Genomic DNA, 57,671 nt, shown 5'->3' with positions numbered 1-57,671 from the left:
AAACCACTTTTTCGGTGGCTACATTGCCCCGGGCTCCGGGCAGGAACGGGCAGCCACCCAGGCCTCCCAGAGACGTTTCAATAACAGTGACACCGGCCATAATTCCGGCCAGCACATTGACCAGACCCAGGCCGTGGGCATCGTGCAGGTGCAGCCCCCAGGTAATACCCGGGAACATTATTTTCAGGGACTGCACGGTTTGATAAACCTGACGGGGATGGGCCAGCCCCGCGGTATCGGCCAGTATAATTTCACCGATGCCCAGGTTGCGGATGTGCTCAACAATGTTCTGCAGATGCTGCTGATCAACGTCTTCTTTCCCGGGGTAGCCAAAAGCAGTGGCAATGGCTACCCGCAGGGTGATACCATGTTGGGTAGCCAGGTGGTGTATTGCAGACAGTTCCTGCAATGCATTTTCAATGGTTAAGCCGCTGTTGTCCAGGCTGTGGCTTTGGGTGGCAGAAATCACTGCCGCTAGGTTGGTCATTCCGCTGGAAGCGGCTCTTTTTACTCCGATGCTGTTTATTACCAGGGCACTGTACACAGGTGTATGCTGCTTACGGTCGGTGCACTGCAGGATATTACACAAAAGTTCAGCATCCGCGTGCTGGGGTACAGCGCGCGGGCTGACAAAGGAAGTGATCTCCATTTCGCGCAAACCGCACCGGCCAAGCTGGAGGATGAAGTGCGCTTTGTATGCTGCAGGGATCACTTGCCGGATGCTTTGCCAGCCGTCTCGCGGCCCTACTTCCCGCAGGCGGATGCTATCAGGCCACTGCAATATGTCCGGACCTCCTTTTAGAATCCGGTCTTTCCTTTGGGGATGCGCCCGGTTCTGATGCATTCACTGCGCAGGCGCCGGCCGCATATTTTTTCCACCATGCGGCCAATCTCCAGCACCCGGTCAACGTTAACGCCGGTGTCAATGCCCATTTCGTCCATCATTACCACCATGTCCTCGGTGCAAACCAGGCCCACAATGTTGGGATCCTGGTAGTAGTATGAGCCGGTTCCCGGTACCGGGCTGCCACCCACAAAGTTCGCCGGCTGGCCGCCGATTCCTCCCATGGTGCTTTCAAAATGTGTTATACCGGCCTGCAGCGCTGCCAGAACATTGGCCAGTCCCCAGCCCCGGGTGACGTGGAAATGCGCTACATGCAGTGCCGGATCAGGCAGCGCGTCCAGGATCATGCTGAAGTACTCGTATACCTTGTTGGGCGGGGCCGAGCCGTCGTGGTCGGCATGTTCAATATCGTCCGCGCCAATGGACAGGTATCTCCGGGTAAACTCTACCGCTGTCTTTAATTCCGTGGGGCCCGCAATGGGACATCCCCAGATTGTACTCACTGTACCGCAAAATTTTATGCCAGCATCGTGCGCTTTCTGAATGCAGCGCTCGGTCATGGCCCAGTATTCCCGGTGGGTCATGCCGGAGTTTTTTAGCTGGTGGGGCTCGGAAGTGGAAATCATCTGTAAGATACGGTCCGGGCCGTGGCCCTCTTTTTTCGCCTGAATAGCCCGGTCAACGGCGCGTTCACTGATGGTAACCGCTGTAAGCTCTACTTCAGGCAGCAAATGCTGCACTTTTTTACTGCTTCGGATGGCCTGGAAAAGTTCGTCGGCGTCGGCAAACTGGGGCATGGCTTTGGGATTGCCGAAGTTGGTCACTTCCAGCCGCCTGAAGCCAGCCAGAATCAGTTCTTCCAGCACCCACAGCTTGGCCGCAGTGGGAATCAGGATTTCCTCATGCTGAAATCCGTCCCGTACCGTGATTTCGCCGAGTACGACTTTGTCTGGATATTTCAGGATGCCCATTTAGCAACCTCCTTTATCGCCCCTTGTACACAGGGCGTCTTTTTTCGTTAAATGCGCGCAGCCCTTCATCGCGGTCTTCTGTTTTTAAACACACGTTGTAACACTCGGCTTCCAGGGACAGAGCACTGTGCAGTTCAATGTCACTGCCCAGGTTGATGGCCAGTTTGGCCTGGCGCAGGGCAATGGGGCCGTTGCGGGATATTTCTTGCATGATCTGCATGGTTTTCTCCATCAACTGGTCGGCCGGCACCACATAATTGACCAGGCCCAGCTCCAGCGCCTGCCGGGCCGAGATGCGCCGACCGGTGAAAATCAATTCCTTGGCCCTGGCCCGGCCGATGATGCGGGGCAGGAGCTGTGTTCCGCCGCCCCCGGGTATGATGGCCAGGCCTACTTCGGGTAAGCCAAAAGAAGCGTTTTCGGCGGCAATGATAAAATCGCAGCCCAGGGCAAATTCGGTGCCCCCCCCCAGAGCAAAGCCGTTAACAGCTGCCACCAGCGGCTTGCAGAAATCGATAACTGCTGTAAAAGTCTTGACAAAAAGCGCTCTTTGGCGCACCATTTCTTCTTTGCTCATATGCTGGCGCTCTTTTAAGTCGGCACCGGCACAAAAGGCTTTCTCGCCCGTTGCCGTCAGCACAGCAGCAAATATCTCTTCATCTTGCTCAAAATCACTTAAAACCTGAAGTAGCTCCCGGGCCATTTGCGTGTTTAAGGCGTTCATTACGCCGGGCCGGTTGAAGCTGATGATCCCGATATGCTCTTTTTTTTCTACCAGCAAGGTTTCATAAAACATTCAATATACCTCCAGCAAACCTGGCTTGCCCCCGGGGTGATAGATGCAGTACTTCGAGCGGTTTTCAAACTGGATAGACCGGATGTTTGCGGCGGGAGAATTCCTGTTTTTTGCTGCTGTACAGCGCAAAACGTTTAATCAGCTCATCGCGCAGGCGGTGGGTGCTGATAACCTGGTCCACAACCAGCTCGGAAGCCAGGCGGTAAATATCAATGTCCTGACAGTATTCCGCTCTCTTCTGAATGACAAAGGCTTCGCGTTCTTCGGGCGATAGCGCTTTGATCTTGTTCTCATAAACGGCATTGACGGCTGCTTCCGGTCCCATCACAGCGATCATGGCGGTGGGGAGAGCCAGGCAGCAGTCCGGTTCAAAGGCCGGGCCGCACATGGCATAAAGTCCGGCTCCGTAGGCTTTGCGTACCACTACCGATATTTTGGGGACTGTAGCCTGGGCCATGGTTGAGATCATCTTGGCCCCGTGCCGAATAATTCCCTGCCTTTCTACCGCTGACCCCACCATGAAGCCGGGAACGTCCATCAAAAAAAGCAGGGGAATATTGAATGCATCGCACAGGTCCATGAAGCGGGCACCCTTATCTGCCGAGTCAACAAACAGCACGCCTCCCTTGACTTTGGGCTGGTTGGCCAGAATACCTACTACCTGGCCTCCCAGGCGGGCCAGACCCGTGATCAGCTCGGGAGCGAAAAGCCGCTTGATTTCAAACCAGCTGCCTGCGTCAATGAGCGCATGAATAAATTCATACATGTCAAAGGCGACACTTTCCCGGGTGGGAACGATCTCTTCAATGGGACGACCGGGGGCCGGTGGTAGTGCCTGGTAGGAAGGAGGCTTTTCTGTATAGTTCTGGGGAAAATAAGCCAGATATGCCCGGCAGGCTTCAATGGCCTCCTGTTCGGTGCTGACCAGCAGGTCGCCGCAGCCGCTGATTGTGCAGTGCATGCGGGCGCCTCCCATTTCTTCCAGGGTTACTTTTTCGTATATGACCATTTCAGCCATGCGGGGTGAGCCCAGGTACATGCTGGCATTGCCGTCCACCATGAAGACCACGTCGCAGAAAGCTGGAATATAGGCACCTCCGGCTGCCGACGGGCCAAATAACAGGCAAATTTGAGGGATCATGCCGGACATTTTTACTTCATTGTAAAAAATACGTCCGGCGCCCCGCCGTCCGGGAAACATTTCGATCTGGTCGGTAATCCGCGCTCCGGCCGAGTCCACCAGGTAAAGCATGGGTACCTGCATGTCGATGGCTGTTTCCTGTATGCGAATGATTTTCTCTACAGTGCGCCAGCCCCAGGAACCCGCCTTGACGGTGGAATCATTGGCCATGATACAGACCGGTCGCCCGTGGATGCGGCCCATGCCGGTGACTACGCCGTCGGCGGGTAAATCACCCGCCAGATTGTTGGCCCACAGGCCGTCCTCAACGAAAGAGTCGGGATCTACCAGCAGGGCAATGCGTTCCCGGGCAAACAATTTTCCTTTGCGGGCGTTGCTTTCATGGTATTTGGGTGCGCCACCTCTTCTGATTAAAGTTTCTTTTTCGGAGAGCTCGCTGTTTAGTTGAGCCAGGCTTTTCTCTTCCAAATTCTATCTCACTCCTTTGGCCGGTCTGGCCAGTCAGGTTTGATAGTGACTTATTACAAAAAAAATGCCAACAAATCTAATAATATAAATAATCAGTAAATTCAAATAATGATGGACAGGAAGCAGATTGTTTATTAACTACTGTTAACATCATTGTGTAAATAGAAATAAACACATAAAAATACCCCGGGCTTTCCCGGGGCGGGTTACTGCATCATTTGTTCCGGATAGGCAAACTGGGTCTGGTAATCTGAGAACTGCTGATAGGTTTGCTGCAGTTTCTGGGCGTCTTCCGGCTCCAGTTTATACCAGCCTTTGCGGAACATTAAGTTGAACAGCTCCCTGGCACACTGGTGGGTCTCCATCAACATGGTTGTGACATCGCGATGCAGGGACTGGTGGGAGGCTTCTCTGGCCATAACATTGAAATTGTCTGTAAGCAGCTTTTCCGTGGCCAGCGCATCATTCAGCAGATCGCGGTCATTGAACTGGGGGCCTTTGATCCGGCCAGCATTGCCGGCGGGGGGGTTGGCAATTAAATTCTGGTTTTGCTGCATTTGCTCAATACCTCCTGCTTGTTAATAGGTTGGCCTGGTTATATGCTGGGCGTTGTGCTGAGGGTGAGTGTGGTTCAGCAGGGCCTGGTACTGCCTCTGGTGAATTTGACCCAACTGCATGAAGATATGGCGAATTTCTGGATCGGTACAGTTTTGGGCATAAAAGTGGCATTTCTTGCTGGCGGTGAGCGTCCAGGAAAGAGCATCTTTTAAGTATAGATGGTCTTTGGTGCTGATAATGTTGGGAGGCTGGGCCATCAACTGCTGGGTCTGGTACAGCTGGGGGTCGGGCGGGCTGGTTTGACTGGCCGGATTGATGTAATTGGGGTTGTGCATGGTACATTTCCTCCTTGCGGCGTATTTTGGCAATATTAGTATTTCTGTATCTGGAAAAAATAATGCATGGCTCCCTCTTAACAGATAATTAACGGGAAATTATTTGCCTCTTAACAGGTATTTAGGGAAAGAAAAAGAATTACATAAAGCCGGCTTAATAAAACTTTAATGATATCAAAATATATTTCTTTGGGGGTAAAGATGGTTAATATTGTTAAGTTGCTGCGTAAAAAGCCCAATGTTTTTTATGAGTACTTTAATCTGATAGCCAGGAACATCGGACTGGCCACCGATGTTTTTATTAGGCAAATCGATGATCTGTGTAATTGCGAGGACTATTCGCTGCAGATCAAAACAGTGGAAAACATGGGCGATCAGTATACCCATGAAGTGATTGCCGAGCTGAACAAGGCCTTTGTCACCCCGCTGGAAAGAGAGGATATTCTGGGCCTGACCCTGCAACTGGATGATGTGCTGGACTGTCTGGAAGTGTGCTCCTCGCACTTGTTCCTTTACCGGATTACCGAGCCCGATGATTATATGAAGCTTTTTGCCCGCAATATTCAGATTTGTACCCAGGAACTCATTCAGGCTGTAGAAAAATTGACGCAGAACAAATTGCAGGAGATGACCAGACACACCCATAAAATTAATGATCTGGAAAACGCTGCCGATGCCATTTTACGCGATGCTCTGGAAAAATTGTTTGCTGACAACAAAGATGCTATTGAAATTTTGAAGAAAAAAGAGATTTACACCATGATGGAGTCGTTTTCGGATTTCTGTGAAGATGTTGCCGATATACTGGAAGGCATCATCATGCGCAATTCTTAATTAAGATATCGACGAGGATGGTATATGATTGAAACAAACTTTTTATTAACTGCGCTGGTTGTATTGCTGGCTCTGGCCTTTGACTTTATCAACGGGTTTCATGATACGGCCAACGCCATTGCCACTTCCATTTCCACCCGCGCCCTCAAACCGCGCATAGCCATTGTGCTGGCGTCCACCATGAACCTGGCCGGGGCCCTGGCCTTTACCGGTGTAGCCAAGACTATCGGAGGCAAGATTGCCAACCCCTTTGCCCTGGAAGACGGGCTTTACATTGTAACGGCGGCTCTGATAGCAGCCATCGCCTGGAACCTGATTACCTGGTATTATGGTATCCCCAGCAGTTCTTCCCATGCCCTGATTGGTTCGCTGGTAGGGGCCGTGCTGGCATCAGCCGGCTTTGCCGCAGTCAACTTCAAGGGATTTGTGAACATCCTGGAAGCTTTAATTTTCTCCCCTATTTTGGCATTTGTTACCGGCTATGTGATCATGAGCTTGATTAAGATAATTTTTTATCATGCACACCCGGTGAAGCTCAACCGGCGCTTTCGTGTTCTGCAAATATTTACAGCTGCCTGGCAGGCCTTCAGCCATGGCACCAATGATGCTCAGAAGTCTATGGGTATCATAACCTTTGCTCTGATCGCCGGCGGTTTCCAGCAGGAGATGGAGATTCAGTCCTGGGTCAAGATAAGCGCTGCCCTGGCCATGGCTATGGGCACATCTTTTGGCGGCTGGAAAATCATCAAGACGGTGGGTTCGCGTATTATAAAAATCGAACCGTCCAACGGTTTTGCCGCCGACTTCACTTCGGCTTCGGTCATTCTGCTGGCCACGCTCCTGAAACTGCCGGTCAGCACCACTCACGTGATATCCTCTTCCGTCATGGGAGTGGGAGCGGCTAAACGCTTCCATGCGGTTAAGTGGGGGACTGCTCAAAAAATAATTACGGCCTGGCTGATCACGTTGCCCGTAACCATTGTTCTGGCCGCGCTGGTTTACATGTTGATGGATCTGTTTTTGCCCATTTAGCATTTAGGAGATAGTTTACCAGAAGAAGAATTGACCGATCTTTATAATAAGAGTACTGTTTGGTATAGTATGAATGCATTTTAGAGCAGGGAGCGTTGGGCTTCCTGCTTTTTTTATTTTAATGTGGAATGCTGTTTGAATTATGTCTTACCGCCGGCGCAATAGACTGGCATACCGGGACAGTTCACCCGGGGTGATACCACCGATGAGCAGTAGCACCAGCAGGTAGACCAAACTGCCGGCCAGGAGGGCGGCGGAAAGATATAAGGCCGGGTGAGCGGTGAGTAGTGGCCAGAATAGGCTTTTTACCAGGTAAATAGCCGCGGCGGCGGCCAGGCCGGCCAGAAGGGGTTTTTGCCCCTGGCGCAGCAGAGGGGTGGGCCAGTGCAATAGCTTTTTCAAAGCCAGGTAGTTGAGCAAACTGTTTAAGATCAGCGCTCCGCTAATGGCGGCGGCTGCACCCCGGATCTGCAGGGCCGGTGTGAGCAGGGCGATGCCGGCCAACTTGCCTGCCGATGCCAGCAGCAGGTTGCGGAAGGGCAAGTCGGCCCGGCCCAGGCCCTGGAGCATGCCGGTAAAGGTTTGCTGCAGGTAGAGGAAGGGTCCGCAGAGGGCCAGGATTTGCAGGGCAGCACCGGCATCCGGGTAACCGAAGAGGACTCCGCACAGTTCGCGGGGCAGCAGTAAAAAAAAGACGGCCGCAGGGGTGCCGAACACTATGGTCAGGCGCACGGCTTCACCGGCTCGCTGGCTCAAGACGGGCCACTGGCCGGTGGCGGCGGCCTCGCTGATGGCGGGCAGCAGGGCGGTGGCCAGGGCAATGGTGATCACGCCGGGCGTAAAGATCAGCGCTTCAGCTATACCTACCAGTTGGCCGTAGACCGCTGTGGCCGCGTCGGTGCTCAGGCCGCTCTTTTGCAAGCAGGAGGGGATGAGCAGGGCTTCTACCGACAGGATGGCCGTTGCCACCACCCGGGACAGTGTCACCGGGATACCCAGGTCTAGCAGGCGGCGGGCACCGTGCCAAAAACCGGCAGGTGGAGTTGGTATATTACTGGGACGTCCGGGTCGCCCGCTCAGATATATGTAGATCATTAGCCCCAGCCCGCACAGTTCCCCGCAGACCACACCGGCAGCAAGCCCCAGGGCGGCGTAGACTACGCCCCGGGGCAGCAACAGGTAGGCGGCAGCCAGGCCGGTGCACACTCGCACAACCTGTTCGGCCATTTGGGTGAGGGCGGTGGGTTCCATGCGGGAAAGGCCCTGGAAGTAGCCCCGAAAGACCGAGCAAAGGGAGACAATAAAGACACCCGGCAGCAGGGCCAGCAGGCACAGATAGGCGTCCGGATTGGGCAAGATGCGACTGCGCAGCCAGGGCAGCAGTGAGAGGAAGAGCAGGTAAACCGCCAGGTTGGCTGTAACCACAACGGTTAGGGACTGGTGCAGGAGGCGCTGCACTGCTGCCCGGTTGCCCCGGGCTTTTTCTTCCGCTACATATTTGGCCAACGCTACCGGTATGCCCAGGCTGGCCAGCACCTGTAGCATGATGTAGACGGGGAAGACCATGTTGAAAAGCCCGATGCCTTCGGGCTTTATTAATCTGACCATCCAGATCTGGTATATGAAGCCAATAATTCGGTTAAAAATACTGGCGGATAGCAATACGGCCGCGCCATATACAAACGACTCTCGGACGGACATGCAATCACTCCTTTGCGTCATTTGTATGAGGCCCGACGGGAAAAAATGATGCTGCTAATTTTGTTAATCTAAAAAGAGGAAAAAGTTAAAACTATGTAGAATAACAAACGGGTGCAATTCAGGCATCTGTGGCGCCAGTATTTGTAGCGCAGACCGGCGCCGGAGCCCGGCGGGGATCAGCCGGCGCATTAAGTATAGGCACTAAAGCAGCGCTATACCACACATCAACAAAAAGGAGGCCAGCAGTTTTGAAAAATTATCCCAGTGCCCAAATTCGCAACATCGCTGTGGTAGCCCATGGCGGCGCGGGTAAAACATCCCTGGTGGAAGCTATGCTCTTTAACACCGGTGTACTGAGCCGGCTGGGCCGCGTAGAAGACGGCACTACCACGGCCGACTATCATCCGGAAGAAGCATCCCGGCAGATGACCATCCATACCAGCCTGGTACCCTGTGAGTGGAAAAATTGCAAATTAAATGTTTTAGATACACCCGGCTATGCCGACTTCATCAGTGAGGTCAGAGGTGCCCTGCGGGTGGTCGATGGTGCCGTCTTCGTGGTTTCGGCCGTTGACGGTGTGGAAGTGCAGACCGACATCATTTGGGATATTGCCGATCACGCCAGTCTGCCCCGCCTGGTATTCATCAACAAGATGGATCGAGAAAATGCCAACTTCTTTAAAGTACTGGATGAACTGAAGGAGAGCTTTGCCGCCAATTTCGCTCCCATTCAGCTACCCATTGGCCAGGCACTGGACTTCCAGGGCGTAGTTGATATTGTAGAGCAAAAAGCCTATCGTTTCGAGAACGGTAAGGCGGTACCCGTCGATATTCCCTCCGACCTGGCCGATACGGTGGCCGAGTACAGGGAAAAGCTGGTGGAAGCCGCTGTGGAAGCCGATGACGAGCTGATGATGAAGTACCTGGAAGGGGAAGAGCTCAGCCTGGATGAAGTCAAGCTGGGTTTAGCCAAGGGCGTGCAGTCGGCCAAAGTGGTACCCATCTTGTGTGGTTCGGCCACAAAAAACATGGCTGTTAGCAGCCTGATGGACTTTTTGGTGGAAAACTTCCCGGCTCCGGTAGTGGAGGAGGGTAAGCCGCTGGCCGCTCTGGTATTCAAGACCCTGGCCGACCCCTATGTGGGCAAGATGAACTTTGTGCGGGTTTATTCGGGCACGCTGAAGAGCGACAGCAATGTCTACAATGCCCGCAAGGATAAAATGGAGAAGATCGGTCAGATCCTTTATGTACGGGGTAAGACCTCTACCCAAACCCCGACCCTGCCGGCCGGCGATATCGGTGTGCTGGTTAAACTGCAGGATACCGGTACCGGGGATACCCTGTGCGAAAAAGACAAGGTGGTAGAGCTGGAAGGCATTCAATTCCCCGAACCCACCTTTATGGTGGCCATCACCCCCAAGAGTAAGGGTGACGAGGATAAACTGGGCAATGCCATCAGCAAGATACTGGAGGAAGATCCGGCGATACGCCTGCGCAAGAGTGTGGAAACCAAGGAAACCTTGCTCATCGGGATGGGCGAAATGCACCTGGACATTATCATGGAGCGCCTCAAGCGCCGCTACGGTGTGGATGTGCTTACCGATACCCCGAAAGTGCCTTACCGCGAGACCATTCGTACTCAGGTACAGGTGGAAGGCAAACACAAGAAGCAGACCGGCGGTCACGGGCAGTACGGCCATGTCTGGTTGCGCCTGGAGCCTCTGCCGGACAAGGAATTCGAATTTACCGAGGAAATTTTCGGCGGTGCCGTACCCCGCAACTACTTCCCGGCGGTGGAAAAGGGTATTCGGGAAGCCATGGCCGAAGGTGTGCTGGCCGGCTATCCGGTTACCGGCGTGAAGGCTGTGCTGTATGACGGCTCCTATCACCCGGTAGACTCCTCGGAAATTGCTTTCAAGATTGCTGCCGCCCAGGCTTTCAAGAAGGGGGCGCTACAGGCCAAGCCGGTGCTGCTGGAGCCCATCATGGAAGTGGAAGTGACCGTACCCGAGAGCTTTATGGGCGACATTATCAGCGATTTCAACACCAAACGCGGCCGCATTCTGGGTATGGATCCCGCCGGCAAGAACACCAAGGTACGGGCGCACGTGCCCCTGGCCGAAATGTACCGCTATGCCATTGACCTCAAGTCCATGACCCAGGGCCGCGGCTCCTTCAAGATGGAATTCTATAGCTATGAAGAAGTTCCCGCCCGCCTGGCGGAAGATGTGATCAAAAAGGCCAAAGCGGCTGCCGAAGCGGAAAAGTAAGCAGAAAGGAAAAAGCAGCAGGTTTAGTGCCTGCTGCTTTTTGTCCTACTTGCCGGGAGTTCTTCTTGCGTCGATGGGAGAGAGGGGAGAAATATGCTGGCAGCATTGCTCTTAATTATTGTTTCTTCGGCCATTATGGCCAGCACCTTTATCTTTGTGGCCCGGGGGCTGGGCTGGCAAAACGCGCCTCCCTGGAGCAGTGTTTTCGGAGTGCTCTCATTGCTGGGCCTAGTGCTGGCTCTGGTGGCCAGCTATACGGGGCGCCGGCACCAGTAGAGCCGCCGGCGGTGTGTTAATTAAACCAGGGTTAAGCTGTTTTCACCACCGACTGGATCCATTCGACTATTTCTTCGATGGTAGTGCCCGGGGTGAAGATCTCCTGGGCGTAGCCACCTTCCTTGAGAGCTTTAATATCATCTTCGGGGATGGTGCCGCCGGCCATCACAACGATGTCCTCGGCGCCATTTTCTTTGAGCAGTTCCTTGACCCGGGGTACCAGGGTCATGTGGGCTCCCGAGAGAATGCTCAGTCCAACTACGTCTACGTCTTCCTGGATGGCCGCCTCCACGATTTGTTCGGGAGTCTGGTGCAGTCCCGTATAAACCACTTCCATGCCGGCATCGCGCAGGCCCCGGGCCACCACTCGGGCGCCCCGGTCGTGACCGTCCAGGCCGGGTTTAGCTACCAGAACTCTTATTTTCCTCTGCATGTAACATTCCTCCTCATCAATCGGGCTTGCTGCAGTTGGATAGATAATAGAGACAGATAATAGATAAATGATTGTTCAAGCATATCACCGCGGATCGGGTGTGCTGTTAGAAAATGGGTTTTTCCTTATACTCGCCGAAGACTTCCTTCAGTACCTGGATGATTTCGCCCTCGGTGGCGTAAGAGCGCACGCATTCCAGAATGTAGGGGATGAGGTTTTCCGGGCCCTCGGCGGCGCGGCGCAAAGCTTCCAGAGTTTCCTGTACCTTGATGTTGTCGCGTTCGCGGCGCAGCTTCTGCAGGCGGGCGACCTGCTCTTTTTCTATCTGCGGGTCAATCTTCAGGATTTCAATTTCCAGCTTTTCGTCCGGATTGGCGAATTCGTTCACGCCCACCACAATGCGTTGCTTTTTGTCTACCGCCCGTTGGAACTGGTAGGCGGCGTCGGCGATTTCTTGCTGGAAGAAGTTCTGGTCGATGGCCTTGAGTACGCCGCCCCTTCTTTCGATTTCAGCAAAATATTTTTCTGCTTCTTCTTCCATCTTGTTGGTCAGGGCTTCCACATAGTAGGAGCCGGCCAAGGGATCGATGACATTGGGTACGCCGGTTTCGTAGGCCAGGATCTGCTGGGTGCGCAGGGCGATTTGGACAGCTTTTTCCGTGGGCAGGGCCAGCACTTCGTCCATGGAGTTGGTGTGCAGCGACTGGGTGCCGCCCAGTACAGCGGCAAGTGCTTCGTAGGCAGTGCGCACAATATTGTTTTCTGGTTGCTGGGCAGTCAGGCTGCAGCCCGCGGTCTGGGTATGAAAGCGCAGCAACCAGGAGCGGGGATCTTTGGCCCCGTATTTTTCCCGCATGCGGCGGGCCCAGATGCGGCGGGCGGCACGGTACTTGGCGATTTCCTCAAAGAAATCGATGTGGGCATTGAAGAAAAAGGACAGGCGGGGGGCGAAGTCATCCACGTTCAGTCCCGCTGCAATGCCCGCTTCTACATAGGCGAACCCATCGGCCAGAGTGAAGGCCAGCTCCTGTACGGCGGTGGCTCCGGCTTCCCGGATGTGGTATCCGCTGATGCTGATGGTATTCCATTTGGGAACATATTTGCTGCCATACTCAAAAATATTGGTGATCAGGCGCATGGAGGGCTCGGGCGGGAAGATCCAGGATTTTTGGGCAATGTATTCTTTCAATATGTCGTTCTGGATGGTGCCCGTGAGTTTCTCAGAAGGTACGCCCTGCTTTTCCGCTGTGGCGATGTACATGCACCAGAGAATGGCGGCCGGAGCGTTGATGGTCATGGATGTGCTGATTTTGTCCAGAGGGATGCCGTCAAACAAGATTTCCATATCCTGCAGCGAGTCAATGGCCACGCCCACCCGGCCTACTTCACCAAAAGCGCGGGGGTGGTCGCTGTCGTAGCCCATGATGGTGGGCATGTCGAAGGCCACGCTCAGGCCGGTCTGGCCGTTGGCCAGCAGGTACTTATAGCGCTGGTTGGATTCTTTGGCGGTAGCAAAGCCGGCGAACTGGCGCATGGTCCAGAGGCGTCCCCGGTACATATTGCGCTGTACGCCCCGGGTGTAGGGGTACTCGCCGGGCAGGCCCAGGTCCCGCTGGTAGTCGAAGTTGGGCAGGTCCAGGGGGGTGTACAGATCCTGCACCGGCATGGAGGACACGGTTTCAAACTTGAAGTCGCGGTCTTTCATCTGGTTCCTTTTTTCCCGCCAGCTGTCGTAGGCCTGTTTGATTTCCGCGTTCTTATCACACATCTCCTAGGCTCTCCTTTCTATATCTTCAGGGGTCTTAAAGCGTTTTTGCGGTATTCGTGGCCGGTGTGAGCCCGGCGCCATCATTTAATGCAAGATATTTCGCAGTAGCAGGTCCGCAGCTGTGTAGGGATCCAGCTGCCGGCTGAAGACCTGCTCCAGCAGTGGGGCAGCCGGGCTGTTTTCCTGTACGGTGGCGATAATCTTCTGGTGCAGGCTCTGCTGCACGATGTCCACCAGCTCCTGCTGCATTCTCTGGTGCTGCTTTTGGCGCCATTTATCGCTGATCTGGCATTCCCGCCGGTGCCGCTGCAGTTCCTGCCACAACTGGTCGATGCCGGTACCCTGCAGAGTAGAGGTTAATACTACCGGGGGCCGCCAGCCGTTAAGCAGGGGGCTTAAATCCAGCATGCCTTCAATGTCAATTTTGATTTTTTCGGCACCGCCCAGGTCGCATTTGTTGATCACAAAGATGTCGGCTATTTCCATGATCCCCGCTTTGATGGTCTGGATGTGATCGCCGGCGCCCGGCGTGAGCACAACTACCGTGCTGTCGGCGTAATTCATAATATCCAGCTCGGACTGTCCCACCCCCACGGTTTCGATAATAATCACCTGGCATCCATAGGCGTCCAGTACCTTGACCACGTCCTTGGTGGCCCGGGCCAGTCCGCCCAGGTTACCCCGCGTGCCCATGCTGCGGATGAACACGCCCCGATCCAGAGCGTGCTCCTGCATCCGGATGCGATCCCCCAGCAAAGCACCGCCCGAAAAAGGGCTGCTGGGATCCACGGCAATGATGCCCACGGTCAGGTTTTCTTGACGGATACTTTTGGTCAGCTCATCCACCAGCGAGCTTTTGCCGGCCCCCGGAGAGCCGGTAATGCCGATAACAAAGGCCTGTCCGGTGTATGGGAATAGATCGCGCAGGATTTCCTGCCGGGCAGGGTCCTCGTTTTCCACCAGGGTGATCACCCGGGCCACGCTGCGCCGGTCACCCTGCAGTACTTTGGCCGCTAGCTGTTGCATCTACTGTCACCCCCTAATACTCTATGCCCTCCCGGGCCGGTACGCCCTGGTAGTACGGATGTTTGTGCAGGGTCATTTCGGTTACCAGATCGGCCGCTTGAATGATTTCTGGCGGGGCGTAACGACCGGTGAGCACCAGTTCCAGGTGGGCGGGCTTATTCCGGAGCAACTCCAGCACTTCTTCCAGCGGTACCAGTTCATAGTCCAGGGCGACATTGATCTCGTCCAGGATGACCAGGTCGTACTCGCCCTGCAGGATGGCCTGGCGGGCCTTTTCCAGGCCGCGCCGGGCCTGGATTTTGTCTTCCTCCTTGGGACCTTCTTTGCAGACGAAGTTGGGCAGTCCGGCCTGGATTATTTCAAATCCCGGCAGATTTTTGACTGCGGTGAGTTCGCCGTAAGTCTCCCAGCCCTTCATGAACTGGATCATCAGCACCCGGTGGCCATGTCCGGTAGCCCGCAGCCCCAGCCCCAGAGCGGCAGTGGTTTTGCCTTTGCCATTGCCAGTATAGACTTGTATACAACCTTTTTCTTTTCGCGGCATGGGTAGGTGATCACTCCCTGCTGTTTATAAAAGTTGGTCAATAGACAACATTTATAAAATTTATAATAGTCAGACAGTATATAGGATAATGCAATAAGTATGCCTAACTTTAACAGGGGGGGTAAGGAGCAAAGGAGGATGGCCGGTACGGCAGTCGGGATGAATGAAAAGCGGTAAAGAGCAGGTGTGCGGTACGGCACCCGCTGAAGGTGACACGAGCGGCTGTCCACGGGGTAGTCAATTCCCCATTCTCCTGTATATGAGTGTAAACACATTCTAAATTGGTGCAAACAAAAGATGCCTACCCGGTGGGCGGCATCTTCTTGCGCCAGTACAGGTATACAATTAAACCCAGCCCAACAAAAAACAGGGCGAAGAGCCCCCAGGCAATGACTTCGCTGGCCGGGCGGCCCGAGCGGTAGGCGTCCCAGGCTACCCAAACGCCGCTGCCCAGCATGAAGAGCAGGATGGTGTAGTTGACGAACAGGGCCAGATAGGTGTAATCGGAAGACATATTTTCACCTTCTAGATATTGTCCCAGCGCTGGCAACGGGAGCCCCAGCGGCCAATCACTTTGCCTTCCTCCAGGATCTCCACAATCTCACAGCTGTTGGGGCAACCGGTGCACTCAAAACTGCCGGTTTTATAGGGCAGCTCGGCTACGTGGAAGCCCTTGAAACTGGTACCGTCCCGGCGGACGCTCTCCTCCTGGGCCAGGTAGGCGGCTCCGATGGCTCCCATCACATTGAAATAGGGAGGAATAATTACGGGCAGGCCCAGGGCCCTTTCAAAGGCTGCTTTGATGCCCTTGTTGGCGGCTACCCCACCCTGGAAGACCACGGGGGGCAGGATTTCCTTGCCCTTGCCCACATTGTTCAGGTAGTTGCGCACCAGGGCTTCGCACAGACCGTTGATAATGTCGGCAATGGGGAAGCCCATCTGCTGCTTGTGAATCATATCGGACTCGGCAAAAACTGTGCAGCGGCCGGCAATGCGTACCGGGTTGGACGATGAGACGGCTATATCACCGAAGTCGGTAATGGGTATGCCCAGGCGGGCGGCCTGCTGGTCCAGGAATGATCCTGTCCCGGCGGCACAAACGGTATTCATGGCGAAATCGGTGACTACGCCGTTGCGGATGATGATGATCTTGGAGTCCTGTCCGCCAATTTCCAGCACGGTCTGCACATCGGGCACGATCTGGGCGGCGGCCACGGCATGGGCAGTAATCTCGTTCTTGATCACGTCAGCCCCCACCATTACGCCGGCCAGATAGCGGCCGCTGCCAGTGGTGCCCGCTGCCAGCACTTTAACCTGCCGGCCGTATTCCTGGTTGAGGTGGGCCAGGCCTTGCTGCAGGGTTTCAATGGGACGACCGCGCGTGCGCAGGTACAGGTCGGCAATTACCTCGCGCTGTCTGTTAATCAATACTATATTGGTGCTGACTGATCCTACATCTATTCCCAGGTATGCTTCGATCATGGTTACTTTCTCCTAATAGCGTTGTCATGCTGATTAAATGGCCGCCGCAGGCTGGCCGGCGGCCAGGGCGGGCCATTTCTTGCGCCGCATCAGATCTACAAATGCTTCCAGGCGGGTGGTCATGCCCGCCTTACCGGTTTGCTCATCCAAGAAGAAGGTGAGCACCGGGATGTTGTAGCGTGTGCTTACGGTAGTGAGCACGGTGCGGGCCACTATTTCCGGAATGCAGGTGAATGGAGCCAGTTGAATCACCCCGTCGTAGCCGTGCTGGGCGTAAACAATAGTGTGACCCACGGTTTCCCGTCCGTGACCGCCAATGCACAGGGGAATGAAAGGGCGGGCGGCCTGGTGCACCTGCTGGGTGACACTGGTGTGGCTGATGGTGTTGTCCCTAGTCCAGCTGGTCAAATACATGGAGCGATCCACTTCTACCCCCAGGTGTCCCAGAGTTTCTTCGATCTCCAGGTTGCTGGCCGGTTCCAATAAGACGTATATTTCACCTACCAGCCCCACTTTCAACACAGGCCTTTCCCGGTCCTGGGGTAGCGCCTTCAGTTCGTCCAGCGCTGCTGCTTCAGCTTCGGTGATCTGGTCCAGGGTGGTGGCCTGATCTAAGTAGCTTAAAACCCGGCGATAGGTTTTGCTGGTACTGCCCCGCTGCAATTCGCGGGGCCGGATGATATGGGTGAGCGCTTCAATGCGGTCCAGGGCTTGCAGCTTGCGCCAGCCGCGCCTGATGCACTCCCAGACCGCCCGGTAGGACAGGCGGGCATTGTTCAGGCGGCGGATGTTGCGCAGGAAGTCCACCGGATGCAAAAGGGGTGGTTCAAAGACAATCAGTTCCACCGGATAGCCAATATGGTGCAGGATGCGCTTGTGGATCTGGCCGTACTGGCCGGCCCGGCAGGGCCCCACACCGCCGCTGGTGACAATAATCTCGGCACCCATCTGACAGGTTTCCACATAGGTGCCCATCAACACTTTCAGAGGAAAGCAGGCGAATTCGGGTGCATACTGCACGCCATAGTCCAGAGTGCGCTTGCTGGGGCGGGGAGGCAGTATTACCTGATTGCCCAGATCTTCCAGTAACATTTTAAAGGCCCGGTATGATTCGCCCATATGGGGGAAAGTAACTCTGGGCACGTTTTACACCCCCTTCTTGCGTCTGACCATGTCTACGAAAGCTTCCAGCCTGGTCATTACTCCGGCCTCACCGCTGTGCTCATCAATGGTCAGGCTCATGAACGGTACCTGTGGATAATCATGAGCGGTCAGTTCCATCAGCTTATCTACCATAGAATCCGGCCCGCAGCCAAATGCGGTGAGGTGAATGATGCCGTCTACCTTTTGCTGCCTGAAAAAATACAGGGCGGCCTTGATGGCCCAATCGCTAAAAGTCCAGAACATGGTTTTGTCCAGCAGGTGTTCCTGCTGCCGGAGGTAGTTTTCCGGTACATTTTCCATGGTCAACATCCGCACACCCAAACGGCGTAGCTTGCCCGGCAATTCAAAGCTGATAAAAGGATCGTGTACCAGGTACGGGTATCCCAGCACGGCAAGGGTAAGGTTCCCTTCCGCTGGCGGGTCGGGTAGCGGCTTACCCTGTGTCAGATGGGCCAGGGCAGCGGGCAGCATGTGGCCGCTGTGCAGCAGCCGAGACAGGGCTTTATCCGCCCTGCGGGCCTGCCAGTAGGCCCGAACAATCTGGCCGAAAGGTTTGCGAAAAAATTGTCCTATACTTCGGTAAGCGTTCCACAGGTTGGTCGAGCGCTCCCGCACATCAAACCAGGTGTCCAGTACGGGCAGCTGGCAGCTCAGTCCATGCTTGACCATGTCGGGCATGCCCAGAAATTTGGGGCAGTATATGGTACGCCTGTTGAGACAGACTATGCGTGGTACAAACAAATAGTCCACTCTGTCCTTCAGGGACAGCACATGACCGATATAAACTTTGACTGGCAGACAGGCGTCTGCCAGCGCTTCCCTCACTCCCTGATCCAGCAGTTTTTTGGTAGTGGCTCCCGATGTGACCACCTGGAGGCCCAGCTCGCTAAAAAAGGCGTGCCAGGCCGGATATTGGGTGAAGTACATCAGCGAGGCCGGTATGCCAATTTTATACTGCAATTTTTATTCCTCCAGCCGGGGGCAGTGCGTTTGCTCAGATTTGCTCAAGATGTTAATTCTACCATTGAAGTTAAAATCCTGCTACCGGGGCAAAGTATCTGTGGCGGAAGCAGGAAAGAGGCCGGTTCTGGCGAAAACATTTCAAGTAAAAAGATGACAGGGTGATGAGCGTGGCGCTGATAAATTTGCAACCGGCCTACCAGCTGGCCCGGGAAAGGCTGGCTGCCGGCGATCCGGAACAGATGGCCCGGTTTGGCGAAGTGGATTTTAGGGATAATCTGTTTACGGTGTCGTTTATAGGGACCAATTATCTGGTGGAGTATCCTGCCGGTTGGGTGCGGCATCCGGGCGGGGGCGAAGCTCCTCCGGAGGTGGCCATCTGCATTTTGCACTATCTTTGCGGCATTACGCCCGTGCCTTTACAGGACAAGTACATTGCCTTTAGAGAAATTCCCGGGGCAGCTATCTATATCGACCCTTTTACCAAAAGGACCATCAACCCGCTGGTAGCCATGTTTCGGGACCGGGTGGCCGATCTGCTGGCAGTGGGTCAAAAACTGGGGGGGCGGCCGGTAGAGCTGGGTGATGCTGCGGTAACCATTCCCGTGCTCCCCCGGGTGCCCGTGACTTATGTGCTGTGGGAGGGGGACGAGGAATTCCCGCCCAGCGGCAATGTGCTTTTCGATGCATCGGCTGCATTTCACCTTACAGCGGAAGATTATGTGATGCTGGCCAGCCTGCCGGTCTATACCATGAAGGGGCTATTGGCGGCACTGGACAAAACAAGGCAGGTGTGAACAGAAATGCAGGATTTTAAAGAAAAGACCCTTTCCTCCCGGATGATTTATCAGGGCAGGATCTTTAATGTACGTCAGGATCAGGTGGAGCTGCCGGGCGGCAAAATTGCCGGACGGGAAGTGGTGGAGTACCCGGGAGCGGTGGCCGTGGTGCCCCTGACCGGCGATGGTAAAGTGGTGCTGGTACGCCAGTATCGCTATGCGGTTCAGGAGGAATTGCTGGAAATTCCGGCCGGCAAATGCGATCCCGGGGAGGATGAACTGGCCTGTGCGGTGCGCGAACTGGGTGAGGAAACCGGTCTGACCGCCGGTCGGTGGGATAGGCTGTGTGCGTTTTATACTACACCCGGATTTACTACTGAAAAGCTGACGGTTTTTCTGGCTCGTGAGCTTACCTTCGGTCGGGCTCATCCCGATGAAGACGAGCTGATCCGGGTTGAGGTGCTGCCGCTGGCGGAGGCGCTGCGGATGATCGAACAGGGACAGATCCGGGATGGTAAAAGTATCGTGGGACTGCTGACCACTGGCAGGTTGTTGGACAGAGAGTAAAATATATAAGCCGCTTGCCATTAAGGCAGGCGGCTTTTTTGCGATTGCTTGCCGGGGCCTGGTTTAAATACTGCGGCAGATAATGGCGTCTCCCTCCACCCAGGCCAGCAGCGGACCGCTCAGCCGGGTGAAGAGGGTTTCCGGAGCATTGACATTGCCAATTTGCAGGCTGGCCGGTTTAAGTTCCAGAGCGCACACAGTGGCCCGGGGATCCCGGGTGCCAGCCCGAATGCAGCCCTGACATTTGCCCCAGATGACTACGCTGCTGGCAGCAATGATCTCGGCTCCGGGGTGAACATCGCCCACCAGTACCAGGCTGCCGCTGCTTTTGAGCACCTGACCGCTGCGCAGGTGCTGCCAGTGCAGGTTGGCTGTACCGGGTGTTTCGCTTCTGGTGGTGGCACCGGAGTGGGGTTCCCGGGCGGCCAGGTTGCCGGCTGCTCTGCCGGCGACCGGCGGCCAGCGCACATCCTGACAGTATACCAGACCGTACTGCTGGCAGATCTGCACCAGCTCGGTATTTTTTTCCTGGGGGATTATTTTATTGCCGAAAAAGGCAAAACGGGCACCGCGGAAAAAATTACCGGCAACAGACATTTTATTATGTAAATTGCGCTTTATTTCCTCCCATTCCCGGTCACAATCCAGCAAAATGGCCAGACCCTCGCGGGTACCTTTGATACAAATTGCTTCCCGGGTCATGTCCGGCTACCCCTTTCGGAAAATTTTTCTACAAAATGTTACTTCGATGTTACTTCGCCCGCCAGAGGCAAAATCCTGCCGGTGGTAAAGGAAAAATCAAATGTTGTGTCATATAGGCGCGGTTATGGTCATGTAGACGCCGGCCCGGCGGTATACTAAAACAAAATATATGGCATGGGAGGCTAATTCATGTTTGAACGGCCACTGAAAATTTTGCTGGTATCTTCCGAGGTAGCTCCCTTTGCAAAAACCGGCGGGCTGGCTGACGTGGCCGGCTCGCTGCCCAAGGCCCTGGCCACTGTACCGGAGGGCGTGCCGGGCCATGATGTGCGGGTAGTAATGCCTCTTTACCGGGGAGTGGGGCAGCACCCGTACTTGCTGGACTTTCCGGTAAGTTTGCCCGGGCGCACGGCCACAGCTATTGTGCGGCAGGGTGAGATCAGTGCTCACTATCAGCAGAGAAGCAGCAAAATACCGGTCTACCTGATTAACAACTATCACTACTTTCACCGCCAGGGTATGTACATGTTCCCCGATGAGGCGGAAAGATTCATTTTCTTCTGCCGGGCGGTACTGGAAATGTTGCCCTTGCTGGACTGGCAGCCCGATTTGATTCACTGCAACGACTGGCACACCGGACCTATTCCCTTCCTGCTGCAGGCTCGCTACCGGCAAAATGCTTTTTACCGGCCGATAGCCACGCTGTTTTCCATTCACAATTTGAAGTACCAGGGCATTTTTCCGCGGGAAGTGCTGCGCCTGCTGGAGGTGGGTGAAGAATATTTCCAGCCGGATGGCATTGAATTTTACGGTCAGATCAACTTTATGAAAATGGGTCTGGTCTATGCCGATATCATCAACACTGTGAGCCGTACCTATGCCCGGGAGATCCAGACTCCGGAACTGGGAGAAGGGCTGGACGGCTTGCTGCGCCAGCGCAGTGCCCATCTGTACGGCATCGTTAACGGGATCAACTACCATGAGTTTGATCCGCACCAGGACCGGCGCATATTTAAGAACTACCAGCCGGACAATCTGGCTGCTCGCAAGGAGAATAAGTTCGGGCTGCAGCAGGAAATGGGGCTGCCGGTGCAGGATGTGCCGGTAATGGGTCTGGTTTCCCGGCTGGTGGATCAGAAGGGCTTGGATTTGCTTTTGGAGATCGTGGACGATTTGCTGCAGCAGGAGGTACAGCTCTGCATCCTAGGTATGGGCGATCCATATTATGAACAGGCATTCCGGGAAGTGCGCAAACGGCATCCGCAAAAAGTGGGGCTGCATCTGGGGTTCAATTCGGTGCTGGCCCAGCGCATTTATGCCGGTGCGGATATTTTTCTTATGCCCTCTCGCTTTGAGCCCTGCGGGCTGGGCCAGTTGATTGCCATGCGTTATGGAGCTGTGCCGGTAGTGCGTTCTACAGGCGGGCTGGCCGATACGGTGGCCGACTACAATACTATTCTGGATACAGGTACCGGGTTTGTCTTCCAGGAATACAGCGGGCGGGCGTTTTACCAGGCTATAGGCCGGGCGCTGCAGCTCTACCACGGCCAGCCGCTGGCCTGGCAGAGGCTGGTGCGGCGTTGCATGGAGAAGGACTTTTCCTGGGCCCGATCGGGTATGGAATACCTGCAGCTCTACTACCAGGCGCTACGGATGCGGCAGGACATAGAAAAGATTGCCTGAACAGGGGGAACGGTTGCGCTACAGAGAAATTGTAGTGACAAAGACAAAAAATAATACTGTACAAATTCTTCGGTTCATTGTTAAAATATTCATATAAGTCGAAATATTAAAAACCGGCGGTGGTTGGTTTGCTGTACCAGGAAAGCGCCCTGTTTCCCCTGGCCGGTATTCGGCGTCAGGTTTGCACGGCAGAGCACCTGCTAAAAACCATCTTTGCCAACAAACAGGAAGGGCTGCTGGTAATTGACAGCAATGGCCTGGTAACGCAAATTACCATGTCTTTGGCGGAAGTACTGCATCAGGTGCCTTCCGAGATAGTAGGTCACCCCCTGGTGGAAGTAAGCCGGCACGGTAGCTTTAAAAAGCTGGTGCGGGTGTTGCAGAGTGGACAGCCCGAGCCGGGCTGTCTGGAGACATTGGATGGCCGCTGCGCTCTGGTGCATTATCTGCCGGTAACCGAGGAGCAGCGGGTGCTGGGTGCGGCTGCTCATGTAACTTTTCTAAACTGTTTTTCCAGTGAATGTGCGACCCTGGCCGGCCAGTACCAGAGCAGAAAAAGGCCGGCCCGGTCTATCGGCGCGGTTCAGTACACCGTGGAGAATATTGTTGGGACCAGCCCCCAACTGATTGACCTGAAAGAAACCATTTTAAAGGTGGCACCGCGCAACTCGACCATCCTGATCACAGGCGAGTCGGGCACGGGCAAGGAGCTCTTTGCCCAGTCCATCCATGCCGCCAGTCTGCGCCGTTCCGGGCCTTTCATCAAGATCAACTGTGCGGCCATTCCCGATACCCTGCTGGAATCCGAGTTCTTCGGCTACGAGGAGGGAGCCTTTACCGGTGGTAGAAAAGGCGGCCAAGTAGGGAAGCTGGAGCTGGCTCACGGCGGCACGGTTTTTCTGGATGAAATTGGCGAGCTGTCCTTTAACCTGCAGGCCAAGCTGCTGCGCTTTATCCAGGACCGGGAGATCCAGAAACTGGGTAGCGGCCGTACCCTGGTTAGCGATGTCCGCATTGTGGCGGCAACCAATGTAAACCTGGACCAGTTAGTCAAGTATAAAAAATTTCGTGAGGATCTTTACTACCGGCTGAATGTTGTTAATATACACATCCCGCCCCTGCGGGAACGCCGGGAAGATATTCCGGCACTGGTAGACTGTTTCATCCAGAAATTCAACCGCCTGTTCCGCATGCAGGTGGGCGGAGTAGCTCCTGAAGTGCAGGCGGTATTTCAGCGCTACAGCTGGCCGGGTAATGTGCGCGAGCTGGAAAATGTTATTGAACGGGCTTTCAATGTGCTGGAGGGGGATCGGATTACCCTGGCCCACCTGCCGGCCCATCTGACGGCCCTCTCAGCTGAGTTTGGCCCGGATGAGGAACAGGTCGGCGAGGAAAAAAATAATGGTATTGCCAGCGCCCTGCTTAGCGGGCAGGGATTGGATCAGATTCTAGAACAGAGCGAAAAAATGATCATTATGCAGGCACTAATGCTGTGCAAGGGCAACAAGGCCCGGGCGGCCAGCATGCTCAACATATCCCGTCCGGGTCTGTATAAAAAATTACTCAAGTATGGACTAACTTGAACGGCATAACCTGTAAAGCGGAATTTACAGCAAAGGCCAGGCACCACCGCGCGGTGGTGCTTTTCTTTACACGGTGCAGAACATTTGCGTAACGGCTGGTTAACAGATGTGGCCAGGGCCTATGTTGGGGAGTGGCTGAAGGGCAGCAACCGGAGGGTGTGCAGTAAGTGAGGGTATCCCGGATGTGGTTGCATAAAATTTGCAACATTCAATCAAATCAGAAAATATAACCGGGGGGATGCTCCATGGATTTTGATTTGACCAGGGAACAGCAGTTGATTCGCGACGTGGTGCGCGATTTTGCCCGGGAGGAGATTGCGCCCAGGGCTGCCGAAATTGACCGTACCGGCCAGTTTCCCCTGGGTATTTTGCAGCGTATGGCCGAAATGGACTTGATGGGTCTGCCCTTTCCCGAGGATTACGGCGGGGCGGGGGCCGATTATGTCAGCTACTGCCTGGCGGTGGAGGAGATCGCCCGCGCCTGCGGTTCCACCGGGCTGACCTATGAGGCCCACATTTCACTGGGATGTATGCCCATCTATCTGTTTGGCACCGAGGAGCAAAAGAAACGCTTTCTGGCTCCACTCTGCCGGGGCGAGTGTCTGGGGGCTTTTGGTCTTACTGAGCCCAATGCCGGTTCAGACGCTGGTGGCACCCAGACCCGGGCGGTGCGGGAAAACGGCCAGTGGGTGATCAATGGCAGCAAGTGCTTTATCACCAACGCCAGCTATGCCCGGTTTGTCACCATCACCGCAGTGACCGACAAGACAAAAGGAAAGAAAGGGATTAGTGCCATCATTGTACCGGTGGACACACCCGGTTTTACTATCAAGGCCGGTTATGAAAAACTGGGCCTGCACGGGTCCAATACCACAGAACTATATTTCGATGACGTGCGGGTACCCGAGGAAAATCTGCTGGGCCAGGAAGGAGAAGGATTCAAGCAGTTTCTGCAGGTGCTGGACGGAGGTCGGATAGCCATTGGTGCCATGGCTACAGGTCTGGCCCAGGCCGCTCTAGATGCCGCCTTGCAGTACGCCCAGGAGCGCTATCAGTTTTCTCAGCCCATAGGCAAATTCCAGGCTATCCAGTTCAAGCTGGCCGACATGGCCATGCAGGTGGAGCTGGCCCGCAACATGTATCTCAAGGCGGCCTGGTTGAAGGACCGTGGGCGACCTCACACCAAGGAAGCCGCTTTTGCCAAACTGTTTGCTTCGGAAATGGCCACCCAGGCCGCCCTGCAGGCCATCCAGATCCACGGTGGTTACGGCTACACCAAGGAATTTCCTGTAGAGAGAATACTGCGCGATGCCAAGCTGTGTGAAATCGGCGAAGGCACTTCAGAAATCCAGCGCCTGGTCATCGCCCGCTGTCTTGGTTTGTAATGTCTTTGGGGCAACTACAGTTTTGGGGCCACCCGCACCTGTGCGGGTGGCCGTTATAAAACCTCAAGGAGGCGATGCCACTGTGGAAGTGGGCAAAATCACCATTGGCGGCCTGTTGGATGAGATGGCGGAAAGATACCCGGACAATGATGCGCTGGTGTATGTGGAGCCGCCCCTCCGCTACACCTACCGGCAGTTTCGCGATGTCTGCAATCAGGCGGCCAAAGGCTTCATGAAGATGGGCATCCAGAAGGGCGAGCACATTTCCATCTGGAGCAACAACGTGCCCGAGTGGGTGATCACCCAGTTTGCCACCGGCAAAATGGGTGCGGTGCTGGTAACGGTAAACACCAATTACCGCACCTTTGAGTTGGAGTACCTGCTCCGGCAGTCGGATTCCACCACGCTGATCCTGATTGCCGGCATCAAGGGGCGGGAATACCTGGACATGGTCTATGAGCTGTGTCCGGAACTTTATAGCTGCGCGCCTGGCCAGTTGCAATCGGCCCGGCTGCCGCTGCTGAAAAACGTCATTTACATCGGGCCGGAAAAAATGCCCGGTATGTACAACTGGTCCGACATTATGGAACTGGGCAATCAGGTCAGCGATGCCGAGCTGGCCGAGCGGCAGGCTTCCCTCAAGCCCGATGAAGTGATTAACATGCAATACACCTCGGGTACTACGGGCTTTCCCAAAGGGGTCATGCTCACCCACACCAACCTGATTGGCAATGCCTGCAGCATTGCTGAATGTATGGCCTTTACCCATAAAGACCGCCTGTGCATCCCGGTGCCCTTCTTCCATTGTTTCGGCTGTGTGCTGGGTACGCTCACCTGCGTGGTTTCGGGAGCCACCATGGTGCCGGTGGTGTCCTTTAACCCGGTCAATGTATTGAAAACTATTGAAAAAGAAAAATGTACAGCTGTACACGGTGTGCCCACCATGTTTATTGCCGAGCTGGAGGAGATGAGTAAGAACCGGTACGACACCTCCTCGCTGCGTACCGGAATTATGGCCGGCGCTCCCTGTCCCATTGAGGTGATGAAAGCGGTGGTCAACACCATGGGGGCGAGGGAGATCTGTATTACCTACGGCCAGACCGAGGCCTCTCCGGGCATCACCATGACCCGCACTGACGATCCCATTGAGCTGCGGGTGAGCACTGTTGGGCGGGCCATGCCCAATATAGAAGTGAAAATTGTTAACCCGGAGACCGGGGAAACCGTACCGCCGGGCGTGCAGGGCGAGCTGTGCACCCGGGGCTACCATGTAATGAAGGGCTACTACAACATGCCCGAAGCTACCGCCTCGGCCATTGACAGTGATGGCTGGCTGCACACCGGGGATCTGGCCGTGATGGATGAAAATGGCTACTGCAAGATTACCGGCCGCCTGAAGGATATGATCATTCGGGGTGGCGAAAACATTTACCCGCGGGAAATTGAGGAATTTCTGTACACCAACCCCAAAATTAAGGATATACAGATTGTAGGTGTGCCCAGCGAGAAATACGGCGAAGAAGTGGTGGCCTTTATCCAGCTCAAGGAAGGTGAACAGGCCACACCCGAGGAAATCCAGGAATTCTGCCGGGATAAGATCTCCCGCCACAAAATTCCGGCCTACATTTTCTTTGTGGACCAGTATCCCACCACGGCCAGTGGCAAGATCCAGAAATACAAGCTGCGGGAGCAGGCCATCAAAGAGCTGGGCCGGGAGAAGGCTGCACAGATTGAAACGGCATAAAAAACCGGCAGCTCAAAGCCCGGTTCCGCTGATGGGAGGTGGAGGCGGGAGAGGCTTTTGCTGCCGGCCAATCAAGGTTCCTGTACTTTAATAATAACATATAAACTTTTGTTTACAACCACTTATTTTCCCGGCACCGGTCGTCGGCCGGTGCCGGGAGTACCGGGAGCCGGTGACAACTGCCGCTCAGCGGTGCGGGACCAGATATGGATATATACAAAAGTTAACAGGTTGGGGTTGCCGGAGCTGGCCGGCGCGGTGCGGCGGGATGCTGGAGAATAGCTTGTCAGAGGGGCGAGCGGGTATTTGTATAAAACTTTTTATATAATCAGAAAATTGGCAAGATAATTGCAAAATAAACCGGGCGTGTATATTTTTAAACATTTTTGAAAGGAGTTGTTGGCATGTCCCAGGTACACAACATGGTGGATTACGACAAGACCTACGCCGAGTTCAAGCTAGAGGTGCCGGAATACTTCAATTTCGCCCGCGATGTTCTGGACAAGTGGGCGGAAAATCCCGATAAACTGGCCATGTGGTGGGTGGACGATGAGGGCAACGAGGTGAAAAAGACCTTTGCCGCACTTTGCCAGGATTCACGCCGGGTGTGTAACATGCTGGCCGCCCAGGGTGTGAAAAAGGGTGATGTGGTGATTGTGATCCTACCCCGCTATGTTGAGTGGTGGGTGATCAACATTGCCTGTTTGCGCATGGGTGCTGTAATCAGCCCGGGAACTACCCAGCTCACGGCCAAGGACATCAAATATCGCTTCGAGGCCTCGGAAGCGGTATGCATCATCACTGACAACAGTATCGCTCCGCGGGTGGATGAAGTGGTGGGCGAGTGCCCCACGGTCAAAACCAAAATCATCGTCCAGGGTACCCGGGAGGGCTGGCTGAGCTACGACGAGCTCTTTGCTGCCGCCTCGGATCAGTTTGAAACCGCCAACACGCGCAGTGACGACAATGCCATTCTCTATTTCACCTCGGGCACCACGGGCTATCCCAAGATGACCGTGCACACCCACGCTTCCTATCCCATCGGGCACAAAATTACCGGCACCTTCTGGCTGGATCTGCGGGAAGACGACCTGCACTGGAATCTGAGTGATACCGGCTGGGCCAAGGCGGCCTGGAGTTCCTTCTTTGGTCCCTGGAATATGGGAGCGGCCATCTTTGTGCACCACACTGCCCGCTTTGACACCAAAAAGACGCTGGAACTGCTCAGCAAGTACCCCATCACTACCATGTGCGGGGCGCCCACCAACTACCGCATGCTGGTGCTGGAGGACTTGAAAGCATACCAATATCCCACCCTGCGCCACTGCGTGGCGGCCGGCGAACCTCTGAACCCGGAAGTAATTGAGGTGTGGAAGGAAGCCACGGGCATCATTATTCGCGATGGTTACGGCCAGACCGAAACCGTACTGCTGGCTGGCAGCTATCCCTGCATTGAGCCGCGCTTCGGCTCCATGGGCAAGCCGGCGCCCGGCTTTGAGATCCACGTTATTGACGATGAGGGCAACATCCTGCCGCCCAACCAGGAGGGCGACATTGCCATCCGGGTCAAGCCCAACCGGCCGGTGGGCCTGTTTAAGGAATACTGGAAGAATCCGGAGAAGACGGCCAGCGCCTACCGGGGTGACTGGTACATCACCGGTGACCGGGCCTACCGGGATGAGGACGGCTACCTGTGGTTTGTGGGCCGGGCCGACGATGTGATCCTGGCGGCCGGCTACCGCATTGGCCCCTTTGAGGTGGAGAGCGCCCTGCTGGAGCATCCGGCCGTGGCCGAATCGGCGGTAGTCTCCAGCCCGGATGAGCTGCGCGGCGAGGTGGTTAAGGCTTTTGTGGTTCTGGCTCCGGGTTACCAGCCTTCCGACGAACTGGTGAAGGAACTGCAGGAGCACGTCAAGAAGGTAACCGCGCCTTACAAGTATCCGCGCAAAGTAGAGTTTGTGGACAGCCTGCCCAAGACGGTGAGCGGCAAGATCCGCCGGGTGGAGCTGCGGGAGAAAGAGTGGGGCAAGAAAAAATAAAACAAGCACTGGGTACAGCCGGGCCACGTCGCCCGGCTTTTTTTGGGGCATGATTTTCACTATTCAAAACTCAATATCGTTTACAAAATGCCGTAAAATTTTTATAATATGATTGAACGTTCAGTCACGCGACTGAGTAATTTGTCGATAAAGGAGGCGAGGGTGCGACAGAATGGTGTGTACTGTGTCAGCGATAGTAAACACAGTGACCACTAGAAGCAAATGCTTTATTTAGCTGGCCGGGGCGGGCTTAACCGGCCCGGGTGACTACAGGGAAGCTGTCCTGTCTATCTTTTTCGGCTGGAGCAGCGATGTGCCAGTTTGTCCGGGGTGTCTTGCCAGCAGGACAGAAGCGGGCCGGCTGGTATGTTCAAAGTTTTCTAAATTGTTGGTATGTTATTTGCAAATAGCACACAGCAATTTACCAGTTCTGCTGGTCAAAATTAGCCAGATACTTTAAGGAGGAATTGCTGTGGAATTCATCCTGACTGAAGAACAGGAAATGCTGCGCAAAACTGTGCGCGATTTTGCCGAGACCGAGATAGCGCCCAAAGCCGGGGAAATGGATGAGAAGGAAGAATACGACTGGTCGCTGTGGACCAAAATGGGCGAGATGGGTCTGACCGGTATTCCTTATCCCGAGGAATACGAAGGGGCAGGTATGGACAACCTGAGCTATGCCATCGCCGTGGAAGAACTTTCCCGGGTTTGCGCATCATCGGGCGTCCTGATTTCAGCCCACACCTCGCTGTGTGCCTGGCCCATCTACGCTTTTGGTACTGAGGAACAGAAGAAAAAATATCTGGTTCCCCTGTGCAACGGGGAGAAAATCGGGGCCATGGGCCTGACCGAGCCTTCCGCCGGATCGGATGCCGGTGCGGTTAAACTCACCGCCACTCGGGATGGCGACCACTATGTGCTTAACGGCACCAAGATTTTCATTACCAATGCTTTCCATGCTGACATTTATGTGGTCATTGCCAGTACCGACCGGGCCAAAAAGCACAAGGGCACCACTGCCTTTATCGTGGAAAAAGGAACACCGGGCTTCAGCTTTGGCAAGAAGGAGCACAAGATGGGTATCCGCGCTTCTTCTACCTATGAGCTGGTCTTTGAAAACTGCCGGGTGCCCAAAGAAAACTTGCTGGGCGAAGAGGGCATGGGCTTCAAGATTATTATGATGACGCTGGACGGCGGTCGGATTGGCATTGCCGCCCAGGCGCTGGGTATTGCCCAGGGCGCTTTCGAACAGGCTCTGGAGTACAGCAAGATTCGGGAGCAGTTTGGCAAGCCCATCTCGGCTAACCAGGGTATCCAGTGGATGCTGGCCGATATGGCTACCCGCATTGAAGCGGCTCGCCTGCTGGTCTACCAGGCAGCCTGGCTGAAGGACCAAAAACTGCCCTACAGCAAGCAGTCGGCCATGGCCAAGCTGTATGCCTCGGAAGCCGCCATGTGGGTAACCACCAAAGCGGTACAAATCTTCGGCGGTTATGGCTATACCCGGGAGTATCCCGTGGAGCGCATGATGCGCGATGCCAAGATTACGGAGATTTATGAAGGAACCAGCGAGGTGCAGCGGATAGTCATTGCCTCTCACCTGCTGAAGTAAAACACAGAGAGATCGGGCAATAGATAACTGATGAATAGTGTATTTAGATAGATAATAAAGGCTGACCAGCCTTGAGGACGGTCTTTGGGAGCTCCACCCCGGGCACCAAAGAAAAATGCACATCGTGCTCTGGCGCAAAGCTGATTACTTGACCGGGCATATGCAAAGGAGGACAAATATGAAAATTGTAGTTTGCCTGAAACAGGTATTTGACACAGAGGCCAAGATCACCCTGGATGCCAGCGGGCAGATCAATAAGCAGGGGGTCACTCTGATCATCAACCCCTATGATGAATATTCGGTGGAAGAAGCATTGCGCCTGAAAGAAAAATACAAGGGCGAAGTAACCGTGATCAGCGTGGGCAGCGACGAAGCCCAGAGCGCTCTGCGTCAGGCTCTGGCTATGGGCGCGGACAAGGCCGTGCTGGTCAACCCCGGTGATGTGGAGCTGGATGAGTACGCCACCGCCGTAATTCTGGCCAAAGCCATTTCCACTCTGGAATACGACCTGGTCTTCGGTGGCTATATGGCTATTGATGACGGTTCCTCCCAGGTGGCGGTACGGGTGGCCGAACTGCTGGGTCTGCCGGTGGTCAATACTGTAACCAAGCTGGAAGTGGCCGACGGCAAAGCTGTAGCTACCCACGACATCGACGGTGGCAGTGAAGTGGTGGAAGTGTCCCTGCCGGCCATGATCACCTCCCAGGCGGGCCTGAACGAGCCCCGCTATCCTTCCATGAAAGGGATCATGCAGGCCAAGAAGAAGCCCATGACCAAACTGTCCCTGGCTGATCTTGGTCTGGATGCGTCCCAGGTGCAGCCCAAAGTAAAGCCGCTCAGCTATTTCCTGCCCTCACCACGGCAAGCTGGTAGGATTATTCCTGGCGAACCCGCGGAAGCTGTATTAGAACTGGTCAAGGCGCTGCGGGAAGAAGCAAAAGTTATCTAATACACTTTACAGAGAGTTTAGGAGGGTATCAGGAATGGCAAAAGGAATTTGGGTATTTGTCGAACAGCGTGACGGCAAGGTGAGGAAGGTCACCTATGAGATGCTGAGCGAAGGGCGCAAGCTGGTGGATAATTTCGGCGGCGAGCTGGCGGCCGTGCTGATAGGCAGTAATGTATCCGATCTGGCGGCCAGTTTTGGCGAGTATGGTGCCGATAAGGTTTATGTAGTGGACAGGCCCGAACTGGCCAGCTACACCACCGATGGTTACGCCAGCGTACTGGCCGACCTGGTCAAGAAATATGAACCGGCTGTGGTGCTGCTCGGTTGCACCCTGGGCGGCCGTGATCTTTCGGCCATGGTAGCTCAGAAGGTCAGCACCGGCCTGCTCACCGACTGCACCGATATGTATCTGGAAGACGGCAATCTGGTTTTCGTACGCCCCATTTATGCTGGTAAAGCCTTGACCAAGGTTTGCTGCCAGAATGCCAGCCCGATCATGGCTACCATCCGTCCCAATGTGTTTGCTGTCAGTGAGCCCCAGGCCGGCCGGACAGCCGAGGTGATCAAGGAAGACCTGGCACCAGGCGATATCCGCCAGATTATTAAAGAAGTGGTCATGCAAATCAGCACCCGCCCCGAGCTTACCGAGGCCAATGTGGTGGTGTCCGGTGGTCGCGGTTTGAAAGGTCCGGAAGGTTTTGCCCTGCTGGAACAGCTGGCCGACGTGCTGGGTGCAGCCATCGGTGCATCCCGGGCGGCCGTGGACGCGGGCTGGATTCCTCACTCCCTGCAGGTGGGCCAGACCGGCAAGACCGTATCCCCCGTTCTGTACATTGCCTGCGGTATTTCGGGTGCCATCCAGCACCTGGCCGGCATGAGTTCCTCCAAGTGCATTGTGGCCATCAACAAGGATCCCGAGGCCAACATCTTCAAGGTGGCCGACTACGGTATTGTGGGCGACCTGTTCGATGTGGTGCCCATACTGATTGAAGAACTGAAAAAGGTGCTGGCATCTTAACCAGTCAGGTTCCGTGTCGCAGCCCGGCTGCGGCCCGTTAAGAGTTGGTTTGTCCGGGAGCTGCCGGAAATACCCGATCATATATAATTCCCGCGCACCCAAACCCTCCTTGCTCGCTGGATTTATATTGCTTATTGAGGGGTTTTCGGCAGTTTCTCTATTTTTTCAGTAATGGATGGCTTTTTCGGTTTTTGCAGCCCTTAAATGAGGAGGAATAGATGTGGCCGAGCCATTAATGATCTTTGACGAGGTAAGGGATGTCATCGTCGCCTCGGGCGGCGAGGAAATAACCAAATGTATGCAGTGCGGCCTGTGCACCGCGGTCTGCCCCTGGCACAGAATGGAGAAGGAAGCCGAGTTCAATACCCGGGGCATGTTCCACATGGGCCGTCTGGGATATGATGGTTACGAGTCCGATGATTTCCTGTTTGCCTGCACCACCTGCAACCAGTGCGCCGTGTTCTGCCCGCGGGGCATCAAGATCCCCGATCTGGTGCGCAGCATGCGCAGCGTCATTGCTGAAACTGGCGGTATTCCCAAAAACTTAAAGGCCGTAGTAGGCAGCATCAACAGCCAGGGCAACCCGTGGTCTCAGGAACGGTCGGCCCGGGCCGATTGGATGAAGGGCTATGAAGTTCCTGCCTTTACCCCGGATAAGGAATACCTGCTTTATGTCTGCTGCACCTCGGCCTATGACGGCCGCAGCCAGAAAGTGGCCCGGGCGATTGTGGACCTGCTCAAGGCTGCCGGTGTGAGCTTTGGTGTGCTGTCGGGAGAAGAGCAGTGCTGTGGCGAATCGGTGCGTAAAATCGGTGCCGAGCAGGAGTTTACCAACCTGGCCGAATATAACATCAAGCTGTTCCAGGAAAAAGGTGTCAAGAAGATCATCACCACTTCACCGCACTGCTATTATACCTTCAGCAAGGAATATCCCGAATTCGGTGCCGATTTTGAAGTATATCACTATACGGAAATCCTGGCTGATCTGCTCAAGCAGGGTAAGCTCAGTTTGAGCAAGTCGGTGCAGGGCAGGGTGATTTACCATGAGCCCTGCTATTTGGGCCGCCACTCCCGTATTTTCGACGCACCGCGTGAATTGCTGGGGGCGGTTCCTGAGCTGAACACGCTGGAGTTCCATCGCAGCAAGGACCTGAGCATGTGCTGCAGCGGCGGTGGTGCCCGCATCTGGATGGAAACCGAAGCGGGACTGCGCTTTTCGGATGTCAAGGTACAGGAAGCGGCAGCAAAGGATGTTAATTACATTGCTACAGCCTGTCCCTACTGCATCGTTATGCTGGAAGACAGTGTCAAGAACCAAAATCTGGATGAAAAAATTGCTGTAAAGGACATTAGCGAACTGCTGCAGGCCAGCCTGTAGATACAAGCACAACGGACAGGAAAAGCCAGCCTGGTGCTTGGGGGGGTACCAGTCTGTCAGTTATATCCAGTGGAAAAGGTGGAGAAAGGGGAAGTAAAACGTGCGAGAAGTGGTTATTGTCAGCGCTGTGCGCACGGCGGTAGGGAAATTTGGCGGTACACTGGCCGGCGTGCCTGCTGTGGACCTGGGGGCGCTGGTAATCGGGGAAGCGGTTAGGAGAGCCGGTATAGACGCTGGACTGGTAGATGAAGTGATCATGGGCAATGTATTGCAGGCCGGCCTGGGGCAGAACCCGGCCCGCCAGGCAGCGCTAAAAGGGGGAATTCCTCAAGAAGTCCCGGCCTGGACTGTGAATATTGTTTGCGGTTCCGGTTTGAAGGCGGTGGGTTTGGCCGCCCAGCAGATCATGTGCGGGGAGGCCGACATTGTGGTGGCCGGTGGCATGGAGAACATGAGCGCCGCCCCATATGTGATTGATAAGGCCCGCTGGGGTTACCGCATGGGTGACGGCAAGCTGGTAGACGCCATGATCAAGGACGGCCTGTGGTGCGCCTTTAACAACTACCATATGGGGATCACGGCGGAGAACATTGCCGAGCGCTACGGCATCACCCGCGAGGAACAGGATCGCCTGGCTCTGGCCAGCCAGGAGAAGGCTGTTGCTGCCATAGATGCAGGGCGATTTAATGATGAGATTGTACCCGTGCCCATTCCCCAGAAGAAGGGTGACCCCGTGCTGTTTGCTGTGGACGAGTTTCCGCGCCGCGGCACTACACTGGAAGCCCTGGCCAAACTCCCTCCTGCTTTTAAAAAGGACGGCACGGTGACGGCCGGGAATGCTTCTGGTATCAACGACGGGGCGGCTGCCTGTGTGGTCATGTCTGCCGACAGGGCCCGGGAACTGGGTATAAAGCCCCTTTTTGTCATCCGCAGTTCGGCCACGGCTGGAGTGGATCCGGCGGTAATGGGACTGGGGCCCATACCGGCAACACGCAAGGCGCTGCAAAAAGCTGGCCTCACTGTAGCCGATCTGGATCTGATTGAAGCCAACGAGGCCTTTGCTGCCCAGGCCTGCGCTGTAATCAAGCAATTGGAACTGCCCCTGGAAAAGGTCAATGTAAACGGTGGTGCGGTGGCCATCGGTCACCCCATTGGTGCTAGCGGAGCCCGCATCCTGGTTACCCTGCTTTATGAAATGAAGCGGCGGGGCAGCCGTCTGGGCCTGGCCACACTGTGCATTGGTGGCGGTCAGGGTTGTGCCATGATTGTGGAAAATGTGTAAACACGAATCATTTATAATGATTATTTTATGGGAAACATCAAGAATAATCGGGAGGCTGACTCTTAATGGATATTAAGAAGATTATGGTTGTCGGCGCGGGACAGATGGGATCGGGTATTGCCCAGGTAGCGGCAGCGGCCGGTTTTGCAGTGGTGCTGAACGACATAAAAGATGAATTTGTGCAGCGCGGTCTGGGCATTATTACTAAAAACCTGAGTCGCGACGTACAGAAGGGTCGTCTGGACGAGAGCCAGAAAGCCGAGATTTTGGCCCGTCTGACTCCCTCTACCAGCTTGAGCGACGCAGCCGACTGCGATTTGGTGATTGAGGCTGCTATCGAGAATATGGAGATCAAGGGCAAGATTTTTAAAGATTTGGATCAGATCTGTCCGGCCCATACCATCCTGGCCACCAACACCTCCTCGCTGCCCATCACCGAAATTGCCGCTGTAACCAAACGGCCGGAGAAGGTTATCGGTATGCACTTCATGAACCCGGTGCCCGTGATGAAACTGGTGGAAGTGATTCGCGGCCTGGCTACCTCGGATGAAACATATGAAATCATCAAGACCATGAGCGAAAAGATGGGTAAAGTGCCGGTGGAGGTCAATGACGCTCCTGGCTTTGTGTCCAACCGGGTGCTTTTGCCCATGATCAACGAGGCCATATACTGCGTATATGAGGGTATTGCCACCCCCGAAGCGGTGGATCAGGTGATGAAGCTGGGCATGAACCACCCCATGGGGCCCCTGGCGCTGGCCGACTTGATCGGTCTGGACACCTGCCTGTACATTATGGAAGTGCTGCACAAGGGTCTGGGCGACAGCAAGTACCGTCCCTGCCCGCTGCTGCGCAAATATGTTGCTGCCGGGTGGCTGGGCCGCAAGACCGGGCGCGGTTTTTACAAATATGAATGATTGGTGAACGGGGAGGAATTAATGTGGCCTGGGAAAACATCCTGCTGGAAATCGAAGACGGCATTGCCGTTTTGACCATCAACCGCCCCAAAGTGCTGAACGCCTTGAACGCCGCCGTCCTTGCCGAGCTGGATGCCGCTATGGATCAGCTGGCGGCTGACGATCAGGTGCGGGTGATCATTATTACCGGTGCCGGTGAAAAATCCTTTGTAGCAGGTGCGGATATTGCTTTCATGAGCCAGCTCAGCCCCATGGAAGCAAAAGAGTTTGCCCGCAAGGGGCAGCAGGTGTTCAGCAAAATTGAAAACCTGCCCAAGCCTGTAATTGCAGCTATAAACGGTTTTGCTCTGGGCGGCGGCAATGAACTGGCCATGGCCTGTGACATCCGTATTGCCAGTGAAAAAGCCAAATTTGGCCAGCCCGAAGTCAACCTGGGCCTGATTGCCGGTTTTGGCGGCACTCAGCGTCTCACTCGCCTGGTCAATCCGGGTATGGCCAAGGAAATTCTTTTCACCGCCGATATGTACGATGCTGAGACCGCCCACAAGATTGGTCTGGTCAACCATGTGGTGCCAGCAGAAGAGTTGATGAACTTCTGTAAGAGTATGGCCAAACGCATTGCCGCCCGCGGCCCCATTGCCGTACGGTTGAGCAAGGAGGCCGTGAACGACGGTCTGGAAATGGACCTGGAAAAAGCTTTTATCCATGAAGCCGATCTTTTCGGTTTGGTTTTCACCACCGCCGACCGGGCGGAGGGTATTGATGCCTTCTTGAATAAGCGCAAACCCGAATTCAAGAATAAATAAAGGGCTACTGGTCGGGGGCTGTACTGCACATCCGGCCGATTCACGATACAGCTTGAAAAGGGATTGAGAGGGGTAGAGGAAATAAAAAAGCAGGCCTGTCCGGGGGCCTGCTTTTTTCCAGTAAATAAATATTGAATATTATGAAAATAACAGCAGCAGGGAGGATATGATATGCTGACGGTTCCCCGGGATGAAATAACCGCCCGCTGGCAAGGACTGCAGGCTGCGCTGGCGGCAGCTGGCCTGGATGGCGCTCTGCTCTGGCAGGGGGCGGATCTCTATTATTATAGTGGCGTGTTCCAGCAGGGAGTGCTGTGGATACCCGCCGCCGGCCAGCCGGTATTCTGTGTGCGGCGCAGTTACGAGGAGGCAGTACGCTATGCGCAGCTGGAGCAGGTGGTGCCGCTGGTCAGCTTTAAAAAGCTGCCCGATGTGCTCCGTTCATGTGGTTACTGTCCGGAGGGCGGCATTGGGCTGGAGTACGATGTGCTGCCAATTCAGTATTACGAGTTGCTGCAGCAGCTTTTTCCCCACGTCCGGTGGCAGAACATATCCCATCTCATCCGGCAGCAGCGGGCAGTGAAGTCAACCTTCGAGCAGACACTCATTCGCCAGGCGGCAGCAGCACTGGACGAGGCCTACGCCGTGCTGAGTCAGGAACTGGAACCCGGTATGACTGAGTATCAGATCGCTGCCCGTCTGGAACTGTTGCTGCGCCAGCGGGGTCATCAAGGCGTAGTCCGCCTGCGGGGGCTGAATAGTGAGTTCCACTATGGCTGTGTGCTGGCCGGCCCCAGTGGTGGTGTGGCCAGTTACTTCGACGGGCCTCTAGGGGGTTGTGGGTTGAACCTGACCTATCCCATGGGACCTGGCCGGCAGGTCTGGCAGGTCAGCCAGCCTTTGATGGTGGACTATGTGGCCTGCGTTGAGGGGTACTGTGTGGATATGTCCCGGGTTTTTGTGGCCGGCACGCTGCCGCCGCTACTGGAGCGGGCCCACCTGGTCGCTTTAGAAATTGCCCAGGCCATTGAGGAGAGCGTCCGGCCGGGGCAGCCCGCCGAGGCTGCCCACTTGCTGGCCTTGCAGATGGCTGAACAGGCCGGGCTGGCCGAATACTTTATGGGGTATGGCAGTCCGGTGGGCTTTATTGGTCACGGTGTGGGGCTAGAACTCAACGAGCTACCAGTACTGGCCCGGGGGAACAAAACCCCATTACTGGCTGGTATGGTCATTGCTGTAGAGCCCAAATTCATTTTCCCCGGTCTGGGAGCGGTGGGAACCGAAAGCACCTATCTGTTGGGCGAGATCAAAACGGAAAAACTAACCCGCTTCTCCGCGCAGCTGCACAATATTGCAGTTTAATGCCTTTTTATTGAGTGCAACCGATAATGAGCAGGCAGTCCATTGATGATATAATAATGTATAGAGCAGGCCGGCACACCACCGAGTGGGTGATATTGGCATGGATATAACCTGGCTGTTTCTTTTCCTTTGTCCGTATATGTTGCTGTATTTCTACCTGATCGACTTCACCGACTGGGCTCACTGGAAAATTGCTTTTTTCTGGACCTGCGGGCTGGTGTTAATTTTTGCCGGTTGGCTGGCGATTAATTACTACAATCCCCACCCGCCGGCTTTCCCGGCTCTTTTTTAGCCTACTAATGCTGCCGGCCGGGTGGGTTCCGCTGCCCGTCCGGCCTGTTGCATAGAGTAAGAATGATAGAACTTTATGACAGGTGAGGAGGACCTGCTTTGCCGCAGCCCAGACTGAATCTGGAACAGTTTGAGCAGATGTTTCTGCAGGTGCTGCAGTCCGAATTGCCCGGCCAGCCGGTAAGCCTGCAGAGTAATTGGCCGGAACTGGCCGATGAGTCCCGCAGACAGGCGCTGCTGCGGAAATTCAAGACTGTAGCCGAAGAAGCCACCGGTGTAGAAATAGTGATCGGCCCGGGTATGGAAAACTTCCAGGGCCCGGTTCAGAGCGTGGTTATTCAGCTTTTTCACGTATATTCCACCGTGCACCTGATGGAGCGGATCAACGCCAAAATCCTGGCCCGGAGGGGTTGACGCCGTTCGTAAATCATGCTAAGATATCTCTTGCAGCAAAAAAGAATAATGTCGGAGTGGCGGAACTGGCAGACGCGTACGTTTGAGGGGCGTATGGGAAACCGTGCGGGTTCAAGTCCCGCCTCCGACACCAAAAGCCTTTAAGCCCAGGGGGCCGTGGAAACCACCACGGCCCTTTTGCTTTAAGTGTCGTACGCGGTCAACACGCACCCAAATGTACGGTAAATGAGCCCAAAAAGCACCGCGCCTTTTCCTCCCAGATGACAATGTTAAATCCCCATCCTGCCGGCAGGATGGGGATTACTTATCGCCTGCGAAAAGCTACTGGGTCGGGCCGGTGTGCATAAATTGCATGGCCCGGAACATTTCCCTATCCTGTGGGGAAACGTTTTTCCCGATGCGAGCCATCAGGACATTGGCTACATGTTCCAGGATGTCCGGATCGTCAGTTTCTACTTTCTCCAGGCCCACCGTACCAAACAATCTGGTCAGCATCTTTTGGTATTCCCAGATGGTCAGGCCGGTGTTGTCCAGGTCCCAGTGCCAGCAGAATTCGATGGTGATAACAATAAAATCCTCCATCACCGGATGGGCAAAGGCCATTTGCAAGAGGTGGCGGGCCAGTTTATGCCGGCGGTAGGACGGACTGACCTCAATAGCGCCAAGCTCCAATATGCGGGGATGCTTGCTCCAGCGGCTGAAAGAATCGGGGCGATGGAAGGTAACATATCCGACGATGCAGTTGCCGCTGCGGGCGATGTAGACCAGGCCATCGCTGGCAGCAGCAATTTCTCGCAGAGCGATCTTTTGCTTTTCCGGCTGGCGAAAGTTACACAGTTTTTCGTCCATGGTCAAATCGGAAAGGACGGTGCTGTGCACGGGCCCTTCCAGCAGGATTTCCCCTTCCGCACCAATGGGAAGCTTTATTTGTTCCATCTGTAACACCCCTCTTAAAGTACATTATACATTAATTAACATTTAAATAGATGGCGCAGAAAAAATTTTTTCACTTGCAGGCTGGCAGAAAAAGGGATATGGCAATATGTGGAGAATATTATTATTGACAATGGAATAAAATGGTAATTTGAATAAATTAAGGGGTGTTAGTTATGGAGAGCAGTTTGCACTCATTAACAGACGTACTGAAAAAAACCCTGTTCTTTTTTGATGGATTGAGCGTTCCCGAATTGCTGCCTTACGTACAGAAAAAAATGCTCAAGGATTGCACGCCACAGCAGGTTGAGGAAAAAATTAGCCGTTGTTTGCAACAGAATGATTGCTTTGTGAGCAAAGGTAATATTTGGACTCTAAACCTGCAGGGCAAGCGGGAGAACGATCCATTTTACAGTTACCTGCTGAGAAAGCAGCATCCGGTTAGCATAAAGGAACTGACCCGCAACAGCAGTCGGGGGAAGAAGAAGGCTCGGAAGCTGCTGGCGGAGGAGGCCTCCCTGCTGGCTGACGGCCGTTTTGTACAATTGGAGAACGGGCAATGGGTGCTGACCGAGTGGCAGGTGGAAAACGAAAAGTATTCTTTAAAACAGCTGCTGATTAAGGCCCTTAAGTCTCATCCCGGCGGACTGTCGGTGCAGCAGTTGTTGGACATTGTGGGGGGATGGAAAAAAACCGATACTCCGGCCATTACCTGTACCCTGCAAAAATTTCCTTATTTCGAGCAGATCAGCGACAGCATCTGGGTATATAATCCGGCTGTGCACAGTGCCTACGATTCTTTTATGCAGCGCTATCTTAAGACCCTGGCCCGTTATCACCAGCGGTGGCAGTCCGAAAAAGAGCGCTGGCAGCGCAAGGTGATGTCTTTGGACAGGCAGCTCAAGGAAGCCTCCCTGGCCCAGAAAGAAGCAGCGGCGGCTCTGGCGCTAAGGGTTCAGGAGGCCCACCGCAATGAGCACCTGCTATCACAGATGGCGGAAAAAGACTTGCTGCTGCAGTTGCGCAAGAAGGAAATCTTTCGCTATCGGGAGCACATTGACTACCTGGAGAGAAAGTGCAACAGCATTTTGTACCAGTGCCGGCTGTGGGTCAAGCGAGCCCGTCAGTCGGCCGAGGAAAACCTTCACTACAAAGAGGCACTGCAACGCAAACAGCAGGATCTGGAAGCTATGTTCACCCGGTTGCAGCAGTACAAGGAGAAGGATCGGGAAAACAAAGCATTGCTGGCGGAACTGAAGGATCAGCATGCTACAAAGGTGGCCGAGCTGCAAACCCAGGTGCTGGAATTGCGCCAGAAGTTGGGCCGGCAGAATGAAAATATCCAACTGACCGAAAGCCGGTGGCAGGAAGAGGTACGCGAGCTAAACAAGGAATTAAAAAAGGTGTTGGACGAGCGTGATGATCTGCAGCGGTCAGTAAAGTTTTTACGTCAGGAGCTGAAGAAGGTTAAGGATGACTACAAGAGCCTGAAAAATTCTTTCAACAACCCTGTTATCCGAATGGTGCTCCGGATCCTGTCCTTCTTTGGTCGTTCCACCCAGCAGTCGGTTACTTCATAGGGTCTACCGGTAGTGTTGAGTTTGCCGGAGTGCAAAAAAATTATTCAGTATAGCGGGGAGGTGTTGACTGACCAGCCGTCGAGTATTATAATAAATATTGCCGCGTAGATGTGAGCAACGCAGGGGAGTAGCTCAATTGGTAGAGCGGCGGTCTCCAAAACCGTAGGTTGCGGGTTCGAGTCCTGTCTCCCCTGCCACATGGCCAGTATTCGCTGTAGTGCGGGTGCTGGCCTTTTTTCTTGGGGATATACTTAAATACAGCGACATAAATATTTCCTAAAGATGACCGGGGGTGAAAAAATGCTTCCCAGAATCGGCATACTGATGGGCGGCAGGTCGGCAGAGAGGGAGGTTTCTCTGCGCACGGGTGAGGCCATATACAATGCTCTGCTCCAGAAAGGGTATGACGTGGTCAAGATCGATGTGGATGAGCAGATTGTAGATAACCTGCGCCGGGAAAAAGTGGGACTGGCCTTTCTGGCCCTGCACGGCCCGGGCGGGGAGGACGGCACTATCCAGGGGTTGTTGGAGATCCTAAACATACCTTACACGGGGCCGGGAGTTCTGTCCAGTGCCGTCTGCATGGACAAAACAACTACCAAAAAGCTGCTGGTCTATGAAGGTCTGCCCACGCCCCGTTTCATTGTTGTCCGCCGGCGGGAGTATCAGGAAGCGGGGCTAAACGGTGTCCTGCAGCGCATGACCGGGATGGTACCTCTGCCGGCAGTGGTTAAGGCTCCCCGGCAGGGTTCAACCATCGGGGTGACCTTTGTCCGGGAGCAGGCGCTGTTGCCGGTTGCGTTGGAGGAAGCTTTCCGGTACGGGGATGATGCTCTGATCGAAGAAATGATTGATGGTGTTGAAGTGACTGCCGCGGTGATGGGTGATGAGCAGCCGGTAGCCCTGCCGCTGATCGAGATTGTTTCCAGGACAGGTTACTATGATTATCAGGCCAAATACACCGCGGGGTTGAGCGATCACATCATGCCGCCCCGTTTGCCCGCAGACGTTCAACAGGAGTTGAAACGACTGGCCGAAAAAGTGTACGCAGTGTTGGAGCTGCGTGGAGTGATTCGGGTAGACTTTATGGTGAGCCGGGCTGAGCATCGGCCCTATATCCTGGAGGTTAACACCATTCCGGGCATGACCGAAACCAGCCTGGTACCCGATGCTGCCCGGGCTGCGGGTATGGAATTTGCGGATCTGGTGGAAAAACTGGCCCTTTCCGCCTGGCGCAGCAAATAACCGGGACAGATACCTGTGTATAAAGATCAGGATGTGCGCATCCTGATTTTTTATTTGTTCGGCCCGGGGCGGCATTGTATAATACCATATAAAGAAAATTATCCCAGAATAATTATTGCGGGGTGAATACAAATTGACCTGGCAATTTACCCGAGAGTTCATCAAAGCCAGCTTTCAGGACCCGTCTGCGGGATTTCAGCTGCGCGAGGTCACCGCTGAGGTGCGCTATGATCCCTTGACCAGGGACAGCGTTCGTCTCTTTCCTTTTCGCCAGCTGGGCCTGCCCCGGCATGATTGGACCCCCTTCGTGGAACAATCCCGGCGCGGCTTCTGTCCCTTTTGCCCTGCTGTTGTGGAACAGGTAACCCCCCGGTTTCCGGAGGACTTTATCCCGGAGGGACGGCTGAGAAGAGGCGATGCCTTGCTGGTGCCCAATCTGCACCCCTATGAGCAGTACACTGGCGTGATCATTATGAGCTCGGAGCATTATGTTCCCATAGAAGATTTAAAACACGACTTCATGCGCGACAGCTTTGAGCTGGCCCGGGAGTTCATTGTCAGAGCCCGGAAGTATGATAGAGAGGGCAGCCGCTATGCCTCCATCAACTGGAACTACATGCCTTATGCCGGCGGCTCGTTGATCCACCCCCACTGGCAGGTGATGGCCGGTACCCGTCCCACCAACTATGCGGCCAGAATGCTGGAGCGATCCGGCCAATATTTGAATCAGCACGGCAGCAATTATTGGGATGATCTGGTAGCAAAGGAGCGGGAAGGCCCGCGCTTTGTGGGCAGCACCGGCCGGGTGGTCTGGCTGGCTACTTTTGCACCGCGCCACCTGGCCGACATTACGGCGGTCATTCCGGAGTGCCGAACCATTGACGACCTGACGGGTCAGGATGTTGCCGATCTGCTGGTTGGTCTAGAAAAGGTTATTCAATATTACAACAGACTGAATATTGTTTCTTTTAATATGGCTTTTTATTTGAGCACCGATCAGGATCGGGGATTTACGGCCCATTTGCGGCTGGTGGGACGTTTCACGCTCTTTCCGGTAGCCGGCAGTGATTTTAGTCACCTGCAGGTGCTGCACGATGAACCATGGGCTCTTTACCTGCCCGAAGACCTGGCTGCTGGCTGTCGCCTTTATTGGCAAGAGGGAAAATGAATTTTCGGACAGCAGCAGGAAATGAACAACGAAACGTGGAAGTTCTTAGGTTGAATCGGATATAATTAAAGGAGGTGCAGGCCGGTGCAGGCCAGGTGCATCATGTGCGGCAGAATAGTCGAAACCGAAGAGTTTATACCCGATCCTTACGATGATGAGGATGAACTGCCCAAAAAATCTCCGGTGGTATTTTGCCAGCTGTGTGAAGCCAAACTGCGGCATGAATCCGATGAATCGCAAAAGGTACCCAAGCCCATGTAGTTGCGGGGGGATGATTATTGCCCGTATTTGCCGGCCGTAAAAGTGTATATTTCTGGCTAGTATTGCTGTTTTTGCTCTGGGCGGGGCTGCGCTGGGGTGCGGGTTTTTATATCGACTACCTCTGGTACAGTTCCCTGCATTATGAGCAGGTGTTCTGGACTACCTGGCTGACACAGTGGGGACTGAAGCTGGGGGTATTTGCGCTTTATTTTATCGTACTTTTGCCGGGGCTGTGGCCAGCCGCCAGCTATTTGCGCACGGCCCTATCCCACCGCCGCGTTTACAGTGAGCAGGAAAATGTTATTGTCATTGATCAGGAACCGGCAATTTATAGTTCTGGCCGCTGGGTTAGGCCTACGCTGGTGCTGTTCTGTCTGCTGGTAGCAATCATGGCCGGTGCAGCGGCAAGTAGCGACTGGGCTACCCTGCAGCGGTTTTTGCATCCGGCTGCTTTTAATATCACTGATCCGGTCTTTCACCGGGATATTGGTTTTTATGTATTTCAGTTGCCGGTGTACCGGTTAGTTTACGGGCTGCTACAGACATTGCTGATCATACTCTTGCTGGCCAGCACCGCGCTGTACTGGCTGGCCGATCTGCGGCAGGGTATTAAAGGGATTTTTACCGCTACCCGTCCCCGTTACAATCTTTCGCTTCTGGCGGCGCTTTTTTTCCTGCTGCTGGCCTGGGGCTACAGGCTCAAGCAGTACGGTCTGCTGTGCAATCCGGCGGGCATTGTTTATGGTGCATCTTACACCGACCTGCATGCCACCCTACCTGCCTATAAGATCCTCTTTTTTGTGTCAATTTTTTGTGCTATTGTAATTTTAGTCAATGCTTTTCTGCGCAAATTTCGCTATGTTCTTTTCACCATTGCCTTTTTGGTACTGGCTGCCCTGGTTGCTGGCGGAATTTACCCTCTGCTGCTGCAAAAGTTTGTGGTTCTGCCGGATGAACTGAATAAGGAAAAGGTGCCACTGGAAAACCACATCAAGTTCACCCGAATGGCCTACCAGCTAGACCGGATAGTTAAAAAACCATTTCCGGCCGGACAAAAGCTCACGGCCGCCGATTTGCAGGCTAACCGCGATGCTGTGAACAGCATTCGCCTTTGGGATTACCGGCCTTTACAACAAACCTACAGCCAGTTGCAGGAAATGCGGCTCTACTATGAACTGCGCAATATTGATGTGGATCGCTACGGGGTAAACGGCCTGGCCCGCCAGGTCATGCTGGCTGCCCGGGAATTAAACCAGGAGCAACTGCCGGCCCAGGCCCAGACCTGGGTTAACAAACATCTGAAATATACCCACGGCTACGGGGTGGTAGTTAGTCCGGTGAATGAGGTTAGCGAGGAAGGGTTGCCTCATCTCTGGATACGGGACATCCCTCCGGTAACCAGCGCCGGTCTTAAGATCGACCGCCCGGAAATCTATTTTGGGGAACTTACGAACAACTATGTCATTGTCAATACCCGGGCGCAGGAGTTTGATTACCCGCAGGGAGACGCCAACGCCTATACCACCTACCGGGGTAAGGATGGAGTTTACGTGGGCGGACTGGCCCGCCGGTTGCTCTTCGCCTTTGTTCTGGGTGACTACAAGTTGCTGTTTTCTACCGAAGTCACCCCGGATAGCCGGGTACTGTTCAATCGCAACATTGCGGAGCGTGTGCAGAAGCTGGCTCCTTTTCTGCTCTACGATCAGGATCCCTATATAGTCATCAGCCAGGGCCGGCTGTACTGGATGTGGGATGCCTACACCTATGCCAGCGGTTATCCCTACTCTGAACCCTTTGCCGGCAGCAATAACTACATTCGCAATGCGGTCAAGGTAGTCATAGATGCTTACAACGGCACTGTGGACTTTTACCTGGCCGATACCGGTGATCCGCTGATTCAGTCTTATAGCCGGATCTTTCCGGGTATGTTTAAACCGTTGGATCAGATGCCAGTCGACCTGAAGAAACACCTGCGTTATCCGGAAGACCTGTTTAAAATCCAGGCACGCAAATATGCCGTCTTTCATATGGAAAACATACAGGTTTTCTATAATAAAGAGGACAAATGGGTCTTTCCTACTGAACTGTTTAGCAGCGAGGAGCAAGTGATGGAACCTTACTACACCATCACCCGGCTCCCCGGGGAAAGCAAGTCGCAGTACTTGCTGATTCTACCTTTTACCCCCCAGAATAAAAAGAATATGGTGGCCTGGCTGGCCGCTCGTTCTGATCAGCCAGCTTACGGCGAGCTGGTGCTGTATGAGTTTCCCAAACAGGAGCTGGTGTACGGGCCCATGCAGATTGAGGCGCGCATCAGCCAAGATACCTATATTTCCCAGCAGCTAACGCTTTGGGATCAACGGGGCTCTTCGGTTATCCGGGGCAATCTGCTGGTGATTCCCGTGAAGAACTCGTTGATCTATGTAGAGCCCCTGTATCTACAGGCCGAGCAGAGCAAAATGCCCGAACTGCGCAGAGTAATTGTGGCTCACGGGGACATGATTGTCATGGAAAACACTCTGGACAATGCTTTGAAGCGTATTTTCGGTCAGGGCGTCGCGGGCGCACCGCCGCTTCAGGCTCCGGAGCAGCAAGCACCGACTATATCCGGACTGAGCGATCTGATCAACCAGGCCCGGACTCTGATGCAGGAAGCCGAGCAGAGGCTGAAAAATGCCGATTGGGCTGGTTACGGGGAGGCCCAGCAGAAGTTGAAGGCTGTACTGGAAAACATGGCCCGGGCAGCCCATCAGTAATGCTAAAATACTGTCGGGAGAGAGGTGAAAATATGTTTTTTCAAAGCTGGTGGCAGGGTTTGATTTTTGGAGTGGTTACCTCAGTGGGCATGCTGGCTGTCGCTTATGCGCTCAGCGCCATGTGGAAAAAGTATGAAGATGTTCCCCAAAAGCCAGCCGGTCATGGCTGCGATGGTCACCATCATTAAAAATTTTCAAGGCTGCCGGAAAACCTGGCAGCCTTTTCTTTATACCAACCAGCAATTGCCAGACAGCAGGAATATCAAATTATGTACAGAAAATAAATAACATTGTCCTGGAGCGGGAATCGGAAAGGAGGTAGAATTATGCCCTTTGTTATCATTGATGGGAAAAAATATTACTATCATGCGGTTGTGCCTCCGGAGGAGCAGGCTGAGGGTGTAATCATCTTTGTGCACGGGGCGGGAGGGAACCACCGGCACTGGTTGTACCAATCGGCCCATCTGGGCAGGCGGCTGCTGGCCCTGGCCTTGGACCTGCCTGGCCATGGATTTTCGGAAGGACAGGCCTGTTCCAGCATAGCGGCTTACAGCGAATTTATCTATCAATTCGCCCGACGGGTCACGGCCATGCCTTTCTTCATTGCCGGTCACTCCATGGGCGGGGCCATCGCCATGGATCTGGCCATCAACCATCCCGAAATGCTGCAGGGATTGATCCTGGTGGCCACCGGAGCCAGACTGAAAGTGCTGCCCGAGGTACTACAGACCTTCGGTCGTGGTCAACATCCTCCGGTATTTGTGGACTACCTCTACGCCCGCGGTGTGCCGGAGGAGATCCGGAGTCTGGCCGAAAAGGAGTATTACAGCACTGGTCCGGATATATATTATCGGGATCTTTCCGCCTGTGATGCTTTTGATGTACGGGATCAGCTGAGCACTATCAGAATTCCGACCCTGATTATAAGTGGAGAGCATGATGTACTAACTCCGGTGAAATATGGGGATTATCTGGCCCAGCATATTTGGGGTAGCCGGCACCAGCTTATTCCGGCCGCCGGACACATGCTCATGCTGGAAAATCCCGTTGCGGTAAACTCGGCTATTGAAGACTTTGTTATAAATAACCAGGGGAAGGGTGCATAGAATGGATATAAAGCGCATCGGGGTGTTAACCGGAGGCGGCGATGCCCCGGGTCTGAACGCAGTTATCCGTGCTGTGGTCAAATGTGCCATCAGGCGTTACAACCTTTCGGTAGTGGGATTTTTGAACGGTTTCGGCGGACTGATCAAAAACCAGGCCCAGGAGCTGACTGAAAAGGACGTGGCCGGAATTTTGCCCCGGGGCGGCACCATTCTGGGTACGACCAATCGGGATAATCCTTTCCACTTTCCTGTGATCCGCGGTAGTGAAGTAGTATATACAGACGTGTCGGACCGGATCTTTGAAAACATCAGCATCCACGAAGTAGATGCCCTGATTGTGATTGGCGGTGACGGCAGCCTGTCCATAGCCCGCGAACTGCATGAACGGGGCCTTAAAGTGGTAGGTGTACCCAAAACAATTGACAATGATCTTTCGGCTACCGACCAGACTTTTGGCTATGATACAGCTCTGAACACGGCCATGGAGGCCCTGGACAGACTGCACAGTACAGCCGAGTCCCATCACCGGGTGATGGTGCTGGAAGTTATGGGGCGCTATGCTGGCTGGATTGCCCTGGCGGCAGGAATTGCCGGTGGGGCCGATGTAATTTTGATCCCAGAAATTCCTTACCAACTGCCGGCCATAGTCCGTAAAATAAACGAGCGTACCGGTCAGCGCAAGAGCTTTAGCATTATTGTGGTAGCCGAGGGAGCTAAAACCACGGAAGGGGAGCTGGTGGTCAACCAGAAGGTGGAAGGGAGCTTTGATCCCATCCGCCTGGGCGGGATTGGCAATGTGATCGCCCGGCAGATCGAACAGGCTACCGGTAAGGAGAGCCGGGTTACCGTACTGGGGCACCTGCAAAGAGGTGGTTCGCCCACTGCCTATGACCGTATTCTGGCCTCTCGTTATGGAGTTGCGGCGGTGGAGGCCGTTATGGCCGGTCAGTTCGGACAGATGGTTTGCCTGCGCGGTACCGAAATATCTACAGTGCCGCTGGCCGAAGCGGTGGGCGAAATGCGCCGTGTACCTGTAAACAGCCAGCTGGTTACAACAGCCCGCCAGCTGGGAATTTGTTTGGGAGATGAATAACGAGCATGTCTCAAATCATTATCAAGAACTGCACCGAAAATGCAGTCAACGAAATGTTAATGGTCCTGGTAGGTGAATACCAGAAACAGGGGAATCAGCTGTGCCAGTGTGAGCGCTGTCTGGCTGACATCAAAGCCCTGGCCTTGAACAGCCTGAAGCCCCACTATGTGGTCTCGGAAAAAGGGGAAATTTTAAAAGACGCAGCGCTTAAAGAAGTGGCTAACCGGGCCGATGTGATCACGGCCATCACCAGAGCAATTCAGTTAGTTGCTGCCAATCCGCGACACGGTGGGATGTGAGTTATGGTTGGACTGAATTACGATCTGCCGCTTTTTCGTCCACCCAGTGAAGCATTCAGCTTGATTCTGCAGGTAACCATTGGTTGTTCCCATAATGCCTGTGCTTTCTGCGGCATGTATAAAACCAAAAAATTCCGGGTGAAAGATTGGAAGGAAATAGAATCCGACATTGCCCTGGCAGCACAAGAAATGCGCCAGGCCCGGCGCATTTTCCTGGCCGACGGTAATGCTCTGGCCATGCCTACAACCAGTATGCTGCATTTATTGGGCCGCTTGTACCGGGCCTTTCCGATGCTGGAAAGGGTAGCAGCATATGCTGGCCCACGGGATATACTGGAAAAAAGCGCTCAAGAACTGCAGGAAATCAGGCAGGCCGGCCTGGAAATCCTTTATCTGGGTGTGGAGTCGGGCAACGCGGAGATCCTTCGCCAGATGCACAAGGGGGTTACCCCTGCGGAAATGATTGCAGCCGGACAGAAAGCCATCCAGGCCGGCTTCAAACTCTCGGTAACAGTTATTAACGGTTTGGGTGGCCGGAATCTGCTGTGCGAGCATGCCCTGGACACCGCCCGTCTGCTCAATCAAATTGACCCTCATTATCTGGGCCTGCTAACCCTGATGCCAGTGCCGGGTACAGTTCTGGCTGTGAGAATAGCCCGGGGGGAGTTTATCCTGCCAGGACCCTGGGAGATTCTGAACGAAATCAAGCTGATGCTGGAGCACATGCAGGTGAGTAATTGTGTCTTTCGTTGCAATCACGCGTCCAATTACCTGCCTCTCAAAGGAATATTGAGCAGAGATCAGGTGGCACTGGTGGCGCTGCTGGATGAGGCTCTGAAAAATCCTGACCGGTACAGACTGAAGCCAGATTATCTGCGCGGACTGTAATTGCCCAGGGCGGCTCTCCGAATCCGCTTTTATTTTTCCACGGGCAGGAATGAGCAAGCGGGCGTAGTATACTATATTATGGAGGTGATACCATAATATGGTATACTGGCGCCGGCTGGTAAAAATATTTTTGATTGGTTTGCTCTTACCGGGTTATATTATATATGTAAATTCTGGTATGATATCGGTAGCGGGCGAAAAATATCCCGAGGAAGGTGTTTTGCAGGTAGTGCGCGGAGCGGTCCAGGACACCTGCTGGATGAAATTGCATAGCAAAGACCAGCTATACGAGCATTTCAGCCAGTATTATACTGCCGATTTGCTGGAGGATATCACCGAAAAAACCTGGCAGTTTGTGCAGACACCCACCGATCTATATACGCGGGCCGAGGTAACTTCCTTTTCATCAGTTACCATGCATCAGAACGGCGCTGTGGTTACCGCCGCGGTTGAATTGCTGGACCTGGATACCGGCAGTACCGAGCAGGGCAGGGGGGTTTTCTGTCTAAAACTGACCGCAACTGGCTGGCGCATCATCCGGATGGAATTCATCTGGCACACAATGGTTTAACTAGCGGGGAGAGCGCAATTATGAGGATAGGGATCTTTACAGACAGCTACAAACCTTATACCAGCGGAGTGGTTAGATCCATCGAGCTGTTCACCGGAGAACTGCAGCAGGCGGGGCATGAGGTGTTTATCTTTGCCCCCAGCTATCCCTACCAGCAGGAGCGGGAGCCGCGGATATACCGGTTTGCTTCCATTCCGGCCCCCACCAATCCCCGTTACACTCTGGCGCTGCCTTTTTCCTGGCGACTGGGTAAAAAAATTAGGCAGCAAATCAGGCCCGATCTGATTCATGTACATTCTCCATTTTTACTGGGCCGCCTGGGGGCCTACTATGCGCGGGTGCTCAATGTACCACTGGTTTTTACCTTTCACACGCTATATGATGAATACGTTCACTATGTGCCAATAGGCCAGCAAATAACCCGGGAAATCACCCGCCGTTATTGCCGGGAATTTTGCAATAGCTGCGATCTGGTAATTGCCCCTACATCCATTATCGCCGAGCACTTGCGGCATATGGGAGTGGTTACCGAGCTGGCCGTGGTCCCCACCGGGATCAACCTGCAGGAGTATGAAGCGGGCGATGGTAAATGGTTGCGCCGGACTTACAACATTGACCCGACTACAAAAGTGCTGCTGAGTGTGGGGCGACTGGGGCAGGAGAAAAATCAGGCTTTTCTGTTGCGGGTGATGAACCTGCTGTGCCAGCACGGAGAGGATGCATGTTTGGTGCTGGTGGGTAGCGGCCCGGAGGAACAAAACCTCCGGGCTCAGGCACATGAGCTGGGGCTGGGGGATCGGGTTATCTTTACCGGTACTCTGGATCGGACAAGTGTCGTCAACTGCTACCTGGGGGCCGATTTGTTCGTCTTTGCCTCATGTACTGAGACACAGGGCCTGGTCATCGGTGAGGCCATGGCTGGCGGCCTTCCCGTAGTTGCAGTGCAAGCCAATGGTGTGATCGACATGGTACGCGACGGTCGGGACGGTTTTCTGGTGCCGCTGGATGAGCTCGCCTTCACCTGTAAGGTAGAGCAGTTGCTTAACAGCAGTGATCTGTATAGTCAGATGTCTGAGCGGGCCAGGCAGCATGCCCGGGAAATGTCTGCAGCAGCCTGCACCCGGAAACTGCTGGAATGCTACAACCTGGCTCTCCAAAAGAAACAAGGTACGGTTACGGCTTTGTTTTAAGCTCGGTTATCGAAGGGGCACCGTTCAAACCGGTCACAATCAGATACTCGACGCCGGTTTTATTGTCTCTTAGAATAGTAAAACCGCCTGTATTCAGAGTTTCACCGTGCTCATAAATGATCTGAAAGCGCTGGGCAGCTTCCGGCAGGACAATCGGTTGGAGTGCACTGTGGGCCGCATCGCGCCGGGACAGGAAATTGGTACAGCCGGTCGTTGCGGTAACAAATAGGAAAAACACCAGCAGAAGTATCCTCTGCCGGAATAGATACCTGAGAATGCCTCTATTTCGCACAGACACGCTGGATCACCCGCTTAACAGTTGTCTTAATCTTTCCACCAGGCTGGTCTGGTTCAGCGCCTTTTGCTCCGGATGGCCTTCCGGGTGTTGAAGACTGGTCGACAGATCGCTCAGTAGAAGCCGGAGCGCTCGCATCCGACGGATATAAAATTCCTGGTGGTCGGGCTTTTCCCCGGTCAGGCCGAATTTCTGGCGCAGAACCTCGGGTAAAAAAATGATGGGGAAGAAGAAGCGAGCCAGGGTGGGGCTGAACCATTGTTCAAGGTTTAGCTTTTCCAAAGCATACTGAATCACCGACAAATAAAGATCGGCTTTTTCGTTGTATTCCGCCAGCCCGGAATCGGCCAGCCAGCTGTGCAGATTCCATTCCTGCAGGCCATTGAATCCAAAACAAAAGGGTTGCCGGGGCAGGAGAAAATATTTTTCTTCTACTGTACAATCATCATTATCATTGAAGGTAAATCGGACGGCCCTGGCCAGTGGATAGGTGCGGCAGTTGCGGGAGCGCACCGGGTAGATGCTGCAGCGGCCGCCGGGCAGCATGAAGGAGCAACTGCCGGTTTCGGCCTCACGCAACAAAACATAGGGCCAGCAATAGCGGTGGTCAAAGTCGATGCGGCAGTACTGCTGTATGAACTGCTGTGAGCTGATCTGCAGGTAGCGGGCCATGCACTCTACGTCCCAGGGATCCAGAAATATCTTGATGCTGTGGCAGCATCTGCCCATGCACTCATCCTGACAGGCGAACCTAAAACTTTCACCCGGACCAAGGGAGGGCCACCTGGCTTGCTGAAATGCAGCCAAAAGTGTGTTGCTGATAGGACCGGTCATTGCGGTACTCCTTTCAAATTATCATGATATTATGTATTATTCTACCCGCCGGGAAACATACCTGCTGTAAATTTTGATTGAAATCAGGACAACAGCCTTTATCCGGGCAGGATTGTCTTATTTAATGTCGAATTTGTGCCCATATTCACGGGATGCCAGTGCTGCCCGAACGGACCAGATTTAGAATTATTACACAGGAGGGATAGCTACTTGTTTGACCGGGAAGCTTTTGAAAAAATCAAAGATAAATTGATGTGGGATTTCGATGTGACCAGGGAACACCTGGACTCCCGGACCGGATTTACCTTTGCTATTGATGTAGCTGATGGACAACCTCGCCTGGCAGTTTTCATCAAGCGTACCTACAGTTCCAAAAGTGAAACCACTCTGCAGCAGCCGCCGATGGACATGCTCCAGCGCGCTGTGCAGGAACTGGGCATTGATCTGCATCGGGATGGACTTTACAATATCAATGCGGAATTACGCACCTGGATTACCGACAACCTCCTGCCCAGGTAGCGTCCAATAACAACATGCAAACATAAAAAAACCGGGGTTCCGCAGGTACAGCCGCCGGCTGCATCCGGAGTCCCGGTTTTATTTTATTTATTTTATTTATTTTATTTATTTTGGGTTTTGTCCAACTCAAAACGGGTTATCTTTACGAACCCAACGGGCTCAAAATGATTATCGCACCGGTTCATTACCCGAATCATTAATGGTTAACATAACATTTATTATGAGAACTTAATTGTTACAAAAATTATTACCTTCTTCTCGGTTACCCTTCCATATTATTTTCCAGTCTGGTCCGGATTTTTTCTTTCCTGAATGTACTTTTTTTTATTTTTATTCTTAGAAAAATCAAAAATGCTTTCATCGTATAGCAGTATATCATCAATGTCTATAGAGTTGAAATCAGCCAGCTCAATGCACTTGGCACAGTTATCGCAGGTTTTTGTCGGGTCGAGATCACAGATAAAGCACTCACAACAATTATCGCATACCCTGTTTTCCTCCAGGATGCACATCTTGGGAAGTTGCTTGAGCTTTTCACGGTCTATTTTGATCAAGGCTTGACCCGTCCTTTTTTTGTGAACATATTAACTATTGCGCACTACACCCTATCATAATTGTATTGATTTTAAAGCACAAGGTCATTACTTTCTCCCCGAATGGAATAATCAACAGGTTCAAAGGAACTATATTTCTCCGAATGCACCGTGCATACAAAAGAAAAGCCTGTTGATCGCAACAGGCAATAATCAGCTGAATGCTCTGTTCTCCGGTCAGCCGTTACGGACGGTGGACATGCGGCGCATGATCAAATTGGCCAGGGTATTGATTAAAAGTATCAATATTATTAGAATGGTGGCGGTCCCGTAAGCCATGGGGAATGATATACCATCAAAGGTCAGCAGATACAGGTGGATGGACAGTGTTCGGACAGGATCAAAGATGCTACCTGGCAGATTCAGAGAACTGCCTGCGGTCAACAGTACGGCTGCTGTTTCCCCTACTACCCTGCCAATGCTGAGAATGATTCCTGTTACAATGCCCGGTAGGGCTGCCGGAAGGACAATTCTGGATACTGTCTGCCATTTGGTAGCACCAAGAGCCAGGCTACCTTCCCGGTACTGGTAGGGTACGGCCTTGATGGCCTCCTCGGAGGTACGGATAATTGTCGGTAGGATCATACAGGCCAGAGTCAAACTGCCCGAGAGTATTGACCAGCTCAGCTGCAAGTAAATAACCAGAAAAGCAAAGCCGAACAGTCCAAAAACAATGGATGGTATGCCGGCCAGGGTTTCTGTGGCAAACCGAATCAACTGCACCAGCCGGCTGTTCCGGCGGGTATATTCAGTCAGATAGACGGCAGCCAGAATGCCTATCGGTGCCGCTACCGTGATGGAAACTATAATAATGTAAAATGTACCCACAATAGCCGGGAATATCCCACCGCTCTTGCCCATATCCACAGGGTATTCAGTTATAAATTTCCAGCTGATCACTCCAATGCCATGACTGATAATATGGAATAGAATAGCAAACAGGCTACTCAATGTGATGATGATGGAGACAAAAAGCAAAACCCGGAATAATTTTTCTTCCGCATACCGGTTAAACAACATGTCTTGATTATTCCCCCGTTGTCGCTTTTTTGGGTACCAGTGCCAGCAGCAAATTGAGCAGCATGATCAGTACAAACAGAACTATTCCGGTGGCAAAAAGAGCTCTGGCATGGTCATCGGCCGCATAACCCATTTCAATGGCGATATTGGCTGTCAGCGTACGTACCGACGCCAGAATAGAATCGGGTATTGCTGACACATTGCCCGCCACCAGGATCACGGCCATGGTTTCTCCCAGAGCCCGGCCCATGCCCAGCACCACCGCGGTTACAATTCCTGAGGCTGCACCAGGCAAAATCACCTTTTTGATGGTCTGCCAGTGCGTGGCCCCTAGAGCCATAGAACCCTCTTTATATTCACGGGGCACAGCCCGGATGGCATCTTCAGAAATATTGACTATGGTCGGCAAAATCATCACTGCCAGAATCAGGGCTGCAGCCAGTGCCGAAAAGCCCCTTCCGCCCAGATGATCTCTGATAAACGGCACCAGCACCACCAGCCCGTAAAAGCCGTAGACAACCGAAGGGATACCGGCCAGCAATTCAATACCGGGACGCACCAGTCGAGCCAACCAGGGAGGAGCTAATTCGGCCAGAAATATAGCGCAACCCACCCCCAGGGGAATACCAATAGCCAGCGCCATGAACGTAACTACAAATGATCCGATGATCATGGGGAGGATGCCAAATATACCCTGTTCAGGGTACCAATGCTTTCCGGTTATGAAGTGCCAGATTCCGTATTTCTGGATTACCGGCAGGCCTTCTAAAAAAATAAAAGCAAATATCAGACATACTACCATAATTGCTGTTGTAGCTGAAAACAGCAACAGTTTCTCAATAAGTATTTCGGATATTTTTTTATTACTTGTGTTCATGATGTTCATGAGCAAATATTCTCCATGTTCATAATTGGTTCGGCTAGCTGCTTCATTATACGAGATGTGCTTTAAATATGCTGCCATTAATATATTAAGATTGCTTTTAAGTATTATTAACGCTTTGTTAAATAAATAACATTATCTCCGTATGTATAAAAATAATGCCAACCCTGGGGTGAACAGGTTGGCACTGACTTTTTGATACAATAAATACTGTTTCAAGTATATGATTACTTAACAGGAATGTAATGTTGGGCAACAATTTTTTGCCCTTCCGGGCCAAGCACAAAATCGATGAAATCCTTGGTCGCCCCCTGTGGCTCACCTTTGGTCAGGTAAAGGAAAGGCCGGCTGATCTTGTACTGACCGCTTTTCACATTGGCTTCACTAGCTTCCACACCGTCAATTTTAACAGCTTTTACCTCTTTATTCAGATAACCAATTGAAACATATCCAATGGCTTGGGGATCACCGGCTACCGCGGTGCGCACTGCCCCGTTGGAGGGTGAAGTGATGGCCTTGTCCGTAATTTTAGCATCCTTACCCATGACCAATTCTTCAAAAGCGCCCCGTGTACCGGAACCGGCTTCTCTGGTCACCACATTGATGGGAGCGTCCTGGCCTCCTACTTCTTTCCAGTTAGTAATCTGGCCTGCATAAATTTTGCGCACCTGCTCAATGCTGAGTGAGTCAAGCTGGCTGTTCTGCGGGTTTACCACTATGGCAATGCCATCCCGTGCAATGACGGTTTCTACCAGACCCAGGCTTTTCTCCGATTCCTTCAGCTCGCGAGAACAAGCGCCAATTTCCGCAATTCCCTCAGCTGCCGCTTTAACACCCTGGCTGGAGCCGCCGCCCTGAACATTGATAGTAACGTTGGGGTTTTTGGACTGAAAAGCTTTGGCCAGTTCCTCGGAAAGGGGTTGCACCGATGTTGAACCGGCAGTAGTAATTGTTGTTTTTGCGGTGGCATCACCCTGGGTTTTGTTTCCCGTTTCAGACTTTTCTGCTCCACCACAACCGGTTAATCCGCCAACCAACAGCACACCGGTTAGCAATGAAGCAACCAATTTGCGTTTAGCACTGCCAAACATTTGCACAAAGTACCTCCTTAGAAGATTAATTAATTTTAACTACAAATGGATTATAGCAGGCTAATGTTAACGCAATGTCGTTAGCTATGTAAATCATGGTTAACTGACGGTTAGCGTGTTTATTATTTTTTGTTAAAAGACACTAAAGGCTGCAGCCTGGCCTGGCTGCAGCCTTTTAAAATTATTGCGGCGGCGACCTACTCTCCCAGGGGTCGACCCCCCAGTACCATCG

Annotated in this window: 56 protein-coding genes and 2 tRNA genes (1 of these 58 running past the window's edge); 36 read left to right on the top strand and 22 right to left on the bottom strand. The window is 53.7% G+C overall.

Annotation, left to right across the window (positions count from 1 at the left end; genetic code table 11):
- The 6 genes from ACUVTU_RS03945 to ACUVTU_RS03920 all read right to left on the bottom strand — a co-directional run.
- A protein-coding gene (locus tag ACUVTU_RS03945) for a hydroxymethylglutaryl-CoA lyase (protein WP_445888665.1) crosses the window boundary here: on the bottom strand, nucleotides 1-781 show its 5' portion. Its footprint begins 92 nt before the window's first position; only the first 781 of its 873 coding nucleotides appear in the window; the start codon lies at nucleotides 779-781; the stop codon falls past the left edge of the window.
- A gap of 17 nt (nucleotides 782-798) precedes the next feature.
- Nucleotides 799-1,815: a pyruvate carboxyltransferase gene (locus ACUVTU_RS03940; RefSeq protein WP_445888664.1), complete on the bottom strand. Its 1,017-nt coding sequence runs from the start codon at nucleotides 1,813-1,815 to the stop codon at nucleotides 799-801.
- A gap of 13 nt (nucleotides 1,816-1,828) precedes the next feature.
- Nucleotides 1,829-2,611, bottom strand: coding sequence for an enoyl-CoA hydratase-related protein (locus ACUVTU_RS03935; RefSeq protein ID WP_445888663.1), 783 nt, complete (start codon nucleotides 2,609-2,611; stop codon nucleotides 1,829-1,831).
- A 64-nt stretch (nucleotides 2,612-2,675) separates the two neighbouring features.
- Entirely contained in the window at nucleotides 2,676-4,220 is a 1,545-nt protein-coding gene (locus tag ACUVTU_RS03930) for an acyl-CoA carboxylase subunit beta (RefSeq protein WP_445888662.1), read from the bottom strand.
- Between the two features lie 206 nt (nucleotides 4,221-4,426).
- Nucleotides 4,427-4,777 carry a spore coat protein gene (locus tag ACUVTU_RS03925; RefSeq protein ID WP_445888661.1) on the bottom strand — a complete coding sequence of 117 codons (351 nt, stop codon included), beginning with the start codon at nucleotides 4,775-4,777 and terminating at the stop codon, nucleotides 4,427-4,429.
- A 21-nt stretch (nucleotides 4,778-4,798) separates the two neighbouring features.
- A complete protein-coding gene (locus ACUVTU_RS03920; protein WP_445888660.1) occupies nucleotides 4,799-5,113 on the bottom strand; it encodes a hypothetical protein in 315 nt (104 codons plus the stop codon).
- Nucleotides 5,114-5,314: 201 nt separating this feature from the next.
- On the opposite strand from ACUVTU_RS03920, the gene ACUVTU_RS03915 reads away from it, so the two are divergent.
- Complete coding sequence (locus ACUVTU_RS03915) at nucleotides 5,315-5,947, top strand: DUF47 domain-containing protein (RefSeq protein ID WP_445888659.1); 633 nt, start codon at nucleotides 5,315-5,317, stop codon at nucleotides 5,945-5,947.
- A 24-nt stretch (nucleotides 5,948-5,971) separates the two neighbouring features.
- Nucleotides 5,972-6,979: an anion permease gene (locus tag ACUVTU_RS03910; RefSeq protein ID WP_445888658.1), complete on the top strand. Its 1,008-nt coding sequence runs from the start codon at nucleotides 5,972-5,974 to the stop codon at nucleotides 6,977-6,979.
- A gap of 147 nt (nucleotides 6,980-7,126) precedes the next feature.
- On the opposite strand, the gene ACUVTU_RS03905 is transcribed toward ACUVTU_RS03910, so the two are convergent.
- Nucleotides 7,127-8,680 (bottom strand): putative polysaccharide biosynthesis protein, encoded by a 1,554-nt coding sequence (locus ACUVTU_RS03905; protein WP_445888657.1) that lies wholly within the window; start codon nucleotides 8,678-8,680, stop codon nucleotides 7,127-7,129.
- Nucleotides 8,681-8,928: 248 nt separating this feature from the next.
- Here ACUVTU_RS03905 and fusA point away from each other — a divergent pair, with 248 nt between their 5' ends.
- Nucleotides 8,929-10,950 carry an elongation factor G gene (fusA, locus tag ACUVTU_RS03900; protein WP_445888656.1) on the top strand — a complete coding sequence of 674 codons (2,022 nt, stop codon included), beginning with the start codon at nucleotides 8,929-8,931 and terminating at the stop codon, nucleotides 10,948-10,950.
- Between the two features lie 93 nt (nucleotides 10,951-11,043).
- Nucleotides 11,044-11,226, top strand: a complete 183-nt coding sequence (locus tag ACUVTU_RS03895) for a hypothetical protein (RefSeq protein WP_445888655.1) — start codon at nucleotides 11,044-11,046, stop codon at nucleotides 11,224-11,226.
- 31 nt (nucleotides 11,227-11,257) lie between these two features.
- Here ACUVTU_RS03895 and ACUVTU_RS03890 read toward each other — a convergent pair whose 3' ends face one another.
- The 8 genes from ACUVTU_RS03890 to ACUVTU_RS03855 form a co-directional block, all read right to left on the bottom strand.
- Nucleotides 11,258-11,659: a cobalamin B12-binding domain-containing protein gene (locus tag ACUVTU_RS03890; RefSeq protein WP_445888654.1), complete on the bottom strand. Its 402-nt coding sequence runs from the start codon at nucleotides 11,657-11,659 to the stop codon at nucleotides 11,258-11,260.
- Nucleotides 11,660-11,765: 106 nt separating this feature from the next.
- Nucleotides 11,766-13,364, bottom strand: coding sequence for an acyl-CoA mutase large subunit family protein (locus ACUVTU_RS03885; protein ID WP_445888683.1), 1,599 nt, complete (start codon nucleotides 13,362-13,364; stop codon nucleotides 11,766-11,768).
- 147 nt (nucleotides 13,365-13,511) lie between these two features.
- Entirely contained in the window at nucleotides 13,512-14,453 is a 942-nt protein-coding gene (meaB, locus tag ACUVTU_RS03880) for a methylmalonyl Co-A mutase-associated GTPase MeaB (RefSeq protein ID WP_445888653.1), read from the bottom strand.
- 13 nt (nucleotides 14,454-14,466) lie between these two features.
- Nucleotides 14,467-14,997 (bottom strand): cob(I)yrinic acid a,c-diamide adenosyltransferase, encoded by a 531-nt coding sequence (cobO, locus tag ACUVTU_RS03875; RefSeq protein WP_445888652.1) that lies wholly within the window; start codon nucleotides 14,995-14,997, stop codon nucleotides 14,467-14,469.
- A gap of 301 nt (nucleotides 14,998-15,298) precedes the next feature.
- The gene (locus ACUVTU_RS03870) at nucleotides 15,299-15,511 is read right to left on the bottom strand and encodes a hypothetical protein (RefSeq protein ID WP_445888651.1); all 213 of its coding nucleotides are present in this window, start codon (nucleotides 15,509-15,511) and stop codon (nucleotides 15,299-15,301) included.
- Between the two features lie 11 nt (nucleotides 15,512-15,522).
- Entirely contained in the window at nucleotides 15,523-16,476 is a 954-nt protein-coding gene (locus ACUVTU_RS03865; protein WP_445888682.1) for an acyl-CoA dehydratase activase, read from the bottom strand.
- 36 nt (nucleotides 16,477-16,512) lie between these two features.
- A complete protein-coding gene (locus tag ACUVTU_RS03860; protein WP_445888650.1) occupies nucleotides 16,513-17,622 on the bottom strand; it encodes a CoA protein activase in 1,110 nt (369 codons plus the stop codon).
- Nucleotides 17,623-17,625: 3 nt separating this feature from the next.
- Complete coding sequence (locus ACUVTU_RS03855) at nucleotides 17,626-18,603, bottom strand: acyl-CoA dehydratase activase-related protein (protein ID WP_445888649.1); 978 nt, start codon at nucleotides 18,601-18,603, stop codon at nucleotides 17,626-17,628.
- A 170-nt stretch (nucleotides 18,604-18,773) separates the two neighbouring features.
- Between ACUVTU_RS03855 and ACUVTU_RS03850 the strand changes: the two genes are divergently transcribed.
- Nucleotides 18,774-19,400 (top strand): DUF3786 domain-containing protein, encoded by a 627-nt coding sequence (locus tag ACUVTU_RS03850; protein WP_445888648.1) that lies wholly within the window; start codon nucleotides 18,774-18,776, stop codon nucleotides 19,398-19,400.
- A 6-nt stretch (nucleotides 19,401-19,406) separates the two neighbouring features.
- Nucleotides 19,407-19,949, top strand: coding sequence for an NUDIX domain-containing protein (locus ACUVTU_RS03845; protein ID WP_445888647.1), 543 nt, complete (start codon nucleotides 19,407-19,409; stop codon nucleotides 19,947-19,949).
- Nucleotides 19,950-20,012: 63 nt separating this feature from the next.
- Here ACUVTU_RS03845 and ACUVTU_RS03840 read toward each other — a convergent pair whose 3' ends face one another.
- On the bottom strand, nucleotides 20,013-20,651 hold the full coding sequence (locus tag ACUVTU_RS03840; protein WP_445888646.1) for a septum site-determining protein MinC: 639 nt from the start codon (nucleotides 20,649-20,651) through the stop codon (nucleotides 20,013-20,015).
- A 189-nt stretch (nucleotides 20,652-20,840) separates the two neighbouring features.
- Here ACUVTU_RS03840 and glgA point away from each other — a divergent pair, with 189 nt between their 5' ends.
- The 16 genes from glgA to ACUVTU_RS03760 all read left to right on the top strand — a co-directional run bounded on the left by glgA (nucleotide 20,841) and on the right by ACUVTU_RS03760 (nucleotide 39,247).
- The gene (gene glgA / locus ACUVTU_RS03835; RefSeq protein WP_445888645.1) at nucleotides 20,841-22,334 is read left to right on the top strand and encodes a glycogen synthase GlgA; all 1,494 of its coding nucleotides are present in this window, start codon (nucleotides 20,841-20,843) and stop codon (nucleotides 22,332-22,334) included.
- Between the two features lie 128 nt (nucleotides 22,335-22,462).
- Nucleotides 22,463-23,917, top strand: coding sequence for a sigma-54 interaction domain-containing protein (locus tag ACUVTU_RS03830; RefSeq protein WP_445888644.1), 1,455 nt, complete (start codon nucleotides 22,463-22,465; stop codon nucleotides 23,915-23,917).
- Between the two features lie 245 nt (nucleotides 23,918-24,162).
- Entirely contained in the window at nucleotides 24,163-25,302 is a 1,140-nt protein-coding gene (locus tag ACUVTU_RS03825; RefSeq protein ID WP_445888643.1) for an acyl-CoA dehydrogenase, read from the top strand.
- A 124-nt stretch (nucleotides 25,303-25,426) separates the two neighbouring features.
- Entirely contained in the window at nucleotides 25,427-27,046 is a 1,620-nt protein-coding gene (locus ACUVTU_RS03820) for an AMP-binding protein (protein ID WP_445888681.1), read from the top strand.
- A 404-nt stretch (nucleotides 27,047-27,450) separates the two neighbouring features.
- The gene (locus ACUVTU_RS03815; RefSeq protein WP_445888642.1) at nucleotides 27,451-29,085 is read left to right on the top strand and encodes an AMP-binding protein; all 1,635 of its coding nucleotides are present in this window, start codon (nucleotides 27,451-27,453) and stop codon (nucleotides 29,083-29,085) included.
- Between the two features lie 472 nt (nucleotides 29,086-29,557).
- Nucleotides 29,558-30,697 carry an acyl-CoA dehydrogenase gene (locus ACUVTU_RS03810; protein ID WP_445888641.1) on the top strand — a complete coding sequence of 380 codons (1,140 nt, stop codon included), beginning with the start codon at nucleotides 29,558-29,560 and terminating at the stop codon, nucleotides 30,695-30,697.
- Between the two features lie 178 nt (nucleotides 30,698-30,875).
- A complete protein-coding gene (locus ACUVTU_RS03805; RefSeq protein ID WP_445888640.1) occupies nucleotides 30,876-31,646 on the top strand; it encodes an electron transfer flavoprotein subunit beta/FixA family protein in 771 nt (256 codons plus the stop codon).
- 34 nt (nucleotides 31,647-31,680) lie between these two features.
- Complete coding sequence (locus ACUVTU_RS03800) at nucleotides 31,681-32,664, top strand: electron transfer flavoprotein subunit alpha/FixB family protein (protein WP_445888639.1); 984 nt, start codon at nucleotides 31,681-31,683, stop codon at nucleotides 32,662-32,664.
- Between the two features lie 220 nt (nucleotides 32,665-32,884).
- Entirely contained in the window at nucleotides 32,885-34,042 is a 1,158-nt protein-coding gene (locus tag ACUVTU_RS03795) for a (Fe-S)-binding protein (RefSeq protein ID WP_445888638.1), read from the top strand.
- A gap of 100 nt (nucleotides 34,043-34,142) precedes the next feature.
- Nucleotides 34,143-35,324 carry an acetyl-CoA C-acetyltransferase gene (locus tag ACUVTU_RS03790; protein WP_445888637.1) on the top strand — a complete coding sequence of 394 codons (1,182 nt, stop codon included), beginning with the start codon at nucleotides 34,143-34,145 and terminating at the stop codon, nucleotides 35,322-35,324.
- Between the two features lie 65 nt (nucleotides 35,325-35,389).
- On the top strand, nucleotides 35,390-36,241 hold the full coding sequence (locus ACUVTU_RS03785) for a 3-hydroxybutyryl-CoA dehydrogenase (RefSeq protein ID WP_445888636.1): 852 nt from the start codon (nucleotides 35,390-35,392) through the stop codon (nucleotides 36,239-36,241).
- A gap of 23 nt (nucleotides 36,242-36,264) precedes the next feature.
- On the top strand, nucleotides 36,265-37,047 hold the full coding sequence (locus ACUVTU_RS03780; RefSeq protein ID WP_445888635.1) for an enoyl-CoA hydratase-related protein: 783 nt from the start codon (nucleotides 36,265-36,267) through the stop codon (nucleotides 37,045-37,047).
- Nucleotides 37,048-37,218: 171 nt separating this feature from the next.
- A complete protein-coding gene (locus ACUVTU_RS03775; protein ID WP_445888634.1) occupies nucleotides 37,219-38,409 on the top strand; it encodes a M24 family metallopeptidase in 1,191 nt (396 codons plus the stop codon).
- 100 nt (nucleotides 38,410-38,509) lie between these two features.
- Nucleotides 38,510-38,701 carry a hypothetical protein gene (locus ACUVTU_RS03770; protein ID WP_445888633.1) on the top strand — a complete coding sequence of 64 codons (192 nt, stop codon included), beginning with the start codon at nucleotides 38,510-38,512 and terminating at the stop codon, nucleotides 38,699-38,701.
- Between the two features lie 98 nt (nucleotides 38,702-38,799).
- Entirely contained in the window at nucleotides 38,800-39,114 is a 315-nt protein-coding gene (locus ACUVTU_RS03765) for a hypothetical protein (protein WP_445888632.1), read from the top strand.
- A gap of 50 nt (nucleotides 39,115-39,164) precedes the next feature.
- A tRNA-Leu gene (locus tag ACUVTU_RS03760) sits at nucleotides 39,165-39,247 on the top strand.
- Between the two features lie 188 nt (nucleotides 39,248-39,435).
- Here ACUVTU_RS03760 and ACUVTU_RS03755 read toward each other — a convergent pair.
- Nucleotides 39,436-40,050 (bottom strand): GNAT family N-acetyltransferase, encoded by a 615-nt coding sequence (locus tag ACUVTU_RS03755; RefSeq protein ID WP_445888631.1) that lies wholly within the window; start codon nucleotides 40,048-40,050, stop codon nucleotides 39,436-39,438.
- A 173-nt stretch (nucleotides 40,051-40,223) separates the two neighbouring features.
- Between ACUVTU_RS03755 and ACUVTU_RS03750 the strand changes: the two genes are divergently transcribed.
- The 13 genes from ACUVTU_RS03750 to ACUVTU_RS03690 all read left to right on the top strand — a co-directional run bounded on the left by ACUVTU_RS03750 (nucleotide 40,224) and on the right by ACUVTU_RS03690 (nucleotide 52,204).
- Nucleotides 40,224-41,627 (top strand): phage-shock protein, encoded by a 1,404-nt coding sequence (locus tag ACUVTU_RS03750; protein WP_445888630.1) that lies wholly within the window; start codon nucleotides 40,224-40,226, stop codon nucleotides 41,625-41,627.
- 121 nt (nucleotides 41,628-41,748) lie between these two features.
- Nucleotides 41,749-41,824, top strand: a tRNA-Trp gene (locus ACUVTU_RS03745).
- Between the two features lie 103 nt (nucleotides 41,825-41,927).
- Complete coding sequence (locus ACUVTU_RS03740) at nucleotides 41,928-42,872, top strand: D-alanine--D-alanine ligase (protein WP_445888629.1); 945 nt, start codon at nucleotides 41,928-41,930, stop codon at nucleotides 42,870-42,872.
- A gap of 133 nt (nucleotides 42,873-43,005) precedes the next feature.
- Nucleotides 43,006-44,040, top strand: a complete 1,035-nt coding sequence (locus ACUVTU_RS03735; protein ID WP_445888628.1) for a hypothetical protein — start codon at nucleotides 43,006-43,008, stop codon at nucleotides 44,038-44,040.
- Between the two features lie 84 nt (nucleotides 44,041-44,124).
- On the top strand, nucleotides 44,125-44,301 hold the full coding sequence (locus ACUVTU_RS03730) for a hypothetical protein (RefSeq protein ID WP_445888627.1): 177 nt from the start codon (nucleotides 44,125-44,127) through the stop codon (nucleotides 44,299-44,301).
- A gap of 17 nt (nucleotides 44,302-44,318) precedes the next feature.
- A complete protein-coding gene (locus ACUVTU_RS03725; protein ID WP_445888626.1) occupies nucleotides 44,319-47,057 on the top strand; it encodes a UPF0182 family membrane protein in 2,739 nt (912 codons plus the stop codon).
- A 32-nt stretch (nucleotides 47,058-47,089) separates the two neighbouring features.
- The gene (locus tag ACUVTU_RS03720; protein ID WP_445888625.1) at nucleotides 47,090-47,245 is read left to right on the top strand and encodes a hypothetical protein; all 156 of its coding nucleotides are present in this window, start codon (nucleotides 47,090-47,092) and stop codon (nucleotides 47,243-47,245) included.
- A gap of 138 nt (nucleotides 47,246-47,383) precedes the next feature.
- A complete protein-coding gene (locus tag ACUVTU_RS03715) occupies nucleotides 47,384-48,163 on the top strand; it encodes an alpha/beta fold hydrolase (protein WP_445888624.1) in 780 nt (259 codons plus the stop codon).
- A gap of 1 nt (nucleotide 48,164) precedes the next feature.
- Entirely contained in the window at nucleotides 48,165-49,256 is a 1,092-nt protein-coding gene (locus tag ACUVTU_RS03710; RefSeq protein ID WP_445888623.1) for a 6-phosphofructokinase, read from the top strand.
- A 5-nt stretch (nucleotides 49,257-49,261) separates the two neighbouring features.
- Nucleotides 49,262-49,555, top strand: a complete 294-nt coding sequence (locus ACUVTU_RS03705) for a late competence development ComFB family protein (protein WP_445888622.1) — start codon at nucleotides 49,262-49,264, stop codon at nucleotides 49,553-49,555.
- 3 nt (nucleotides 49,556-49,558) lie between these two features.
- Nucleotides 49,559-50,443, top strand: a complete 885-nt coding sequence (locus ACUVTU_RS03700; protein WP_445888621.1) for a radical SAM protein — start codon at nucleotides 49,559-49,561, stop codon at nucleotides 50,441-50,443.
- Between the two features lie 220 nt (nucleotides 50,444-50,663).
- Entirely contained in the window at nucleotides 50,664-51,014 is a 351-nt protein-coding gene (locus tag ACUVTU_RS03695; RefSeq protein WP_445888620.1) for a hypothetical protein, read from the top strand.
- Nucleotides 51,015-51,034: 20 nt separating this feature from the next.
- The gene (locus tag ACUVTU_RS03690; RefSeq protein WP_445888619.1) at nucleotides 51,035-52,204 is read left to right on the top strand and encodes a glycosyltransferase family 4 protein; all 1,170 of its coding nucleotides are present in this window, start codon (nucleotides 51,035-51,037) and stop codon (nucleotides 52,202-52,204) included.
- On the opposite strand, the gene ACUVTU_RS03685 is transcribed toward ACUVTU_RS03690, so the two are convergent.
- A complete protein-coding gene (locus tag ACUVTU_RS03685) occupies nucleotides 52,188-52,442 on the bottom strand; it encodes a DUF6440 family protein (protein ID WP_445888618.1) in 255 nt (84 codons plus the stop codon). The genes ACUVTU_RS03690 and ACUVTU_RS03685 overlap by 17 nt on opposite strands.
- Nucleotides 52,443-52,508: 66 nt before the next feature.
- Entirely contained in the window at nucleotides 52,509-53,333 is an 825-nt protein-coding gene (locus ACUVTU_RS03680) for a YkgJ family cysteine cluster protein (protein ID WP_445888617.1), read from the bottom strand.
- Between the two features lie 210 nt (nucleotides 53,334-53,543).
- Between ACUVTU_RS03680 and ACUVTU_RS03675 the strand changes: the two genes are divergently transcribed.
- On the top strand, nucleotides 53,544-53,852 hold the full coding sequence (locus tag ACUVTU_RS03675; RefSeq protein ID WP_445888616.1) for a DVU0772 family protein: 309 nt from the start codon (nucleotides 53,544-53,546) through the stop codon (nucleotides 53,850-53,852).
- 770 nt (nucleotides 53,853-54,622) lie between these two features.
- On the opposite strand, the gene pstA is transcribed toward ACUVTU_RS03675, so the two are convergent.
- From pstA to ACUVTU_RS03660, 3 genes are all read right to left on the bottom strand, one after another.
- Entirely contained in the window at nucleotides 54,623-55,465 is an 843-nt protein-coding gene (gene pstA, locus ACUVTU_RS03670; RefSeq protein ID WP_445888615.1) for a phosphate ABC transporter permease PstA, read from the bottom strand.
- Nucleotides 55,466-55,472: 7 nt separating this feature from the next.
- Entirely contained in the window at nucleotides 55,473-56,351 is an 879-nt protein-coding gene (gene pstC / locus ACUVTU_RS03665) for a phosphate ABC transporter permease subunit PstC (protein WP_445888614.1), read from the bottom strand.
- 224 nt (nucleotides 56,352-56,575) lie between these two features.
- Entirely contained in the window at nucleotides 56,576-57,439 is an 864-nt protein-coding gene (locus tag ACUVTU_RS03660) for a phosphate ABC transporter substrate-binding protein PstS family protein (RefSeq protein WP_445888680.1), read from the bottom strand.
- Nucleotides 57,440-57,671: the final 232 nt, after the last annotated feature.

It is taken from the genome of Desulfurispora sp., from assembly GCF_052744395.1.
The sequence above is the reverse complement of the archived record's forward strand: the minus strand, read 5'-3'. Positions and strand labels throughout refer to the sequence as shown.

Excerpts from the sequence above, each read along its gene's own strand:
- ACUVTU_RS03940 (WP_445888664.1), bottom strand. The coding sequence starts at position 1,815 with ATGGGCATCCTGAAATATCCAGACAAAGTCGTACTCGGCGAAATCACG.
- ACUVTU_RS03935 (WP_445888663.1), bottom strand. The coding sequence starts at position 2,611 with ATGTTTTATGAAACCTTGCTGGTAGAAAAAAAAGAGCATATCGGGATC.
- ACUVTU_RS03925 (WP_445888661.1), bottom strand. The coding sequence starts at position 4,777 with ATGCAGCAAAACCAGAATTTAATTGCCAACCCCCCCGCCGGCAATGCT.
- ACUVTU_RS03920 (WP_445888660.1), bottom strand. The coding sequence starts at position 5,113 with ATGCACAACCCCAATTACATCAATCCGGCCAGTCAAACCAGCCCGCCC.
- ACUVTU_RS03915 (WP_445888659.1), top strand. The coding sequence starts at position 5,315 with ATGGTTAATATTGTTAAGTTGCTGCGTAAAAAGCCCAATGTTTTTTAT.
- ACUVTU_RS03910 (WP_445888658.1), top strand. The coding sequence starts at position 5,972 with ATGATTGAAACAAACTTTTTATTAACTGCGCTGGTTGTATTGCTGGCT.
- ACUVTU_RS03905 (WP_445888657.1), bottom strand. The coding sequence starts at position 8,680 with ATGTCCGTCCGAGAGTCGTTTGTATATGGCGCGGCCGTATTGCTATCC.
- ACUVTU_RS03895 (WP_445888655.1), top strand. The coding sequence starts at position 11,044 with ATGCTGGCAGCATTGCTCTTAATTATTGTTTCTTCGGCCATTATGGCC.
- ACUVTU_RS03890 (WP_445888654.1), bottom strand. The coding sequence starts at position 11,659 with ATGCAGAGGAAAATAAGAGTTCTGGTAGCTAAACCCGGCCTGGACGGT.
- ACUVTU_RS03885 (WP_445888683.1), bottom strand. The coding sequence starts at position 13,364 with ATGAAAGACCGCGACTTCAAGTTTGAAACCGTGTCCTCCATGCCGGTG.
- meaB (WP_445888653.1), bottom strand. The coding sequence starts at position 14,453 with ATGCAACAGCTAGCGGCCAAAGTACTGCAGGGTGACCGGCGCAGCGTG.
- cobO (WP_445888652.1), bottom strand. The coding sequence starts at position 14,997 with ATGCCGCGAAAAGAAAAAGGTTGTATACAAGTCTATACTGGCAATGGC.
- ACUVTU_RS03870 (WP_445888651.1), bottom strand. The coding sequence starts at position 15,511 with ATGTCTTCCGATTACACCTATCTGGCCCTGTTCGTCAACTACACCATC.
- ACUVTU_RS03845 (WP_445888647.1), top strand. The coding sequence starts at position 19,407 with ATGCAGGATTTTAAAGAAAAGACCCTTTCCTCCCGGATGATTTATCAG.
- ACUVTU_RS03840 (WP_445888646.1), bottom strand. The coding sequence starts at position 20,651 with ATGACCCGGGAAGCAATTTGTATCAAAGGTACCCGCGAGGGTCTGGCC.
- glgA (WP_445888645.1), top strand. The coding sequence starts at position 20,841 with ATGTTTGAACGGCCACTGAAAATTTTGCTGGTATCTTCCGAGGTAGCT.
- ACUVTU_RS03825 (WP_445888643.1), top strand. The coding sequence starts at position 24,163 with ATGGATTTTGATTTGACCAGGGAACAGCAGTTGATTCGCGACGTGGTG.
- ACUVTU_RS03820 (WP_445888681.1), top strand. The coding sequence starts at position 25,427 with ATGGCGGAAAGATACCCGGACAATGATGCGCTGGTGTATGTGGAGCCG.
- ACUVTU_RS03815 (WP_445888642.1), top strand. The coding sequence starts at position 27,451 with ATGTCCCAGGTACACAACATGGTGGATTACGACAAGACCTACGCCGAG.
- ACUVTU_RS03805 (WP_445888640.1), top strand. The coding sequence starts at position 30,876 with ATGAAAATTGTAGTTTGCCTGAAACAGGTATTTGACACAGAGGCCAAG.
- ACUVTU_RS03800 (WP_445888639.1), top strand. The coding sequence starts at position 31,681 with ATGGCAAAAGGAATTTGGGTATTTGTCGAACAGCGTGACGGCAAGGTG.
- ACUVTU_RS03785 (WP_445888636.1), top strand. The coding sequence starts at position 35,390 with ATGGATATTAAGAAGATTATGGTTGTCGGCGCGGGACAGATGGGATCG.
- ACUVTU_RS03775 (WP_445888634.1), top strand. The coding sequence starts at position 37,219 with ATGCTGACGGTTCCCCGGGATGAAATAACCGCCCGCTGGCAAGGACTG.
- ACUVTU_RS03770 (WP_445888633.1), top strand. The coding sequence starts at position 38,510 with ATGGATATAACCTGGCTGTTTCTTTTCCTTTGTCCGTATATGTTGCTG.
- ACUVTU_RS03755 (WP_445888631.1), bottom strand. The coding sequence starts at position 40,050 with ATGGAACAAATAAAGCTTCCCATTGGTGCGGAAGGGGAAATCCTGCTG.
- ACUVTU_RS03750 (WP_445888630.1), top strand. The coding sequence starts at position 40,224 with ATGGAGAGCAGTTTGCACTCATTAACAGACGTACTGAAAAAAACCCTG.
- ACUVTU_RS03740 (WP_445888629.1), top strand. The coding sequence starts at position 41,928 with ATGCTTCCCAGAATCGGCATACTGATGGGCGGCAGGTCGGCAGAGAGG.
- ACUVTU_RS03720 (WP_445888625.1), top strand. The coding sequence starts at position 47,090 with ATGTTTTTTCAAAGCTGGTGGCAGGGTTTGATTTTTGGAGTGGTTACC.
- ACUVTU_RS03715 (WP_445888624.1), top strand. The coding sequence starts at position 47,384 with ATGCCCTTTGTTATCATTGATGGGAAAAAATATTACTATCATGCGGTT.
- ACUVTU_RS03710 (WP_445888623.1), top strand. The coding sequence starts at position 48,165 with ATGGATATAAAGCGCATCGGGGTGTTAACCGGAGGCGGCGATGCCCCG.
- ACUVTU_RS03705 (WP_445888622.1), top strand. The coding sequence starts at position 49,262 with ATGTCTCAAATCATTATCAAGAACTGCACCGAAAATGCAGTCAACGAA.
- ACUVTU_RS03700 (WP_445888621.1), top strand. The coding sequence starts at position 49,559 with ATGGTTGGACTGAATTACGATCTGCCGCTTTTTCGTCCACCCAGTGAA.
- ACUVTU_RS03690 (WP_445888619.1), top strand. The coding sequence starts at position 51,035 with ATGAGGATAGGGATCTTTACAGACAGCTACAAACCTTATACCAGCGGA.
- ACUVTU_RS03680 (WP_445888617.1), bottom strand. The coding sequence starts at position 53,333 with ATGACCGGTCCTATCAGCAACACACTTTTGGCTGCATTTCAGCAAGCC.
- pstA (WP_445888615.1), bottom strand. The coding sequence starts at position 55,465 with ATGTTGTTTAACCGGTATGCGGAAGAAAAATTATTCCGGGTTTTGCTT.
- pstC (WP_445888614.1), bottom strand. The coding sequence starts at position 56,351 with ATGAACATCATGAACACAAGTAATAAAAAAATATCCGAAATACTTATT.
- ACUVTU_RS03660 (WP_445888680.1), bottom strand. The coding sequence starts at position 57,439 with ATGTTTGGCAGTGCTAAACGCAAATTGGTTGCTTCATTGCTAACCGGT.